This window comes from Marinobacter sp. VGCF2001, assembly GCF_049943275.1.
Taxonomy (GTDB): Bacteria; Pseudomonadota; Gammaproteobacteria; order Pseudomonadales; family Oleiphilaceae; genus Marinobacter.
On record NZ_JBNFVX010000001.1, the window covers coordinates 458,244 to 515,914 of the forward strand.

At 57.1% G+C, this 57,671-nt stretch carries 51 protein-coding genes and 4 tRNA genes (2 of these 55 cut by a window edge); 15 read left to right on the forward strand and 40 right to left on the reverse strand.

All coding sequences use genetic code 11. The annotated features are described in order from the left end of the window. A protein-coding gene (glpD, locus tag ACP2AU_RS02125) for a glycerol-3-phosphate dehydrogenase (protein ID WP_426374429.1) crosses the window boundary here: on the forward strand, positions 1–937 show its 3' portion. 479 nt of this gene lie to the left of the window's left edge; 937 of the gene's 1,416 nt are visible here — the last part of the coding sequence; the start codon falls outside the window, past its left edge; it ends in the stop codon at positions 935–937. A gap of 6 nt (positions 938–943) precedes the next feature. Here glpD and ACP2AU_RS02130 read toward each other — a convergent pair whose 3' ends face one another. Genes ACP2AU_RS02130 through edd form a run of 3 tightly spaced genes read right to left on the reverse strand, consistent with a single transcriptional unit; the run spans position 944 to position 4,319 of the window. After that, a complete protein-coding gene (locus ACP2AU_RS02130; protein ID WP_426374123.1) occupies positions 944–1,537 on the reverse strand; it encodes a uracil-DNA glycosylase family protein in 594 nt (197 codons plus the stop codon). Beyond that, a complete protein-coding gene (glk, locus tag ACP2AU_RS02135; protein WP_426374124.1) occupies positions 1,537–2,502 on the reverse strand; it encodes a glucokinase in 966 nt (321 codons plus the stop codon). The genes ACP2AU_RS02130 and glk overlap by 1 nt, the downstream gene beginning before the upstream one ends. Next, entirely contained in the window at positions 2,499–4,319 is a 1,821-nt protein-coding gene (gene edd / locus ACP2AU_RS02140) for a phosphogluconate dehydratase (protein ID WP_426374125.1), read from the reverse strand. The genes glk and edd overlap by 4 nt, the downstream gene beginning before the upstream one ends. 270 nt (positions 4,320–4,589) lie before the next feature. Between edd and pyk the strand changes: the two genes are divergently transcribed. Further along, on the forward strand, positions 4,590–6,038 hold the full coding sequence (gene pyk, locus ACP2AU_RS02145) for a pyruvate kinase (RefSeq protein WP_426374126.1): 1,449 nt from the start codon (positions 4,590–4,592) through the stop codon (positions 6,036–6,038). A 74-nt stretch (positions 6,039–6,112) separates the two neighbouring features. On the opposite strand, the gene ACP2AU_RS02150 is transcribed toward pyk, so the two are convergent. Genes ACP2AU_RS02150 through zwf form a run of 3 tightly spaced genes read right to left on the reverse strand, consistent with a single transcriptional unit; the run spans position 6,113 to position 8,986 of the window. Next, complete coding sequence (locus tag ACP2AU_RS02150; protein WP_426374127.1) at positions 6,113–6,760, reverse strand: bifunctional 4-hydroxy-2-oxoglutarate aldolase/2-dehydro-3-deoxy-phosphogluconate aldolase; 648 nt, start codon at positions 6,758–6,760, stop codon at positions 6,113–6,115. Positions 6,761–6,804: 44 nt separating this feature from the next. Then, the gene (gene pgl / locus ACP2AU_RS02155; protein WP_426374128.1) at positions 6,805–7,524 is read right to left on the reverse strand and encodes a 6-phosphogluconolactonase; all 720 of its coding nucleotides are present in this window, start codon (positions 7,522–7,524) and stop codon (positions 6,805–6,807) included. After that, complete coding sequence (gene zwf / locus ACP2AU_RS02160; protein WP_426374129.1) at positions 7,511–8,986, reverse strand: glucose-6-phosphate dehydrogenase; 1,476 nt, start codon at positions 8,984–8,986, stop codon at positions 7,511–7,513. Before zwf ends, pgl begins: the two co-directional genes overlap by 14 nt. 205 nt (positions 8,987–9,191) lie before the next feature. Here zwf and ACP2AU_RS02165 point away from each other — a divergent pair, with 205 nt between their 5' ends. Beyond that, positions 9,192–10,064 carry a MurR/RpiR family transcriptional regulator gene (locus tag ACP2AU_RS02165; RefSeq protein WP_426374130.1) on the forward strand — a complete coding sequence of 291 codons (873 nt, stop codon included), beginning with the start codon at positions 9,192–9,194 and terminating at the stop codon, positions 10,062–10,064. 56 nt (positions 10,065–10,120) lie between these two features. On the opposite strand, the gene ACP2AU_RS02170 is transcribed toward ACP2AU_RS02165, so the two are convergent. From ACP2AU_RS02170 to ACP2AU_RS02215, 10 genes are all read right to left on the reverse strand, one after another. Then, positions 10,121–11,974, reverse strand: coding sequence for a SurA N-terminal domain-containing protein (locus ACP2AU_RS02170; RefSeq protein ID WP_426374131.1), 1,854 nt, complete (start codon positions 11,972–11,974; stop codon positions 10,121–10,123). 157 nt (positions 11,975–12,131) lie between these two features. Next, entirely contained in the window at positions 12,132–12,404 is a 273-nt protein-coding gene (locus ACP2AU_RS02175) for an HU family DNA-binding protein (RefSeq protein ID WP_426374133.1), read from the reverse strand. 238 nt (positions 12,405–12,642) lie between these two features. Then, positions 12,643–15,060 carry an endopeptidase La gene (gene lon, locus ACP2AU_RS02180; protein ID WP_426374134.1) on the reverse strand — a complete coding sequence of 806 codons (2,418 nt, stop codon included), beginning with the start codon at positions 15,058–15,060 and terminating at the stop codon, positions 12,643–12,645. Positions 15,061–15,232: 172 nt separating this feature from the next. Beyond that, entirely contained in the window at positions 15,233–16,516 is a 1,284-nt protein-coding gene (gene clpX, locus ACP2AU_RS02185; protein ID WP_426374135.1) for an ATP-dependent Clp protease ATP-binding subunit ClpX, read from the reverse strand. A gap of 75 nt (positions 16,517–16,591) precedes the next feature. Next, positions 16,592–17,227 carry an ATP-dependent Clp endopeptidase proteolytic subunit ClpP gene (clpP, locus tag ACP2AU_RS02190; protein WP_426374136.1) on the reverse strand — a complete coding sequence of 212 codons (636 nt, stop codon included), beginning with the start codon at positions 17,225–17,227 and terminating at the stop codon, positions 16,592–16,594. A gap of 162 nt (positions 17,228–17,389) precedes the next feature. Continuing rightward, positions 17,390–18,694, reverse strand: a complete 1,305-nt coding sequence (gene tig / locus ACP2AU_RS02195) for a trigger factor (protein WP_426374137.1) — start codon at positions 18,692–18,694, stop codon at positions 17,390–17,392. Positions 18,695–18,912: 218 nt separating this feature from the next. Next, positions 18,913–18,997, reverse strand: a tRNA-Leu gene (locus ACP2AU_RS02200). Between the two features lie 58 nt (positions 18,998–19,055). Next, a tRNA-His gene (locus ACP2AU_RS02205) sits at positions 19,056–19,131 on the reverse strand. Positions 19,132–19,218: 87 nt separating this feature from the next. Then, positions 19,219–19,295 (reverse strand) — tRNA-Arg (locus ACP2AU_RS02210). A 32-nt stretch (positions 19,296–19,327) separates the two neighbouring features. After that, positions 19,328–19,404, reverse strand: a tRNA-Pro gene (locus ACP2AU_RS02215). A gap of 248 nt (positions 19,405–19,652) precedes the next feature. On the opposite strand from ACP2AU_RS02215, the gene folD reads away from it, so the two are divergent. Next, positions 19,653–20,513, forward strand: a complete 861-nt coding sequence (folD, locus tag ACP2AU_RS02220) for a bifunctional methylenetetrahydrofolate dehydrogenase/methenyltetrahydrofolate cyclohydrolase FolD (protein WP_426374138.1) — start codon at positions 19,653–19,655, stop codon at positions 20,511–20,513. An 89-nt stretch (positions 20,514–20,602) separates the two neighbouring features. Here folD and ACP2AU_RS02225 read toward each other — a convergent pair whose 3' ends face one another. From ACP2AU_RS02225 to ACP2AU_RS02235, 3 genes are all read right to left on the reverse strand, one after another. Beyond that, positions 20,603–22,783 (reverse strand): malate synthase G, encoded by a 2,181-nt coding sequence (locus tag ACP2AU_RS02225; RefSeq protein WP_426374139.1) that lies wholly within the window; start codon positions 22,781–22,783, stop codon positions 20,603–20,605. Positions 22,784–22,937: 154 nt separating this feature from the next. Then, positions 22,938–24,323, reverse strand: coding sequence for a cysteine--tRNA ligase (gene cysS / locus ACP2AU_RS02230; protein ID WP_426374140.1), 1,386 nt, complete (start codon positions 24,321–24,323; stop codon positions 22,938–22,940). After that, a complete protein-coding gene (locus tag ACP2AU_RS02235) occupies positions 24,323–26,002 on the reverse strand; it encodes a glutamine--tRNA ligase/YqeY domain fusion protein (protein WP_426374141.1) in 1,680 nt (559 codons plus the stop codon). The genes cysS and ACP2AU_RS02235 overlap by 1 nt, the downstream gene beginning before the upstream one ends. A 162-nt stretch (positions 26,003–26,164) precedes the next feature. Between ACP2AU_RS02235 and ACP2AU_RS02240 the strand changes: the two genes are divergently transcribed. Both ACP2AU_RS02240 and lpxH read left to right on the forward strand, forming a co-directional pair. Further along, positions 26,165–26,665, forward strand: a complete 501-nt coding sequence (locus ACP2AU_RS02240; protein WP_426374142.1) for a peptidylprolyl isomerase — start codon at positions 26,165–26,167, stop codon at positions 26,663–26,665. Next, on the forward strand, positions 26,662–27,387 hold the full coding sequence (lpxH, locus tag ACP2AU_RS02245) for a UDP-2,3-diacylglucosamine diphosphatase (protein ID WP_426374143.1): 726 nt from the start codon (positions 26,662–26,664) through the stop codon (positions 27,385–27,387). Before ACP2AU_RS02240 ends, lpxH begins: the two co-directional genes overlap by 4 nt. A gap of 5 nt (positions 27,388–27,392) precedes the next feature. Here the strand turns inward: lpxH and ACP2AU_RS02250 are convergent, their stop codons facing one another. Further along, positions 27,393–28,259 carry a hypothetical protein gene (locus tag ACP2AU_RS02250; protein WP_426374144.1) on the reverse strand — a complete coding sequence of 289 codons (867 nt, stop codon included), beginning with the start codon at positions 28,257–28,259 and terminating at the stop codon, positions 27,393–27,395. A gap of 100 nt (positions 28,260–28,359) precedes the next feature. Then, positions 28,360–29,130: a ferredoxin--NADP reductase gene (locus ACP2AU_RS02255; protein WP_426374145.1), complete on the reverse strand. Its 771-nt coding sequence runs from the start codon at positions 29,128–29,130 to the stop codon at positions 28,360–28,362. Positions 29,131–29,263: 133 nt separating this feature from the next. On the opposite strand from ACP2AU_RS02255, the gene ACP2AU_RS02260 reads away from it, so the two are divergent. Further along, positions 29,264–30,169 carry a LysR family transcriptional regulator gene (locus ACP2AU_RS02260; protein ID WP_426374146.1) on the forward strand — a complete coding sequence of 302 codons (906 nt, stop codon included), beginning with the start codon at positions 29,264–29,266 and terminating at the stop codon, positions 30,167–30,169. Here ACP2AU_RS02260 and ACP2AU_RS02265 read toward each other — a convergent pair. Continuing rightward, complete coding sequence (locus ACP2AU_RS02265; protein WP_426374147.1) at positions 30,142–30,753, reverse strand: tRNA-(ms[2]io[6]A)-hydroxylase; 612 nt, start codon at positions 30,751–30,753, stop codon at positions 30,142–30,144. The genes ACP2AU_RS02260 and ACP2AU_RS02265 overlap by 28 nt on opposite strands. A gap of 255 nt (positions 30,754–31,008) precedes the next feature. Here ACP2AU_RS02265 and ACP2AU_RS02270 point away from each other — a divergent pair, with 255 nt between their 5' ends. Further along, positions 31,009–33,603, forward strand: a complete 2,595-nt coding sequence (locus tag ACP2AU_RS02270; protein ID WP_426374431.1) for a bifunctional aconitate hydratase 2/2-methylisocitrate dehydratase — start codon at positions 31,009–31,011, stop codon at positions 33,601–33,603. 198 nt (positions 33,604–33,801) lie between these two features. Here ACP2AU_RS02270 and putP read toward each other — a convergent pair whose 3' ends face one another. The 12 genes from putP to ACP2AU_RS02330 all read right to left on the reverse strand — a co-directional run bounded on the left by putP (position 33,802) and on the right by ACP2AU_RS02330 (position 44,396). Beyond that, positions 33,802–35,292, reverse strand: coding sequence for a sodium/proline symporter PutP (gene putP, locus ACP2AU_RS02275; RefSeq protein WP_426374148.1), 1,491 nt, complete (start codon positions 35,290–35,292; stop codon positions 33,802–33,804). A 313-nt stretch (positions 35,293–35,605) separates the two neighbouring features. Continuing rightward, positions 35,606–36,385 carry an AraC family transcriptional regulator gene (locus ACP2AU_RS02280; protein WP_426374149.1) on the reverse strand — a complete coding sequence of 260 codons (780 nt, stop codon included), beginning with the start codon at positions 36,383–36,385 and terminating at the stop codon, positions 35,606–35,608. Between the two features lie 96 nt (positions 36,386–36,481). Next, positions 36,482–37,123 carry a dTMP kinase gene (gene tmk, locus ACP2AU_RS02285; protein WP_426374433.1) on the reverse strand — a complete coding sequence of 214 codons (642 nt, stop codon included), beginning with the start codon at positions 37,121–37,123 and terminating at the stop codon, positions 36,482–36,484. Between the two features lie 2 nt (positions 37,124–37,125). Further along, entirely contained in the window at positions 37,126–38,193 is a 1,068-nt protein-coding gene (gene mltG, locus ACP2AU_RS02290; RefSeq protein WP_426374150.1) for an endolytic transglycosylase MltG, read from the reverse strand. Further along, positions 38,193–39,011, reverse strand: a complete 819-nt coding sequence (pabC, locus tag ACP2AU_RS02295; RefSeq protein WP_426374151.1) for an aminodeoxychorismate lyase — start codon at positions 39,009–39,011, stop codon at positions 38,193–38,195. Before pabC ends, mltG begins: the two co-directional genes overlap by 1 nt. Positions 39,012–39,017: 6 nt before the next feature. Next, positions 39,018–40,265: a beta-ketoacyl-ACP synthase II gene (gene fabF / locus ACP2AU_RS02300; RefSeq protein ID WP_426374152.1), complete on the reverse strand. Its 1,248-nt coding sequence runs from the start codon at positions 40,263–40,265 to the stop codon at positions 39,018–39,020. Positions 40,266–40,390: 125 nt separating this feature from the next. After that, positions 40,391–40,624: an acyl carrier protein gene (acpP, locus tag ACP2AU_RS02305; protein WP_022988070.1), complete on the reverse strand. Its 234-nt coding sequence runs from the start codon at positions 40,622–40,624 to the stop codon at positions 40,391–40,393. A 133-nt stretch (positions 40,625–40,757) separates the two neighbouring features. Next, positions 40,758–41,501, reverse strand: a complete 744-nt coding sequence (gene fabG, locus ACP2AU_RS02310; RefSeq protein ID WP_426374153.1) for a 3-oxoacyl-ACP reductase FabG — start codon at positions 41,499–41,501, stop codon at positions 40,758–40,760. A gap of 16 nt (positions 41,502–41,517) precedes the next feature. Then, positions 41,518–42,456, reverse strand: a complete 939-nt coding sequence (fabD, locus tag ACP2AU_RS02315) for an ACP S-malonyltransferase (protein WP_426374154.1) — start codon at positions 42,454–42,456, stop codon at positions 41,518–41,520. Between the two features lie 124 nt (positions 42,457–42,580). Next, positions 42,581–43,585, reverse strand: coding sequence for a phosphate acyltransferase PlsX (gene plsX, locus ACP2AU_RS02320; RefSeq protein ID WP_426374155.1), 1,005 nt, complete (start codon positions 43,583–43,585; stop codon positions 42,581–42,583). Positions 43,586–43,627: 42 nt separating this feature from the next. After that, the gene (gene rpmF, locus ACP2AU_RS02325; protein WP_011785345.1) at positions 43,628–43,807 is read right to left on the reverse strand and encodes a 50S ribosomal protein L32; all 180 of its coding nucleotides are present in this window, start codon (positions 43,805–43,807) and stop codon (positions 43,628–43,630) included. A gap of 31 nt (positions 43,808–43,838) precedes the next feature. Beyond that, complete coding sequence (locus tag ACP2AU_RS02330; RefSeq protein WP_426374156.1) at positions 43,839–44,396, reverse strand: YceD family protein; 558 nt, start codon at positions 44,394–44,396, stop codon at positions 43,839–43,841. A 139-nt stretch (positions 44,397–44,535) separates the two neighbouring features. On the opposite strand from ACP2AU_RS02330, the gene ACP2AU_RS02335 reads away from it, so the two are divergent. After that, entirely contained in the window at positions 44,536–45,129 is a 594-nt protein-coding gene (locus ACP2AU_RS02335) for a Maf family protein (protein WP_426374157.1), read from the forward strand. Between the two features lie 12 nt (positions 45,130–45,141). On the opposite strand, the gene ACP2AU_RS02340 is transcribed toward ACP2AU_RS02335, so the two are convergent. From ACP2AU_RS02340 to rluC, 3 genes are read right to left on the reverse strand one after another with little or no spacing between them, the layout of a single operon-like run. Then, entirely contained in the window at positions 45,142–46,191 is a 1,050-nt protein-coding gene (locus ACP2AU_RS02340) for a S49 family peptidase (RefSeq protein ID WP_426374158.1), read from the reverse strand. 31 nt (positions 46,192–46,222) lie between these two features. Then, positions 46,223–46,873, reverse strand: coding sequence for an HAD family hydrolase (locus ACP2AU_RS02345; RefSeq protein ID WP_426374159.1), 651 nt, complete (start codon positions 46,871–46,873; stop codon positions 46,223–46,225). Further along, positions 46,873–47,940, reverse strand: a complete 1,068-nt coding sequence (rluC, locus tag ACP2AU_RS02350; RefSeq protein ID WP_426374160.1) for a 23S rRNA pseudouridine(955/2504/2580) synthase RluC — start codon at positions 47,938–47,940, stop codon at positions 46,873–46,875. Before rluC ends, ACP2AU_RS02345 begins: the two co-directional genes overlap by 1 nt. Before the next feature lie 628 nt (positions 47,941–48,568). Here rluC and rne point away from each other — a divergent pair. Beyond that, complete coding sequence (rne, locus tag ACP2AU_RS02355; RefSeq protein WP_426374161.1) at positions 48,569–51,709, forward strand: ribonuclease E; 3,141 nt, start codon at positions 48,569–48,571, stop codon at positions 51,707–51,709. 2 nt (positions 51,710–51,711) lie between these two features. Further along, on the forward strand, positions 51,712–52,254 hold the full coding sequence (locus tag ACP2AU_RS02360; protein WP_426374162.1) for a YecA family protein: 543 nt from the start codon (positions 51,712–51,714) through the stop codon (positions 52,252–52,254). Positions 52,255–52,258: 4 nt separating this feature from the next. Here ACP2AU_RS02360 and ACP2AU_RS02365 read toward each other — a convergent pair whose 3' ends face one another. Then, entirely contained in the window at positions 52,259–53,125 is an 867-nt protein-coding gene (locus tag ACP2AU_RS02365; RefSeq protein WP_426374163.1) for a PHP domain-containing protein, read from the reverse strand. An 82-nt stretch (positions 53,126–53,207) separates the two neighbouring features. On the opposite strand from ACP2AU_RS02365, the gene ACP2AU_RS02370 reads away from it, so the two are divergent. From ACP2AU_RS02370 to ACP2AU_RS02380, 3 genes are all read left to right on the forward strand, one after another. Further along, positions 53,208–53,507, forward strand: a complete 300-nt coding sequence (locus tag ACP2AU_RS02370; protein WP_426374164.1) for a YciI family protein — start codon at positions 53,208–53,210, stop codon at positions 53,505–53,507. A gap of 122 nt (positions 53,508–53,629) precedes the next feature. Then, entirely contained in the window at positions 53,630–54,298 is a 669-nt protein-coding gene (locus ACP2AU_RS02375; RefSeq protein WP_426374165.1) for a TIGR04211 family SH3 domain-containing protein, read from the forward strand. 4 nt (positions 54,299–54,302) lie between these two features. After that, positions 54,303–54,593 (forward strand): PilZ domain-containing protein, encoded by a 291-nt coding sequence (locus ACP2AU_RS02380; protein ID WP_426374166.1) that lies wholly within the window; start codon positions 54,303–54,305, stop codon positions 54,591–54,593. A gap of 49 nt (positions 54,594–54,642) precedes the next feature. On the opposite strand, the gene rraA is transcribed toward ACP2AU_RS02380, so the two are convergent. Next, the gene (gene rraA, locus ACP2AU_RS02385) at positions 54,643–55,122 is read right to left on the reverse strand and encodes a ribonuclease E activity regulator RraA (protein ID WP_426374167.1); all 480 of its coding nucleotides are present in this window, start codon (positions 55,120–55,122) and stop codon (positions 54,643–54,645) included. A gap of 33 nt (positions 55,123–55,155) precedes the next feature. After that, on the reverse strand, positions 55,156–57,528 hold the full coding sequence (ppsA, locus tag ACP2AU_RS02390) for a phosphoenolpyruvate synthase (protein WP_426374168.1): 2,373 nt from the start codon (positions 57,526–57,528) through the stop codon (positions 55,156–55,158). Between the two features lie 130 nt (positions 57,529–57,658). Here ppsA and ppsR point away from each other — a divergent pair, with 130 nt between their 5' ends. After that, positions 57,659–57,671: the 5' end (the start) of a posphoenolpyruvate synthetase regulatory kinase/phosphorylase PpsR gene (gene ppsR, locus ACP2AU_RS02395; RefSeq protein ID WP_426374169.1), read on the forward strand. It continues 803 nt past the right edge of the window; only the first 13 of its 816 coding nucleotides appear in the window; the start codon lies at positions 57,659–57,661; its stop codon lies beyond the right edge, outside the window.

Consider the following 57,671-nt stretch of genomic DNA (forward strand, 5'->3'; position numbering starts at 1 on the left):
CGGGGAATGGCACGCCATCCTCGAAGACAAAGTCGGGCACCACACAAAGGAAATACGAGCCAAGGTTGTGGTCAATGCCACAGGCCCCTGGGTCAGCAGCCTCTTTGGAGAGAGTCTGTCGATGCCCGCGCCAAAGCAGATCCGGATGGTCAAAGGCAGTCACATCGTGGTTCCCAGGCTCAACCGGGACAACGAAGCGTATATTCTCCAGAATCAGGATGAGCGCATCGTTTTCGTCATACCTTATGAAGACCGGTTTTCTCTTATTGGCACGACCGATGTCGATTATGTGGGAGACCCTTCCCTGGCCCGTATTTCCCCGGAAGAAACCGACTACCTACTGTCCCTGGTAAACCAGTATTTTCGTCGCCAACTCTCGGCCACGGATGTGGTCTGGAGTTACTCTGGCGTTCGCCCATTAATGGATGACGAAGGCGGTACAGCCCAGTCCGCGTCCAGAGATTATTCCTTTGAGGTAGACGACCAAGAGGGCCAGCCACCCCTGGTATCGGTCTTCGGAGGCAAGATCACCACCTATCGCAAGCTGGCTGAAGCCGTTACCGACCGGGTCAGCCAGTACTTCCCCGGCGCCGGCAGGTCATGGACCCGCAACGCAACGCTGCCGGGCGGTGACTTTGATACCCAACAGCAGCTGGCCACCGGACTGGCGGCCGACTTTCCCTGGCTCGACGATGCGGTTATCCAGCGTTTTGTACGAAGTTACGGAACCGACAGCTACCGGCTGCTGGACGGCTGTCAAAGCCGGGACGACCTGGGACACTGGTATACCGAAACGCTGTCCCGTCGGGAGGTGGACTATCTCATGACCCATGAATGGGCGATCACCCCGGAAGACCTGCTCTGGCGCAGAACCAAGCAGGGGCTGTACATAACCGATGAACAGTACAGGCACCTGGCGAACCACATGGGCCAGTGAACGGGATCAGGCCAGAACACTCGCAACCCTGGACTGAAGCGCGGGAATCACGCTCTTTTCGAACCACGGATTTTTTCGCAGCCAAAGGTTATTTCGCGGGCTCGGATGGGGCATGGGAATGGTCGCTGGCCAATACTGCCGCCAGTTTTGAACATTCTCGGTGACTGAGGCCCTGGCATCCGGGATATGCCAGGTATGCGCGTACCGGCCAATCAAGAGCGTCAATCTTATCTCGGGTAAACGCTCAAGCAGCGCCTGCCTCCAGGCCGGCGCGCATTCCGGGCGCGGAGGCAGGTCTCCGGATTTACCGGTGCCCGGATAACAGAACCCCATCGGAAGGATCGCCAACTGCTGGTCATCATAGAAAGTCTCCCGGCTGACTCCCATCCACTGTCGCAGCCGGTCGCCACTGGGATCATTGAACGGCAATCCTGTTTCATGGACTCGCCGGCCCGGCGCCTGCCCCACCACCAGGATACGGGAGGATGGGCTTAACTGAACAACCGGCCTGGGCTCGTGTGGCAACGCACCCGCGCAAATGCGGCAAGCGCGCACCTGCTTCACCAGCTCATCAAACGACAGTTTTGTCCGGAAATCCATTAATCGCTCCCCTGGGAAAGCGCGACCGCCGCACCCAGCAGCCCGGTGGTCGGCTCGGTAACCACATAGACAGGCGTGGACTCCTGCAATGATCGCATTCGCCCCTTGTCTTCAAAGCCTTCCTGGAACGGACTGGCTAAAAAGAAATCGAGAAATTTCGGCAACATCCCCCCGCACAGATAAACGCCCCCGAAACTGCCCTGGGTGAGTACCGCGTTGCCGGCGGTTCGACCCAGAATTTCACAGAAATGTTGCAGAGCTTCAAGCGCCAACGGGCAGGAACCTTTCAATGCCGCCGCCGACACGCGTTCGGGCGACGCCAGGGGCGCTGCCAGGCCCTGAATCTCGGCATGGGCCTGATAAAGATTGAGCAGGCCCTCGCCACACAGAACCCGTTCGGCTGACACCCGGCCAAATCGACGGCGAAGAATACGCAAGACATGAATATCCCGCTCTGTGGTGGGCGCATAATCAACATGGCCTCCCTCCGTTATCAATGGTAGATAGCCGCCCGATGCCGGTATCAGAGCCGACACCCCCAGCCCCGTACCCGGGCCCATCACAAGCCGGGGCCTGCGGGAATCTCCGGGCCCGCCGCACACCGGCACAAGCTGTTCCCCTCCGACATGGGGAACCCCCAGCGCCATGGCCACAAAATCGTTAACGACTCTGAACGACGACCACCCGAAGTGCTCACGTATCTGCCCGGTATTGAATCGCCAGTGATTGTTGGTCATCTGGACATCGTGGTTCTGTGCCGGAGCCGCAACAGCAAGGCAGGCCTCATGAACCCGCGGGGTGCCGGTTCGTTGTAGATAGGCGGCAATGGCCTCCGCCAATGTAGCGTAATCCTTGCAGGGCAACACCCCGATAGCATTGAGTTGGACCTGCCCTCGCACCACCAGAGCGAAACGGGCATGAGTGCCGCCAATGTCTCCGACCAGGCAAGGCGATCCAGGGGTCATGAGTCGTGATTCCAGAAAAAGCTGGCGCCCCGCTCCGGATGACTGACTGAACGCCGGAACCAGCCGAACAGCTCGCGACCGTAGCCGGTGTGATACGAGGTCAAATCCGGTTGTTCCGGTGTTCTCGCAGCAAGCTCCCGGTCACTCAACAGCACGCTCAATTCGCCCTGCCGCGCGTCCAGAACAATGACATCACCGTTCCGGATTCGGGCCAGCGGCCCACCCTCCAGTGCCTCGGGATACACATGGATAGCCGCGGGGACCTTGCCCGAAGCACCGGACATTCGGCCATCGGTAACCAGCCCGACCCTGTACCCCCTGTCCTGCAAAACTCCGAGATAGGGCGTTAATTTGTGAAGCTCCGGCATCCCGTTGGCCCCGGGCCCCTGAAAACGGACCACAACAATACAGTCCTGATTCAGTTCGCCCGCGTCGAACGCCGCCTTAAGATCGTTCTGGTCATCGAAGACCACCGCTGGCGCCTTGATCGTGTGGTGCTCCGGCGCAACAGCGGACACCTTGATGACCCCTCGCCCCAGGTTGCCATTCAACACTTTCAGGCCTCCGTCCGGCGCGAACGGCTCAGCCAGACTGCGGAGCACCTCGGGCCGCGCACTCTGCTCCGCAGCAGGCCGCCAGACAAGGGCATCGCGTTCAAGCGCCGGCATACGGGCGTAGTGATCCAGACCAAAACCCACAATCGTCTGAACATCGTTGTGCAGATAACCGCCAGCGAGCAGTTCCCGAATCAGAAACGGTGTGCCGCCGGCCTGATGAAACGCGTTCACATCTTCCTGCCCATTGGGGTAAATGCGAGTCAGAGAGGGAACCGCAGATGACAGTTCCGCGTAATCGCTCCAGTCGATAATAACTCCTGCAGCCCGTGCGATTGCGATCCAGTGAATCGTGTGATTGGTCGAGCCCCCCGTCACCAACAGGGCCACCAGGGCATTCACAATCGATTTCTCGTTTACCATATCGGCCAGCCCCAGCTCCCCGCCATTGGGCTTCGACAAGCGAATCACCTGCTCGGTCGCGGCCTGCGTCAGCGCAGACCGTAGCGGCGTATCAGGGTTCACAAATGCCGCACCCGGCATATGAAGCCCCATAACCTCAACCAGCAGCTGGTTACTGTTGGCCGTGCCATAAAAGGTACAGGTACCGGGGCTGTGGTAGGACTGACTCTCGGCCTCAAGAAGCGCGTCTCTGCCGATTTTGCCCTCGGCATAGAGCTGCCGGATACGCTGCTTTTCTTTGTTGGGTAGCCCGGAAGGCATGGGGCCGGCGGGCACCAGAACCGTCGGCAGATAGCCGAAACTCAAAGCACCAATCAACAATCCGGGTACAATTTTGTCGCAAATACCCAGCAACAGCGTTGCGTCGAACATATTATGACTCAGGGCGACAGCCGTGCTCATGGCAATGGTATCCCGGGAAAACAGGCTGAGCTCCATCCCGGGCTGGCCCTGGGTCACACCATCACACATGGCCGGCGTGCCCCCCGCCACCTGAGCCACAGACCCCATACCCTGGGCCGCGCGGCGGATAGCGTCCGGATAGCCCCCGTAAGGCTGGTGGGCCGACAGCATATCGTTGTATGCCGTTACAATGGCGACATTGGCCTTGTTCATGAAGGTCAGTGTGTCCTTGTCCCCGGGGCTGCACGCAGCGAATCCATGGGCGAGGTTGCCACAAGACAATGAGCTGCGCTGCGGCGAGTTTCGCCCCAGCTCGCGCATTCGGCTGAGGTAATCCTCCCGGGTAGCGCGGCTGCGGCGCACAATGCGCTCAGTGACTTTCTCTACGGTCGGGTGCATCGGGCAGCCTCCTTGACTGAACCACGCGATATTCGTCGCAACTGAAAGAAAAATTACCTCTAAATATAGACAAAATCGCAAAAAAACTTCATTATTTTGTTATATTTACTACATATTGTTTCGGGCAGCCCCATCCGTCGCGCCGGACGAATACCGGATCGTGTAACGCAATGGTCATTACCTCCCGGGATACTGATACCAGTTTTCATTGACTGCCGGCCAGGGTCAATACTCCTGCCTTGCCGGCGAACAAATACAAGGGATACCGCTATGCTCAGGCGTACCAAAATCGTCGCCACTCTCGGCCCGGCCACCGACAGCCCGGAATCACTGTCCGCCATTATCAAAGCGGGGGTCGACGTCACCCGCCTGAATTTTTCCCACGGAAGTGCCGAAGAGCACATGAACCGCGCACAGCAGGTGCGTGAAGCCGCCGCAGCCGAGGGGCGCTTTGTGGCACTGCTGGCCGACCTCCAGGGGCCCAAACTGCGTATCGCTCGCTTTACCGACAACAAGGTCATCCTCACGGCGGGACAAACCTTCGTTCTTGATGCGAGCATGGACAAAAGTGCCGGCACCGCCGAGCAGGTGGGCATAGACTACGAGCAACTGATCGACGATGTGACCACCGGTGACATTCTGGTTCTGGACGATGGCCGTATTGAAATGGAAGTCACTTCCGTTGACGACCACAGCATCACCTCCAGGGTTCTGATCGGCGGCCCACTGTCCAATAACAAGGGGCTCAACAAACGGGGGGGCGGACTATCGGCCGACGCGTTGACCGAGAAGGACAAGCAGGACATCCTGACCGCCGCCAAACTGGGCGCAGACTATGTCGCCGTCTCATTCGTGCGTACCGCGGATGATATGCACACCGCGCGCAAACTGCTGCGGGAAGCCGGATCCGAGGCCGGCCTGGTGGCGAAAATCGAGCGGGCCGAACTGGCCCACGACGACGAGGCGCTGGATGCCGTAATAGAGGCCTCAGATGCCGTCATGGTTGCCCGCGGTGACCTCGCCGTTGAAATTGGCGACGCTGAACTGGTGGCCGTCCAGAAACACATCATTGCCCGTGCCCGGGTTCTGAACCGGGCGGTGATCACTGCGACCCAGATGATGGAGTCGATGATCACCAACCCCATGCCCACCCGCGCGGAAGTGTCCGATGTTGCCAACGCGGTGATGGATTACACCGATGCCGTGATGCTCTCCGCCGAGACCGCCGTTGGCGATTACCCCGAAGAAGCCGTAGAAGCCATGGTGCGCATTTGTCTGGGCGCCGAGCGGCACCCCTCAATGCACCAGTCGAAGCACCGGATCCACGAGAGCATGGAGCGGGTAGACGAAGCCATTGCCCTGTCCGCGATGTACGCCGCCAACCATTTGCAGGGTGTGCGGGCGATCATCTGCATGACCGAGACCGGGGCCACACCCAGACTGATGTCCCGCATCAAATCGAGCCTGCCGATTTTTGCGCTGTCGCGCCACCACTCGACGCAGCATCGCGTGACCCTGTTCCGTGGTGTGCAGACCGTGCCGTTCGACTCTGCCCGGATTGCCAATGAGAAGACCAACGCCGAGGCGGTCGAGGAATTGCGCCGCCGGGAAGTGGTTTCCGAGGGCGATCTGGTGGTTATTACCAAGGGTGACTACGTGAATGCCCAGGGCGGCACCAACACCATGAAGATTGTCCGCGTTGGCAGCGATATCCGCTAAGCCGGGCGCACACCGGCACAGACCAGTGCCTTTCCGGAAAGCCCGCCCTCGCGGCGGGTTTCCTGCAGCTTCTCTCAAAGATCGGCCAGACTGTCTCTGGCAATATCGGCCACGGACTGCCAGTTTTTCTCTTTGACAGCCCTTGCCGGCGTCAACCAGGAACCACCCACAGCACGCACATTCGGCAGTGCCAGATAATCCCGGGCCGTTTCCCGACGGATGCCCCCGGTCGGACAAAACGCCACATCGGGAAACGGACCGCCAAAGGCTTTGAGCGCGGCAACACCGCCCGAAACCTCGGCCGGGAAAAACTTGAAATCACGATACCCCATGGCGTAGCCCATCATCAGCTCCGAAACCGTCGAAATACCCGGTAACAACGGCGCCTCCGACGTAACACCAAATTCCAGAAGCGCCTCGGTAACACCGGGAGTAATGACAAACTGCGCGCCGGCAGCCTCAACCTGACGATACTGCGCAATACTGGTGACGGTGCCCGCCCCCACCCACGCTTCAGGGATAGCCTGCCTCACCTGCTCAATAGCGCGCACGCCATGGTCGGTGCGCAGCGTAATTTCGAGCACACGGATGCCCCCTTCCACCAGCGCCCGACAGAGGGGAACGGCATCCTCAGGATCCTGAATGGTAATTACCGGCACCAGAGCTGACGCATCAAGCACGGAACGCAGGCGCTCGCGATGCTCTTCAGATAACTGGTTCATGGCGATCTCCCTCAATGGATTGGCAATAAATCACAAAACACGCGCTAGGGGCTCCAGAATATCTCGAGACCGGGCTTCAGGAATGCGCGCACAGGCATGGCGAGCTCCTCGGCGGGAAACTGACACGCCTGACGCAGTGTATTCAGCTTATCCTCTCCCTTCAGGTGCAGCGCGGTAAAATCCGCCTTCGACAGCACGGCCCGGGTCAGGGTGATTCTGCCATGGGGCTGGGACCCCGGCGTCATAGCCGCCACCAGGCTGTCATTCTGTTCATCCATGGCCATAGCCAACTCCGGTGCATCGGGAAACAGCGACGCGGTGTGACCATCGTTACCCATCCCCAACACAACCACATCGAGAGGCAGGGTAAGCTCTGAAAGCCCGCCCTGCACGGCGCCGAGTGCCTGCACAGGATTTTTCCCGGGCTGTTTGAGCCCGAAGTAACGCGCCTTCGCCGCCCTGCCAACCAGGAGACAACGCTTCACCAGCGCCGTATTGCTGGCGGGATCGTCTTCTGACACCCAGCGCTCATCAACCAGAAGAATGTCGACCCGCGACCAGTCCAGATCCTGATCGGCTAATGCCCTGAAAAAGAGTAACGGTGTGGAACCACCGGATACGGCAAGACTGGCCCTCTCTCCCGCTGCCAGCTTGCGTGCGAGCACATCCGACACCGCTAAAGCGAGAGCCTCCGCTGTCTGCTCTGCACTGTTATTGCCATGAAACTCAATCCCAGGGGGTAGATCAAGCTCATGCGTCTTCATACCAGCTCCTGCCATCGCGGGTAATCATTGCAATTGACGCCACCGGGCCCCAGGTACCCGCTGCGTATCGCTTCGGGGGCTCTCCACGGTCTTTCCAGTTACCGATAATCCGGTCGACCCAGCGCCAGGCGTATTCAACCTCATCCCGACGGACAAACAGATACTGATTACCTTTCATCACTTCCCACAACAGCCTTTCGTAGGCATCGGGAATACGATCGGCCTCAAAGGTTTCTGAAAACGTCAGCTCCAGCGGCCCCTGCCGAAGGCGCATACCCTTATCCAGCCCCTGCTCCTTGGTCAGTATTTTCAGGGCCATACCCTCATCCGGCTGCAACCGGATAATCAGCTTGTTATTCGCAAGATGCTGCTGATCCGGATCGAAAATATAGTGCGGGGCCGGCTTGAAATGGATGATGATCTGGGAGAGCTTTTCCGGCAGCCGCTTGCCTGTGCGGATGTAAAACGGCACACCAGACCAGCGCCAGTTGTCGATTTCCGCCTTCAGCGCCACAAACGTTTCTGTAGCGCTACCGCGATTCGCGCCCTCCTCCTGCAGATAGCCCGGCACCGGCTTGCCATCGCTGGTACCGGCGGTGTATTGCCCGCGCACAACGTACTGGTCCATCATATCGGGACTGATCTGTTTCAGGGCCTTCAACACCTTCACTTTTTCGTCACGGATGCTGTCTGCAGACAAATCGGCCGGTGGGTCCATCGCGATCAGGCACAGTAACTGGAGCAGATGATTCTGGATCATATCGCGAATCTGGCCAGCCTGGTCAAAGTAGCCCCAACGACCTTCGATTCCCACACTCTCTGCTACCGTGATTTCCACATGGGAGATATGATTCTGGTCCCACTGGGAGGCGAACAGATTGTTGGCAAAGCGCAGGGCGATGAGATTCTGCACCGTCTCCTTACCGAGGTAATGATCAATGCGGAACAGCTGGTTTTCCCGGTAAACCTCTCCGAGCTCGTCATTGATTACCCGGGAAGATTCAAGATCGTGCCCAATGGGTTTCTCGACCACCACCCGGGTTCGCTCGTTGCAGCAATCCGTTGCTTTAAGGTTTCGGGCGATCACGCCATACATTGAAGGCGGTGTGGCCATGTACACGATCAGCTCGTTATTTGGCTCGTCACGCCATTCACGAAGCGCGTGGTAGCCCTGCGGGTCTGAAAAATCCAGGACACAATATTCAACCCTGCCAAGAAAGGCCTCTGCAATCTCCGGATCAAAGTCACGGTCTTTCACGTGCTGCCGAAGCTGGCTGAACAAGCGTTCTCGCACTTCCCTGGTCGTTGTCTGCGAGCGGGCAAGCGCCAGAATTCGGCTACCTGCGGCCAGCAACCCTGCGCGTTCCAGGTGATAAAGCGCTGGAAATAGCTTGCGCCGCGCCAGATCGCCCAGCGCTCCAAACAGCAGAATATCGCAGCGGGTATTCGAGTGCTCTACCATCAATGGCTCCTCTGATAACAAGCTGCTGCCCCGCACCGGAAAAGCAGCCCGTAGTAATCTTAGACAAAAACATGACCAAACGCTGCCTTCAACTGCAGATACACACGTTATTTGACACTTTGACTACCCAAAGGAGCCCCGTAACACGGTATACTCCGGAGCTTCAGATGAGACGGAACCATATAGAGGCACGGAGTATCCACCCATGGGGACAAGTCACACGCACCGGGAAGACAATCTGCTGGAAGATATCCAGGCCCGGCTTGAAAAGCTCAACAAGTCTGAACGCAAAGTGGCGGAGGCCATTCTGAAAGACCCGAGCGCTGCCACCCGCTATAGCATCGCAGCTCTCGCCCGTGCCGCCAATGTCAGCGAGCCTACGGTGAACCGCTTCTGCCGGGGGTTCTCAGCCACCGGATTTCCGGACTTCAAGATCCGACTGGCCCAGAGCATTGCCACAGGCACCCCGTACGTTGGCCAGAATATCGAGCCGGACGACACGGTGTCTGAGTTCGCAGATAAAATCATGCTGAGCACCATCGCCAACCTGGACAAAGCGCGTCAGTCACTCGATCACAAGGCCCTGGCCGTTGCCATCGACCATCTCATTCAGGCGAAGCAGATCCATTTCTTCGGCATGGGCGGCTCGGCCTCCGTGGCGCTCGACGCACAACACAAGTTTTTTCGGTTCAATATTCCGGTCACGTCCTACGACGATGCACTCATGCAGCGAATGGTCGCGGCGGGCTCACAGGTTGGTGATGTCATTGTGCTAATCTCCTATACCGGGCGGACCAAAGAGAGCGTGGACATTGCCCGGGTTGCCCGTGAAAACGGAGCGACGGTGATTGGTATAACCAATCCGGAATCCCCACTCGCAGAATTCTGCACGGTGGTCGTGGGCGTCACCGCCCCCGAAGATACCGAGGTGTACATGCCCATGTCATCCCGGATCATCCACTTAACCGTTATCGACATCCTGGCAACCGGCGTAACCCTGAAACGCGGCCCGGATTTCCTGGCACACCTCAAGAGGATCAAGGAAAGCCTCAAGGCCACCCGCTTCCCGAAAGACTGATGATGCCGGAGGCATAAAAAAAGCCCCCGACCGGGGGCTTTCAGGCTATCGCTAACTCAGTTTCTCTCAACTTCAGCGGTGTTGCGCAGATGCTGCTGGTACGCAGTGTATTCCCGCTGCCCCTCAAGCTGCACCAGGAACCCCTGAAGCTGCTGGTATTCCGGGCCATCCCGGTCAACCTCTCCCTCGTCAACGCCGCTCAGTACGATCACCGCCGCCTGATTGCTGGTGACGACACGGCCAACCGTCGGGGCGTCTTCCGCCGGTCTCGGCATCGAGAACACTTCCTGAACCACGAGCGGGCTCAATCCGCCTACATTCCGCCCCTGGTCCTCAAACACTTGCCACTGGCCGGCGTCGAGTTCGTCTGTGGCGGCACCCTGTTGCAGCTGTTCAGCCAGCTCATCCACGCGAGCCGCAAGTGCATCCCGGGTTGCCTTGCTCTCCAGGATGCTCCGGATCTCCTGCTCAACTTCAGCGAGCGCCAACTGTCGAGGTTCGTGATACTCCCGGACCCGTGCCACCACTGACACATTATCACCCACATCGATCAGCTCCGTGTTGTAACCTTCCTCGAGTACATCCTCCGAGAACAACTGACGTACCAGGCCGGCGTGATCAAAGGGCGCGGCACCGCCGTCCTGGCTGACACCCTCGACCACGCGAATCTCAAGGCCAAGCTCTTCGGCAGGCCCTGACAGATCGTCGGCGGCATAGGCGGCATCGGCGAGTTGCGCCCGCACTTCTGCGAAGCGCTCTGTGGCACGGGCACTGGCGAGCTCCAGGCGCAGCTCGTCACGCAATTCATCAAACGAAGGCACATCGGAACGGCGAACCTCTTCCAGCTTGATCAGGTGCAAACCAAAACTGGTCTCAACCGGAGCCGATACGTCACCCTCGTCAAGCCCGAATAGCGCCTCCTCGAAGGCTTCATCGTAGACTCCCCGGCCGGCAAACCCGAGATCACCGCCCTCCTGGGCCGATACCGTATCAACCGAATACTCCTCTGCCAGTTCTGCAAAGGATTCACCGGCCTCCAGACGCTGCTGGATTGTCTTCAGGGTTTCCTGTGCGCCGTCACCGGCTTCCACCAGAATATGCGCGGCCCGACGCTCTTCGCGTGCGAACTCTTCGGCACGCTGCTGGTAGTAGTCACGCAGCTCTTCTTCTGAAACCTCGATTGCGCCTGCCAATGCCCCCTGGGACAAACTGATATAAGCGGCGTCCACCTGTTCCGGCTGACTGAACTGGCCTGCATTATCATGGTAGTAGTCTTCAACGTCGGCCCCGGTCACCTCCACCTGATCCTGAACACTGGCAGCGTCCAGCATAAGCACCTGGAAGTCACGAGTCTGGTTCTGGATGGCAAGCAGCTGGGCTGCATTCGCCGGCGCAACCAGACCGGTCTGGGCTATGGCTGCGCGAATCTGGTTAACGACATAATTCTTGCGCATACTCTCACGGAACTCGGCAACGCCCATCCCCACATTGCGCACGGTGGCCACGAACCGGTCACGATTAAACTGACCATCCACCTGGAACTGGGGCATCTGCGTGATCAGCGCATCTATGTCGGCATCAGTCAGTTCCAGCCCCTGACTCTCAGCATCCTGGGTCAGTACAGCTTCCCGGATCAACGCATCAAGCACGTCCTGACGAATCTGATCTTCGTTCAGCAACGACGGATCAGGGCTCTCCATCTGCATCAGGCGCTGCTGGCTTTCCATCTGGACGGTACGCAGAAACTCCCGCTCAGTGATGTCCTGTCCATTGACTGTGGCCACTTCAGGCTCACCGGTGAAGCCACCAATAATGGCATCCATCCCCCAAATCGAGAGGGAAATAATGAGAAGGCCAACGATAACCTTGGCAATCGTACTCTGGGCGTTGTCCCGAATATCTTGAAGCATGTTGTTCCCGAATCCCTGTTCAAGGTTCTGCTGTTGGTAATGGTGAGGCGAGAGCTGGCTTGCGTTACCTTAACACGCAAAAAGGCGCACCCTTACCGGAATGCGCCTTGAATTCTAGTGACAGCCCCGGAAACCGGGACTGTCAAAGAAAGAGCCTTTACTTAACGGCGTCTTTCAGGGCCTTACCTGCCTTGAATCCAGGCACTTTGGAGGCCGGAATCTTGATTTCTGCGCCAGTCTGCGGGTTGCGACCGGTACGGGCAGCACGCTCTTTTACAGAAAAGGTGCCAAAGCCGATCAGGGTAACCTGGTCGTCTTTCTGCAGAGCACCGGTGATGGAGTTGGTCATGGCGTCGAGCGCACGGCCAGCTGCGGCTTTCGAGATGTCTGCGGACTCGGCAATTGCATCGATCAATTCGGACTTGTTCACACTAAACCCCTTCGATTTCAGGTTGAAGATGTTATAGGTCGGTTTATTTTCTCGCGGAGGTTCTCGACTATCGCATAAGCGATTGGAGAATTCCATTCTTCAGTTTTTTTATTCCTTGCGGCGTTAAACCGATGTTTGGAATAGGCACTTACTGCGCGGGAGCCCTTGGTATTGGCTGCTTCACGGCGAAACAGTTATACCAACGGGCTCTCAGGCGTGTCAACAACTCATCCGGTGTTTAATGTGTATTTATGCGCTCTGCAGCATCGCCGGAATCGTCATTTGTGGTCGCTTTTCCGGCTTCCTCGCCTGTATTTTCAGTGCGCGGCTCCGGCTGATAGGCCAGCGCGATATCCAGCACTTCGTCAATCCACTTCACCGGGCGAATCTCGAGAGACTCCTTGATGTTTTCGGGTATCTCTTTGAGATCCCTGACATTTTCGTCCGGAATAATAACCGTTTTTATGCCGCCCCGGTGGGCCGCCAGGAGCTTTTCTTTCAAACCACCGATGGCCAGAACCCGGCCGCGCAGGGTGATCTCGCCAGTCATCGCCACATCGGCACGAACCGGTATACGGGTCAATGCAGAAACCAGCGCTGTGCACATACCGGTACCCGCACTGGGCCCATCTTTCGGGGTCGCGCCCTCGGGCACATGGATGTGAAGATCATGTTTTTCATGAAAATCATCACTCACACCCAGGCCGGCAGCCCGGCTTCGGACCACCGTCAGCGCCGTCTGAATTGACTCCTGCATGACATCGCCAAGGGAACCGGTTTTCACCACACGCCCCTTGCCGGGGGTCAGCGCGCACTCAATGGTCAGCAATTCACCACCCACCTGGGTCCAGGCCAGCCCGGTCACCTGACCGATCTGATTAGTCTCTTCCGCCAGCCCGTAATTGAACTTCTTGACCCCGGAATAGTCCTCCAGCAAGTCAGGCGTCAGAGTAATAGAGGCCTTGGCACTGCTCTCCACGTGTTCGCGGACCACCTTGCGGCAGATTTTCGCAATCTCACGCTCCAGCCCCCGCACACCAGCCTCCCGGGTGTAATAGCGGATCAAGTCACGAAGCGTGTCCTCCGGCAACTTCAGCTCGTCTTTGCGCAGGCCGTTAGCCTTGAGCTGCTTGGGGAGAAGATAACGCAAGGCGATATTCACCTTCTCGTCTTCGGTATACCCAGGGATGCGGATAATCTCCATCCGGTCCAGCAGCGCCGGGGGGATATCCATGGAGTTGGATGTGCAAACGAACATCACATCCGACAAATCGTAATCGACCTCCAGGTAATGGTCGTTGAAGGTGTGGTTCTGCTCCGGGTCAAGAACCTCGAGCAGCGCCGACGCGGGATCACCCCGGTGATCCATGCCCATCTTGTCGATTTCATCGAACAGGAACAGCGGATTTTTCACGCTCACCTTGGAGAGCTTCTGCAACAACTTCCCGGGCAACGCGCCAATATAGGTCTTGCGATGCCCCCGGATCTCGGCTTCATCACGCACACCACCCAGCGCCATCCGGGTGTATTTCCGATTCGTTGCCCTGGCAATAGACTGACCAAGAGACGTCTTACCCACGCCAGGAGGCCCCACCAGGCACAGTACCGGCCCCTTGACCTTCTTCACCCGGCTCTGGACAGCCAGGTACTCCAGAATCCGTTTCTTGACCTCATCCAGGCCGTAATGGTCGCGATCCAGAATGTCCCGGGCTTTCTCCAGATCGTGACGAACGCGACTGCGCTTTTTCCAGGGTATTGCCAGCATCCAGTCAATATACCCGCGCACTACGGTCGCCTCGGCCGACATCGGCGACATCATCTTGAGCTTGTTAAGCTCGGTTTCCGTCTTTTTGCGGGCCTCTTCCGGCAGTCCGGCTTCTTCGAGCTTCTGTTCAAGCTCCTCGAAGTCGTTGTTACCTTCACCCAGCTGCCCCATTTCCTTCTGGATAGCCTTCATCTGTTCGTTCAGGTAGTACTCGCGCTGGCTGCGTTCCATTTGCTTTTTCACGCGGCCCCGAATGCGCTTTTCCACTTCAATCAGGTCGATTTCGCCGTCGAGTTTGCCAAGCAACAAATCGACGCGGGTACGAACCTCCAGCGCTTCCAGTAACTCCTGCTTTTCGGGAATCCGCATTTCCAGGTGCGCGGCCATGGTGTCAGCCAGTCGCTCCAGCTCAGTGATTCCGGTCAGGGCATTGGAAACTTCCGATGGCACCTTTTTAGATAGCTTGACGTACTTCTCAAACTCATCCATCAGAGTCTTGCTCAGAACTTCGCTCTCACGCTCGGGCAAGACTTCCTCGTCCAGCAGCATCGCCTGGCCGGAGAGATAGTCCCCTTCTTCAATGCCCGAGATGGCAGCCCTCGCATTGCCTTCGACCAGCACCTTGACCGTGCCATCCGGGAGACGAAGCATCTGCAATACCGTGGCCAGGGTGCCCATAGAGAACACATCTTTGGGGCCAGGCTCATCGGTGGCAGCATCTTTCTGGGCCACCAGCAGGATTTCCTTACTGCCCTCCATTGCCGCTTCAAGCGCCTGAATGGATTTTTCGCGGCCCACAAACAACGGGACCACCATGTGCGGAAACACCACCACGTCTCTCAGGGGAAGCAGCGGGTATTCTTGCACAGTTTCTTCAGGTATACGGGTCATGGGGAATCCTCTGACAGTATTTCTTTCAGCATATCACCCAACATTGGGGCGCTGGCAAAAATTGCAATATTCTACGACAGGAAATATCAGGGAGAGCAAACCGGGCAAAGCGCGATAAAAAAGGGGCGTTAAACGCCCCTTTTTTATCCGGATCTGAACGTGCCAGAACCTGTCAGTCCTCTGGCACCGCCTTGGCGTGGTCGCTGCTGGCGTAGATCTTGAAAGGCTCGGAATCACCTTTAATAACGCTTTCGTCAATCACCACCTTGGAAACGTCGTGCTCAGACGGAATCTGATACATCGTGTCCAGCAGTGTGGCCTCCATAATGGAGCGAAGCCCCCGGGCACCGGTCTTCCGATCCATGGCTTTGCGAGCAACCGCCCGCAGTGCATCTTCCCGGAAATCCAGTTCCACGCCTTCCATGTCAAACAGCTTCTGGTACTGCTTGGTCAGAGCATTCTTCGGCTCTGTCAGGATCTGAACCAGCGCATCTTCGTCGAGCTCGGTCAGCGTTGCCACCACCGGCAAGCGGCCAACAAACTCGGGGATCAGGCCAAATTTGACCAGATCTTCGGTCTCCACATCGCGAATAATGTCGCCGGTGCTTTTGCTGTCATCCTGGCTTTTAACCGTCGCCGAAAAGCCGATAGATGATCGCTCAGAACGCTCCTGAATCACCTTGTCGAGCCCTGCGAACGCGCCACCACAGATAAACAGGATATTGCCGGTATCTACCTGCAGAAATTCCTGCTGGGGATGTTTCCGGCCACCCTGCGGCGGAACCGATGCGACGGTGCCTTCGATCAGCTTGAGCAGCGCTTGCTGCACGCCCTCACCGGAAACGTCACGGGTAATGGACGGGTTGTCCGATTTGCGGGAGATTTTGTCGATCTCATCAATATAGACGATACCGCGCTGCGCCTTGTCAACGTCGTAGTCACACTTCTGCAACAACTTCTGGATGATGTTCTCGACATCTTCCCCGACATACCCGGCTTCCGTCAGCGTGGTGGCATCGGCAATGGTAAATGGAACATTGAGCATCCGTGCCATCGTCTCGGCCAGCAGGGTTTTACCGCTACCGGTCGGGCCGATCAGCAAAATGTTACTTTTGCCCAGCTCAACGTCACTTTTACCCTCGCCGTAGCGAAGCCGCTTGTAGTGGTTATACACCGCTACAGAAAGGACGATCTTGGCACGATCCTGGCCAATGACGTATTCGTTCAGGTTCTCTCGAATCTCCGCCGGGGCAGGCAAACGATCACTCGCCTCCTCCGGAGCATTCTCCTGAATTTCCTCACGGATAATGTCATTGCACAAGTCGACGCACTCGTCGCAGATGAACACCGAGGGCCCTGCAATGAGCTTACGGACTTCATGCTGGCTCTTTCCGCAAAACGAGCAGTAAAGCAACTTGCCGTTATCGTCGCCTCTGCCGTTTCTTTCATCTGCCATTGAAATACCTCTGTTCTTCGTTGGCCTGCGTCGCGTTGTGTACGCAGGCCGGTAGTGATGCGATGACTTTCAGTATTATTTATTCGATACGCGCTTATCAAGTATTGTATCGATGAGTCCGTACTCTTTCGCCTGTGCGGGATCCATAAAATTGTCCCGGTCGGTATCACGTGCAATCGTCTCAAGATCCTGGCCTGTGTGCTCTGCCAGCAGGTCGTTGAGAGTATGCCGGATTTTCAGGATCTCGCGGGTATGGATCTCGATATCCGATGCCTGCCCCTGATAGCCGCCCAGAGGCTGGTGGATCATTACCCGCGAATGCGGCAGGCAAGCACGCTTACCCTTGGCACCGCCAGAGAGCAGGAAGGCCCCCATGCTGGCAGCCTGACCAATACACAAAGTGGCTACATCCGGCTTGATAAACTGCATGGTATCGTAAATAGACATTCCGGCAGAGACTGACCCACCCGGGCTGTTGATATACAGGTGAATATCCTTATCCGGATTTTCGGACTCCAGGAACAGCAACTGGGCAACCACCAGATTTGCCATATGATCTTCAACCGGTCCAACCAGAAAGATCACCCGCTCCTTGAGCAAACGAGAATAGATATCGAACGAACGCTCGCCTCGCGCCGTCTGTTCGATAACAATCGGTACCAGGCCAGAACTGGTTACCATGGTGGGGCCATCAAACGGTTTCTGCGTCATGTGCGCCTGAACTCCTTTTGGACATTGGTATGGTCTTCTGCTTGGCGACGGGCCCGCAGTATGCCGGATCCCATGTACTTTGCCAGCAGATGGCCCAGATGAAAACAGCCGGACACACCGGCTGCTTCCAGGGCACGGCACCGGGGCAAAGCCCCACAGAGATCAGCGCTGCGGCTGACCTGCCTGTACCGCTTCCTCATACTTCATCTTTTTCTCTTTAACCTGGGCTTCGCCGAGAACAAAATCAACCACGGCATCTTCGAGGACAGACGATTCGATCTGTGCCTTCTGATCCGGATTGCTGCTGAAGTGCGCAATCACTTCATCCGGCTGTTCATACGTAGAAGCGATCTCCTGGATCTTTTCTTCCACTTTCGCATCGTCTGCTTTCAGATCGTTCTTCTTGACAACTTCCTGGAACAGCAGGCCGGTCTTCACGCGACGCTGCGCCTGTTCCTCGAAGATTTCCTTCGGCAGTTGCTGGAAATCGACCTGACCACCAAAGCGCTGAACCGCGTCCTGGCGCAGACGGTCAATTTCCTGGTCAACCAGAGCAGTGGGCACTTCCAGCTCTGTGGTTTCCAGCAGACCGTCGACAACGTCATTCTTGACCTTGTTGGACACCGCCTGCTTGAGCTCTCGCTCCATGTTCTTTTTCACTTCCTCGCGGAAAGTGGCTTCGTCTTCAGCCTCAATGCCAAAGCGCTGGAAGAACTCCTGGTCCAGCTCGGGCAGCTGAGGTTCTTCAACCTTATGGATCTTGATTTCGAACTTGGCTGGCTTACCTGCCAGATCTTCGTTGTGGTAATCCTCAGGGAATTCCACTTCGATCTCCAGGTCTTCACCGGCCTTGCCGCCAACGATGCCTTTTTCGAAGCCCGGAATCATCTGGCCAGAGCCCAGAGTCAGCCGATGGCCTTCGGCAGAACCGCCTTCGAATTCTTCACCCTCAATGGAACCCTTGAAATCAATAGTGACAATGTCCTTGTTCTTGGACTTGCGCTTGACTTCTTTCATAGTGGCCTGCTGACGACGCAGATTATCGATCATGTTGTCGATATCCTTGTCAGTCACATCCGACGCCGGCTTTTCAACACTGATTTTGCTCAGGTCACCCAGTTCGATTTCAGGAAGAACCTCAAAAATGGCAACGAATTCAAGATCCTTGCCTTCTTCCATCGTCTTCGGCTCGAACTTCGGCCAGCCCGCTGGATTGATATCCTGCTCCTGCAAGGCCTTGATGTAGTTGTCGCGCATCACCTCGCCGACCACTTCCTGCCGAACGCTGGCACCGAAACGACGCTTGACCACGCTCATGGGAACTTTGCCAGGGCGGAAACCGTTCAGGCGCACGGTGCGAGCAGTTTCCTGCAGGCGTTTCTGAACCGCCTGGTCGATTTCCTGGGCGGGCACACCAATCGTCATTTGACGCTCGATGTTGGAGGTCGTTTCAACAGACACTTGCATGGAAGTTCCTCAAATTACAGATTCTGTAGGTGAATGAAATTAAAACCAAAATCCCCGCAGGAGAAACCCACCCTACAGGGGCGCAAAATTAAAAGCCGGTAGTTTATCACGGTTTACCCCGCCGAGAGAATCACCCGACCGCCCGCAATACGGGTTTGAGACACGCATAACAGCGAAGCAGATGAACTTTATGGGGATAAAACGAAAAAAAGAAAGGGTGGTGCGAGAGGAGAGACTTGAACTCTCACGGGTTGCCCCGCTGGAACCTAAATCCAGTGCGTCTACCAATTCCGCCACTCTCGCATATCCGGAGCTGTACCAACTATTGAACAGGGAGCTCGGAGAAAAACAAGGGGAAAAATGGGGTGGACGAAGGGGTTCGAACCCTCGACCGCAGGAGTCACAATCCTGAGCTCTACCAACTGAGCTACGTCCACCACAATCGGGAAGCACATTGAGAGGCGCTTCCTACTTCGGTAACTTTGCTGGTCCGGCGAGTCCGGTGCCTCTTGGCTGACCCAAGATGGCGCGCCCGGCAGGACTCGAACCTGCGACCATCCGCTTAGAAGGCGGATGCTCTATCCAGCTGAGCTACGGGCGCTTGACCGTTCGCCCACCTGAATATCCAGAAAATGGTCGGGGTAGAGAGATTCGAACTCCCGACATCCTGCTCCCAAAGCAGGCGCGCTACCAGACTGCGCTATACCCCGTTAAAACTGAACAACAAGTGCCTCAGCAAAGTTGGCGCGCATATTACCGGCGCCGACGGTATCCGTCAACATGAATTCTGAAATTCCTCAAAAAGAATGCTGGTGGACTGCATTTTTCCGAATGGTGTGACCCTGTTAAACGGGAGAAGTTCCCGGCCTGACCAGCGCCATTACATTGGCCTTACCTTTGAAGCATGAGACAATGCCAGGCCTTCAACTCTTCATGCCCAAACCGACAAGACGGAAACATGAGCGCTAAACTGATAAGCGGAAAAGACATTGCAGCCCGGGTCCGGCAAGAGGTGGCCGCCGGGGTCGAAACCAGAAAACAGATGGGTCTGCGAGCCCCCGGGTTGGCCGTGGTACTCGTTGGCAACGATGCGGCATCACAGGTTTACGTTGGCAACAAGCGCAAGGCCTGCGAACAGGCCGGCATCCTGTCACTATCCTACGACCTGCCGGCAGACACCTCTCAGGCCGCCCTGGAGGCTCTGATCGACGAGCTGAATGAAAACCCTTCCGTCGACGGCATCCTTGTGCAGCTGCCCCTGCCCGCCCACCTGGACGCAGACCCTATTCTGGTGAAAATCAGGCCCGACAAAGATGTCGACGGCTTCCACCCATACAACACCGGTCGCCTGATGCAGCGCAAACCTACGCTGCGCCCCTGTACGCCCGCAGGCATCATCACCCTGCTGGACTCCATCGACACACCCTACAAAGGCCAGCACGCCGTTATCGTCGGCGCGTCCAATATTGTCGGCCGCCCCATGAGCATGGAATTGCTCCTGAAAGGTGCAACCACCACCGTGTGCCACCGGTTCACCGACAATCTCGAAAAGTTCGTGGGCGAGGCCGACATTCTGGTGGCCGCTGTGGGCAAACCCGGGATTATCAAGGGCGAATGGGTGAAACCAGGGGCCACCGTCATTGATGTAGGCATCAACCGCATGGACGACGGCAAGCTGCGCGGCGATGTTGATTTCGAAGCGGCGGCAGAACGGGCTGCGTACATTACACCGGTTCCCGGCGGTGTTGGCCCGATGACTATCGCGACACTGCTGGAAAACACCCTGTATGCTGCCGACGTCCTCCACAAGGAAGACTGATCGCAACTTGCAAGCCGGCACCTCACGCCGGCGTTAAGGCAATAAAAAACCCCGCCGGAGCGGGGTTTTTTATTGGCCGGGCGTTTTAATTACTGCCCGTACTTGGCCTTGGCCTTCTGACGGTACGCGTGCAGCAAAGGCTCGGTGTAACCGGCCGGCTGCTCACGCCCTTTCAGCACCAGATCTACAGCCGCCTGGAAGGCGATGCTGTCATCGAAGTTCGGTGCCATATTGCGATAGGCCGGATCGCCCGCATTCTGCTTGTCGACTACCGCAGCCATGCGCTTCATGGTCTCCATGATTTGCTCCTCGGAGCAGATACCGTGATAGAGCCAGTTGGTCAGCAGCTGCGAGGAGATACGCAAGGTTGCACGGTCTTCCATCAGGCCGACGTCGTTGATATCCGGCACTTTCGAGCAACCTACACCGGAATCAATCCAGCGAACCACATAACCCAGAATGCCCTGGGCGTTGTTGTCCAGTTCCTGCTGAATATCTTCGGCACTGAGGGCAGAAGGATCGTCCATCACCGGCACAGTCAGGATATCGTCAAGCGCAGCGCGCTGACGGCTGGCCAGCTCTTTCTGAACGTCGAACACATTCACCTGATGGTAATGCGAGGCGTGCAGGGTAGCGGCAGTCGGTGAAGGCACCCAAGCGGTATTGGCGCCAGACTTGGGATGGCCGATTTTGGCCTCCAGCATACCTGCCATCAGATCCGGCATGGCCCACATCCCCTTACCGATCTGGGCAACCCCTGACAGACCGGCTTCAAGGCCGATGTCGACGTTCCACTGCTCGTAGGCGTTGATCCAGGCAGCCTGCTTCATCGCCCCTTTACGAATAAACGGCCCCAGCTCCATAGAGGTATGGATCTCGTCACCGGTGCGATCCAGGAAGCCGGTATTGATGAACACCGTGCGCTCTTTCGCGGCGTGGATACAGGCCTTGAGGTTTACGGTGGTACGGCGCTCTTCGTCCATGATACCCACTTTGAGGGTGTAGCGCGGTAGACCAAGAGCATCCTCGACGCGACCGAAGAACTCGTCGGTAAACGCCACTTCTTCCGGGCCGTGCTGCTTGGGCTTAACGATATATACAGAACCTTTGGTGCTGTTCTGGAACTTGCCGTCACCTTTCAGATCGTGAATCGCGATCAGGGAAGTCACCAAGCCATCCATCAGACCTTCCGGAATTTCGCTACCATCTTTCAGCAGAATGGCCGGGTTGGTCATCAGATGGCCCACATTACGCACGAACAGCAGACTACGCCCTTTCAAGGCCAGTTCACTACCATCGGCCGCAACATAAGTACGATCGGCGTTCATGCGGCGAGTCATCATCTTACCGCCTTTTTCGAAGGACTCTTCCAGATCACCCTTCATCAGCCCCAGCCAGTTCTTGTAGGCCACGACCTTGTCGTCTGCGTCTACGGCAGCTACCGAGTCTTCGCAGTCCATGATGGTCGTCAGGGCAGACTCCATCAGAACGTCTTTAACGTGAGCACCGTCATCCTTGCCGATCGGATGGCTGGCATCGATCTGGATTTCGAAATGCATTCCGTTTTTGACCAGCAACACGCCAGTGGGGGCATCTGCCGCGCCGGTGTAACCCACAAAACCGGACTCGTCTTTCAGGCCGGTCACGTCACCGTTCTGCAGTTTTACAGCCAGCTTGCCGCCATCAATGTAATAACGAGCTGCATCCTTGTGACTGCCCGCGGCCAGAGGCGCAGAGCCGTCCAGCAGGTTACGGGCCCACTCGATAACCTTGGCGCCGCGTACCGGGTTGTAACCACGGCCCTTCTCTGCACCATCCTCTTCGGAGATGGCATCAGTGCCATACAGCGCGTCATACAGGCTTCCCCAGCGGGCGTTTGCAGCATTCAGTGCAAAGCGCGCATTCATCACCGGAACAACCAACTGCGGACCAGCCATCGTCGCAATTTCCGGGTCTACGTTGGCGGTAGTAATCTTGAAATCCGCCGGCTCGTCAACCAGGTAGCCGATCTCCTTCAGGAACGCCTTGTACTCGGCCATATCCAACGCCTGGCCTTTGTGCTCACGGTTCCAGGTATCCATCTTTTCCTGGATTTCATCGCGCTTGAGCAGCAATTCCCGATTACGGGGAGCCAGCTCGTTTACGATCTTGTCGAACTCTGCCCAGAATTTGTCAGCGTCGATACCGGTGCCCGGGATCGCCTCGTTGTTTACGAAATCGTACAGATTCTTGGCGATCTCGATACCGCCAACTTGAACGCGTTCTGTCATCGTTGCTTGCCTCAAATGGGTTTGAAGTTCCCGACTCCCCTTCAAGCGCCTCACAGCGCGGGGACGTTCTGATTAAAGCGCGGTATTGTACGGGAAATTCCCTACGAGGTCATTCCCGTACAACCTCTTGCGCATAGCTTTGTGATCAAGCAGATCAGGCCCGGCGCCAGGTGGTACCTTCCCGGCTGTCATCCAGGATGATGCCCTTTTCAAGCAGCTGGTCGCGGATGCGATCGGCCTCGGCAAAGTCCCTCGCCTTACGGGCATCCGCGCGCGCCTGAATCAGAGCGGCAATATCTTCAGCGGTTAGCTCACTGCCTGTGTCCGCCTGGAAAAACGCCTCAGGATCTTGCTGCAACAATCCAAGCACGCCACCGAGCCGCACCAGTACCGCGGCACTGCGCTTGGCGGCATCCTCGTCCCCTTCCCGACGCTGGTGGTTGATGTCATTGGCCACCGAATGCAGCACCGCAATGGCGCCGGCGGTATTAAAATCGTCATTCATGACGTCTGCAAATTGCCGGTCATGCCCGGTTTCCGGCACATCGGCACTCTTCGCCGGCACGACACCGCGCAGCGCATGATACAGTTTGGTCAGAGTCCGGCCCGCCTCGGCCAGGTTGTCCTCGGAGTAGTCCACCTGGCTGCGATAATGACTGGACACCAGGAAGTAGCGCACCACCTCAGCCGGATATTTCTCCAGAATCTCACGAATGGTAAAGAAGTTACCCAGTGACTTGGACATCTTCTCTTTGTTCACCCGAATGGCGCCGGCGTGCATCCAGGTGTGCACAAATTTGTGGCCAGTAGCACACTCGGACTGGGCAATCTCGTTTTCATGATGCGGAAACAAAAGATCCGGCCCGCCGCCATGAATATCAAAAGTATCGCCAAGGCATTTGCCGGACATCGCCGAACATTCGATGTGCCAACCGGGGCGCCCTTCACCCCAGGGCGACGACCAGCTCACTTCACCCGGTTTGGCAGCTTTCCAGAGTGCGAAATCCGCCGGGCTGCGCTTGGCTTCCTGAACGTCCACACGCGCTCCGGCCAGCAGATCGTCCAGCTTTTTCTTGCTGAGCTTGCCGTAATCGGGGAACGACTCCACCGCAAAATAGACATCGCCATTATCGGCCGCGTAAGCATGACCTCCTGCGACCAGTGTCCGGATCATGGCGATGATGTCGTCAATAAAAGCGGTAGCGCGGGGCTCTTCCGTAGGCGACAAAACACCCAATCTGGCCTCATCCTCGTGCATGGCCCCGATCATGCGGTCGGTCAGATCGGTATATACCTCCCCGTTTTCATCCGCCCGCCGCAAAATCTTGTCGTCAATGTCGGTGATGTTACGCACGTAGTGTACGTCGTAGCCACAATGACGGAGGTAACGGGTAATCACATCAAACGCCACCAGCACCCTGGCGTGGCCCAGATGACAGTAGTCGTACACGGTCATCCCGCACACGTACATTCGCACCTTGCCAGGCTCCAGGGTTTTAAACTCTTCTTTTTGCTGAGTCAGCGTGTTGTAGATACGCATTATTTTCCTCCTTTACCCCAGGAGTCTCTCAGGGTCACCGTACGATTGAATACCGGCTTGCCGGCGCGGGCGGTTAGTTCCTGATCACAGAAGAAATAACCCTCGCGCTCGAATTGATAAGGGAGATCCGTGCGCGGCTGTGCCAGACTTTTCTCAACCCGGGCCCCCTTGAGAACCACCAGGGATTCAGGGTTCAGATGATCAAGAATGTCGCCTTCCTTATCGCTGTCCGGGTTCTCGTGGTTGAACAGCCGGTCGTACAGATTGATGTCAGTCTCCACGCTATCCTCGGCCGAGACCCAGTGAACCACTCCATTGGGCTTGTAACCCTCCGGATTCACGCCCAGCGTGTTCGGATCATACTCACACTGGAGTTCGACAATCTCACCGGCCTCGTCACGCACCACATTCTTGCAGGTGATCACATACCCCCCACGCAGACGCACGGCCTGGTCCGGAGCCAGCCGCTTCCACTTCCTGGGCGGCTCGATCACAAAATCTTCGTGGTCGATATACAGAGTCTGGCTCCAGGTAACCTCCCGCTCCCCCATGTCCGGGTTCTGCGGATGCACGGGCAGCGTCAGGGTTTCGGTCTGGCCCACCGGATAATTGTTCAACGTCACCTTCAAAGGCCTCATCACACACATGGCACGCGGCGCACGGCTGTTGAGGTCCTCGCGGATAGCGTGCTCAAGCATCCCCACATCCACGGTGCCGCCCGCCTTGTTCACGCCGATCATATCGCAGAAGTTGCGAATGGACTCCGGCGTATAGCCCCGGCGCCGCATTCCCGAAATGGTCGGCATTCGTGGATCATTCCAGCCATTGACGAGATTCTCATCCACCAGGCGTTTCAGCTTCCGCTTGCTGGTGACGGTGTAATTCAGGTAGAGCCGGGCAAATTCGATCTGGCGCGGATGACAGGGAATGGTGATGTTATCCAGCACCCAATCGTACAGCGGCCGATGGTCTTCAAATTCCAGCGTGCACAGGGAATGGGTAATGCCCTCCAGGGCGTCCGAGATCGGGTGGGTGAAGTCGTACATCGGATAGATGCACCATTTGTCGCCGGTCTGGTGATGATCTGCATAACGGATACGATACAAAATCGGATCGCGCAGATTGATATTGGGCGATGCCATATCAATCTTCGCCCGCAGCACCAGCTCGCCGTTCTGGAACTTGCCATCACGCATATCCCGGAACAACTGCAGGCTTTCCTCGACCGGCCGGTCCCGGTAAGGACTGTTTTTGCCGGGCTCTTTCAGCGACCCGCGATACTCCGCCATCTGGTCTGCGTTCAACGCACAGACATAGGCCTTGTCATTCTGGATCAACTCTTCAGCGAAGGCGTACAGCTGGTCAAAATAATCGGAAGCGAAACGCGCCTGCCCGGCCCATTGATAACCCAACCATTCCACATCCTGCTTGATAGCGTCGATGTACTCCTGGTTTTCCTTCTCCGGGTTGGTGTCGTCGTACCGCAGGTTACAGTCACCTTCAAAGGTTTCCGCAATCCCGAAGTTCAGGCAGATCGACTTGGCATGACCAATATGCAGATAGCCATTAGGCTCCGGGGGGAAGCGCGTGACCACCTTGCCGGTGTGCTCCCCTTTGGAAATGGCGTCTTCAATCAGGCTCTGGATAAAATTGTGGGCTTTCTTCGACTCGGCGCTCATACAATCTCTGTTAACAGGGAATGAATCATGGGAGCTGTCCGGATGCTCCGTTTAAACCGCCTATTATACTCACAAATCCTTGCCGGACTCATGCACCGAAGGAAACTCTTGAGTACAATAAACGCGGTAAACCTTCTGACTCCCTAAATACAGGAAACCCCGATGATTCTGCTGAAGACAAATTTTGGTGATATCAAACTCGAACTGGACTATGAAAAGGCCCCCGAGACGGCAAAAAACTTCGAACAGTACGTTCGTGACGGGTTTTACGACGGTTTGATCTTCCACCGCGTCATCAGCAACTTCATGGTTCAGGGCGGCGGCTTTGAGCCGGGCATGATCCCCCGCAAGACCCGGGATCCCATCCAGAATGAGGCCGATAACGGCCTGAGCAACATGGTCGGCGCCGTTGCCATGGCACGCACCATGGACCCACACTCCGCCACTGCGCAATTTTTTATTAACGTTGAAAACAATGGCTTTTTGGACCACACCGCCAAAACGGCCGAAGGCTGGGGCTATTGCGTGTTCGGCAAAGTCGCCGAGGGCATGGACACCGTCAACAAGATTCGCGCCACCCGCACCACCATGCGTGCCGGCCACCAGGATGTCCCGTTTGAGGATGTGATTATCGAAAAAGCCGAGGTTCTGGAGGACGCGTGACCACGCTGTTTATCTCGGATCTGCACCTGGAAGAAACGCGCCCGGACATCACGGGCGCCTTTCTCGATTTTCTCGGTTCGCGGGTTCCTGGCGCAGAACGCCTGTACATCCTTGGCGATTTTTTTGAAGCCTGGATCGGTGATGATGAACGAACACCGTTACAGGAGCAGATCGCAAAGGCACTCAGAAAGGTCAGTGACGCTGGCACCGACATCTATCTGATGCACGGCAACCGGGACTTCCTGATTGGCGAGGACTTTTGTAAGCGCGCCGGCGCTACCTTGCTGGACGATCCCACCGTAGTGGATCTCTACGGCACCCCGGCACTGCTCATGCACGGCGACAGCCTCTGTACAGCCGATGAGGAATACCAGAAGTTCCGGACCAATATGCGCAACCCGCAAACGGTGAAAATGCTGCTCGCCCGCCCTCTGAAAGATCGCCAGCTAATGGCCCGGCAACTCCGCGAGATCTCCATGGCGAAGAATCAGGGAAAAGCCGAGACCATCATGGATGTCACACCGGCGGAAGTGGTTCGTGAACTGGAAAATCACGGTCTGCAACTGATGATTCATGGCCATACCCACCGCCCGGCCATTCACGAACTGGAGGCGAACGGCAAGCCCGCGCACCGCATCGTTCTGGGTGACTGGGATGAAAACGCTTGGTGGCTGGAAGCCCAACCCGGCAAAGAAATTCAACTGCTCAAAGAGCCGCTGTAGCTCGCTTATGACGCAGGCTCCCGGTAGGTTTCAAGGCGCTTGAGCCAACCGGGGAGCCAGCGCTCATGTTCTATCGCATTCGCCGCATTCCCGGCGCGGCGCGCCAATACCAGGCCTGCGGCTTCACGAAAGGCCTCGAGACGGGGCTGGCCCGGCCCGACATCCATCGCCAGCAATACTTGTAGCAGGCCCCAGCCCTCGCCGTCATAACGTTCAGCGGGCGCAAGCCCTTCTCCTTTGAAGTTCACGTAATCCATAAGCGCATAAACACCGCCCGGGGTCGCGCTCAACGCTTCAAGATGTGCCCGGAGGGCTGGCCGACGCTCCTCGGGCGCGGCAGCCAGTACCTGCCCCAATGACGCCTGTGCCCGGCGAAAAATAAACTCCGCCTGCAGCCACCGGGTTTTCGCCAGAAACTGCCGTAACTGCGCAACCTGCGCAGAATCCTGCGCTTGAAGAAACGCAGCCCGGTCTGGCCAGGGCGCATCGAACGGCTGCAGAGCCAGCAACCAGGCCGGAATATCCGCGCCACGTTGCTGCATGTAGTCAATCAGTTGCGGGAAGCTTTCGACGAAACGCCCCTCTACCGCCGCCGGATACCAGATAAAATGCCCGATGCCCAAAGAAGGAAAGGCTTCACCCTGATTCCAGTGCACCAGACACTGAAGCCTGCCCGCACACTCGTTCTGAAACACCTTTTGGCCGACCCAATCCAGCTGCGCCGGGTCCAATGCGAGGGTAACCTCCACCACATCACCTGGCACCGCTGCTAAATCCGACCCGGGTGCGGCGCTCCCCTGCTCAGAGTCGTTATCGCAGGCAGCCAGAGACAAAGCCCACAACAAAATGAGCACCAGGTTGACGGTTTTCATGGTTACTCTTGCCTCCGGAAAGTGATGCACACCCCGCCCAATAAAAAAATCCTGCGGCGCCAGCCACAGGATTTTCGCCCACCCATCCGGTGATGTCACATTACTGCTCTACGAATGCTCTCTCAATCACATAGTGGCCCATGTCACCACCACGGGCTTCTTTAAAGCCCATGTTGTCGAGAATGGCGCAGGTGTCTTTGAGCATACTCGGGCTACCGCAGATCATGAACCGATCCTGCTCCACGTCGAACTCCGGCAGGCCCAGGTCACGGGTAATCTTGCCCGTTTCCATGGCATCGGTCAGCCTGCCCTGATTGCGGAACGGCTCACGCGTCACCGTGGGGTAATAAACCAGCTTGCCGCTGACCATTTCACCAAAAAACTCATTCTCCGGAAGCTCTTCAACTTCCTTCTGGTATGCCAGCTCCGAAATGTAGCGCACGCCGTGGGTCAGAATCACCTTGTCGTAAGCTTCATACACTTCCGGATCTTTGATGATACTCATGAACGGCGCCAGCCCGGTGCCGGTGCTGATCAGCCAGAGATTCCGGCCCGGTAGCAGATTGTCGAGCACCAGCGTACCGGTGGGCTTGCGACTGACCAGAATTTCGTCGCCTACCTGAATCTGCTGCAAACGTGAGGTCAACGGACCATCCGGCACCTTGATGGAGAAAAATTCCAGCTCTTCCTCATAATTGGCGCTGGCAATACTGTAAGCTCGCATCAACGGCTTGCCGTCTGTTTCCAGGCCGATCATGACAAAGTGGCCATTCTTGAACCGAAACCCGGGGTCCCGACTGGTTTTGAAACTGAACAAGGTATCGTTCCAATGGTGCACACTGGTTACGGTTTCTTTCATCAGGTTGCTCATGGGAGCCCTCGCCTATTAGTGTCAGTCCTTCAGGAATTGGAAACAGTTTACTCTTTTGCTTGAAATCGACAAAACGGGCTGTTTTCATAAGGCTATTCGATTTTTTCGATAAACAACCTTTGCCGGAACAAAAATGAAATACAGCTTTCGCCAGCTCGAGGTTTTTCTTGCCGCCGCGCACTTCCAGAACATCACCCGGGCTGCCGAATCGCTCGCCATGTCTCAATCGGCGGCCAGCAGCGCCCTGAAAGAACTGGAGAGCCAGTTCGACATTCAGCTGTTCGACCGGGTCGGTAAACGACTGCAATTGAACGAACTCGGCCGCCTTTACCGCCCCAAGGCGGAATCCCTGCTGGCACAGGCCGCGGAGCTGGAACAGGCCTTTAGCAAACATTCCGAAGTTGGTGCCCTGAAAGTCGGAGCTACCTTAACTATAGGGAACTATCTGGCCGTTGGCGTTATGGCAAAATACATGAATACCCCTACCCGCCCGAAAGTTTCTCTGGAGGTCGCCAATACCAGCTCGATCGCCCGCAGGGTCCAGGATTTCGAGTTGGACATCGGTCTGATCGAAGGCGAACTACAGTCTCAGGAGCTGGAGGTCATTCCCTGGCGGGAAGACGAGCTGACGGTATTCTGCGCCCCAACCCATCCCCTGGCTCAGAAAAAGACTCTGACCGACAAGGATCTTCGCGAGGCCGTCTGGATTATGCGGGAACAGGGCTCGGGAACGCGCCAGAGCTTTGAGAGGGGGATGCACGGCCTGCTGCCAGACCTCAACATATTACTGGAACTGGAACATACCGAAGCCATCAAACGTGCTGTCGAGGCCAATCTGGGCATAGGCTGCCTGTCCAAGGTTGTCCTGGCTGACGCTTTCAAGCGCGAAAGCCTCGTTCCCCTGAGCGTACCGGCCCATCGGCGGTTTGATCGTCAATTCTATTTCATTCTTCATAAGCAGAAATACCGGAGCGCCGGCATTGCCCGCTGGATCTCACTTTGCAAAGAACTTCAGCCTGCCGGTACGGGGCCGCTGTGAAACCGAAACTCGGAATCCGGCGTTTCTATCAATGTCTGCTCGACAGCCAGAAACGTGGCCAGACGATCGTCCACCGGGCCGCCATTCGCCTGTTCCGCAAGCTTCAGATAATCCCGATAATGGCGCGCCTCTGACTTCAACAGTCCGTTATAGAAATCCGCCAGTTTGTCATCCAGAAAAGGTGCCAGCGCCGCAAACCGTTCGCAGGAGCGGGCTTCGATAATCGCGCCTACAATCAGCACATCCACCAGACGGCCCGGGTCTTCCGCCCTGACCTCGGCCCGCAGCCCCGCGGCATAGCGCGCCGGCGATAAATGCGCGTAATTCACGCCACGACTGCCCATAATCGACAAGACCTGCTCGAAATGCCTTAACTCTTCACGAGCCAGCCGCGACATTTTATTGAGCAAATCGCTGTTATCAACGTAACGATACATCAGGCTCAAGGCGGTAGATGCCGCTTTTTTCTCGCAGTGGGCATGGTCAATCAGCAGCAGATCCTGATTGGCGAGCGCGTTATCAATCCACGCCTGGGGAGTGCGGCACGGAAGAAAATCGTGAATTTCCTGCAGGGCATCGGTCATAGTCATCTCAGGCCTGAAAAATCAGCGCGGGATTGTACCGCACTTAACAGACCTATCCGACCTCTGTCCAACTTAACTTTATAAGGGGTTTCCTATAGAATGCAGCGCCAGATCAAGGAGTCTCTGAATAAATCCTGAAACCCCATCAGTGATTTGAGGCGTTATTCAGAGGCTCCTGCGGCCTTTTCGCCAAAAAACTCCCGCTGGGCATCACGCCCACTGCGCGGAACATTCCAACTGATGAGGGTCCCTATCGTGTTAGAAGCCTATCGTGAACACGTTGCCGAACGTGAAGCCCTGGGTATTCCCCCCAAGCCTCTGAATGCCGAGCAGACCGCCGCACTGGTTGACCTGCTGAAGAATCCGCCGGCCGGCGAGGAAGAAACCCTGGTTTACCTGCTGGAAAACCGCATTCCACCGGGCGTCGATGAAGCTGCCTACGTTAAGGCTGCTTTCTTGTCCGCGGTGGCCAAAAGTGAAGCTACTTCTCCGCTGGTCAGCAAGGAATATGCCGTCAAACTGCTGGGCATGATGCAGGGTGGTTACAACATCGAAACTCTGGTTGAGCTGCTGGATGACAGCAGCCTGGCGGAGCTTGCCGGTGAGCAACTGAAAAAGACCCTGCTGATGTTCGACGCCTTCAACGATGTGAAGGAAAAGATGGACGCTGGCAACGCGGTCGCCAAAGCAGTGGTAGAGTCCTGGGCCAACGCCGAGTGGTTCACCAACAAGAAGAAGGTTCCCGAGAGCACCAAGATGGTCGTGTTCAAGGTAACCGGCGAAACCAACACCGACGACCTGTCGCCGGCTCCCGATGCCTGGTCCCGCCCGGACATCCCGCTGCACGCCCGCGCTGCCTATAAAATGGAACGTGACGGCCTGAAGCCGGAAGAGCCCGGTGTAACCGGCCCGATGAGCCAGATCGACGAAATCAAATCCAAGGGTCTGCCCGTTGCCTTCGTTGGCGACGTCGTTGGCACCGGCTCTTCCCGTAAATCTGCGACCAACTCGGTTCTGTGGTTCTTTGGTGACGACATTCCGGGCGTGCCTAACAAGCGTGCCGGCGGTGTCTGTATCGGCAGCAAGGTTGCACCGATCTTCTTCAACACCATGGAAGACGCCGGCGCTCTGGTTTTCGAAGCTCCGGTCGACAACATGAACATGGGCGATGTTATCGAAATCCGCCCCTACGACGGCAAGATCCTCAACGAGGCCGGCGAAACCATTTCCGAATTTGGTTTCAAGTCCGACGTTATCCTGGACGAAGTTCAGGCCGGCGGTCGTATCCCGCTGATCATCGGCCGTGGCCTGACCAACAAGGCGCGTCAGGCTCTGGGCTTGGGCGCCACCGACATCTTCCGCCTGCCGAAAGATCCGGAAGCCGGCGACAAGGGCTTTACCCTGGCCCAGAAGATGGTAGGTAAGGCCTGCGGCCTGGAAGAAGGCAAAGGCGTTCGCCCGAACACCTACTGCGAGCCGCATATGACCACCGTTGGCTCCCAGGACACCACCGGCCCGATGACCCGTGACGAGCTGAAAGATCTGGCTTGCCTGGGCTTCCAGGCCGATCTGGTGATGCAGTCCTTCTGTCACACCGCCGCCTACCCTAAGCCGGTTGACGTTGAAATGCAGCACACCCTGCCGGACTTCATCCGGACCCGTGGCGGCGTTTCCCTGCGTCCGGGCGACGGCATCATCCACTCGTGGCTGAACCGTATGCTGCTGCCGGACACCGTAGGTACCGGTGGTGACTCCCACACCCGCTTCCCGATGGGCATCTCCTTCCCGGCCGGCTCTGGCCTTGTGGCATTTGCCGCAGCTACCGGCGTTATGCCGCTGGATATGCCGGAATCCGTTCTGGTTCGCTTTAAAGGCGAAATGCAGCCGGGCATCACCCTGCGCGATCTGGTACACGCGATTCCGCTGTACGGCATCAAGCAAGGCATGCTTACCGTTGAGAAGAAAGGCAAGATCAACGAGTTCTCCGGCCGTATCCTGGAGATCGAAGGTCTGGAGCACCTGACTGTTGAGCAGGCATTCGAACTGTCTGACGCTTCTGCGGAACGTTCCGCGGCCGGTTGTACCATCAACCTGTCGGAAGACTCTGTAGCCGAGTACCTGCGCTCCAACATCGTCATGCTGCGCTGGATGATTGCCGAAGGCTACGGCGATCCGCGTACGCTGGAGCGTCGCGCCCAGCAGATGGAAGAGTGGCTGAAAGATCCGAAGCTGATGCGTGCTGATAAAGACGCAGAGTACTCCCACGTGATCGAAATCGACCTGGCCGACATCAAAGAGCCGATCGTGTGCTGCCCGAACGACCCGGACGATGCCAAGTTCCTGTCCGAAGTCGCTGGCGACAAGGTCGACGAGGTGTTCATCGGTTCCTGCATGACCAACATCGGTCACTTCCGTGCTGCCGGCAAACTGCTTGAGCAGAACAAGGAGCCCCTGAAGACACGCCTGTGGATGTCTCCGCCCACCAAGATGGATCAGCAGCAGCTGATGGACGAAGGCTACTTCAACACCTACGGCACCGCCGGTGTTCGCACCGAGATGCCGGGCTGCTCCCTGTGTATGGGTAACCAGGCGCGAGTTGCTGCCAAGTCGACGGTGCTGTCTACCTCTACCCGTAACTTCCCGAACCGTCTGGGTGATGGTGCCAACGTGTACCTGACCTCTGCGGAACTGGCGGCCGTGGGTGCGGTTCTGGGCAAACTCCCCTCCCCTGCGGAGTACATGGAGTACGCCAAGGACCTGAACAGCATGTCCAAAGAGATCTACAAGTATCTCAACTTCGACCAGATGGAAGAGTATACCCAGAAGGCGTCTGAGGCTACCGTAGCCTGAGATGCTCTGAGGTAGCTTACCTCTGATCTGAAAACGCCAGCCTTCGGGCTGGCGTTTTTTTGTGCCTGTATCTTCGCCCTGCACAGATAATCATAGACCTCTCCCCTGTTCCGGCCTTTGGCATAAAACCCTGGGCAACAAAAAAGGCTCCCCGAGGGGAGCCTTTGTCAAACCACTGATCGCAATCAGTGCGAGCGTTTACCGCTCGATGTGCTGGTACTCACCGGCATCGGAGGTAGCCAGAGTCACCACAACAATGGCGATAAACGCGGCGATAAAGCCTGGGATAATCTCATATACACCCGGGCCGCCCATGAACTCACCGTTCCAGCCCAGGGAGATCCAGATCATCACTGTGGCCGCCCCTACAATCAGGCCAGCCAATGCGCCGGCACCGTTGGTGCGCGGCCAGGTCAGAGACAGGATAATCAGCGGACCAAAGGCAGCACCAAAGCCAGCCCAGGCGTTACTGACCAGGCCAAGCACCTGGGAGTCCGGGTCAGAGGCGATGAAAGCCGCCACCAGACCAACCGCAACCACGCAAGCCCGGCCAATGTTGACGCACTCTTTGTCTGACGCATCCTTACGCAGGAAGAGGCGGTAGAAATCCTCGGTCAGTGACGCGGAGGAAACCAGCAGCTGACTGGAAATGGTACTCATCACCGCAGCCAACAGAGCCGCATACAGGAAGCCTGTGATCAGCGGATGGAACAGCAGGTCTGCCAGAACGATAAAGATGGTTTCGGAGTCTGCAACGTCCAGGCCGTTACGGACCGCATAAGCGCGGCCGAACACGCCCAGCGCAATCGCACCGATCAGGGAAATACCCATCCAGGACATACCGATGTTGCGGGCAGTGCTCACCTCATGAACGGTACGAATCGCCATAAAGCGCACGATAATGTGTGGCTGGCCGAAGTAGCCAAGCCCCCAGGTGACAGCCGACAGCCAGCCAATGAGGGTGAGCCCTTCTGTCCAGGACAGCAGGGTCGGATCGACACTGTTCAGCGTTTCTGAGGCCTGGGCGAAACCGCCACCGCCTTCACCGAACAGCACAACCGCCGGCATGATCACCAGCGCCACCATCATGATGCAGCCTTGCACGAAGTCGGTCATGCTTACCGCAAGGAAACCACCAACGACCGTGTAGGCCAGAACCACGCCAAGAGTAATGACAATACCTGCCGCATAATCGCTCATGCCGCCAAAGTTAAAGATACCGGCAAAGGCGCTTTCAAACAGTTTGCCCCCGGCAACCAGGCCTGACGCTGTGTAAACCGCAAAGAACAGAACGATAACAATGGCCGATACCGTGCGCAAAGGCAGCGCCTTGGTCGGGAAACGGTTAGCCAGGAAGGCCGGGATAGTCAGCGCATTGCCATAATGCACGGTTTGCTCACGCAACCGTGGCGCAACCACGACCCAGTTAATAAAAGCACCGACAAACAAGCCGATACCGATCCAGGCAGATGCCAGGCCGGTAACATAGAGCGCACCGGGCAGGCCCAGCAGCAACCAACCGCTCATATCTGATGCGCCAGCCGACAGGGCGGCAACCTTGGGGCTGAGGGCACGACCCCCCAGCATATAATCCTCAGCAGTGGCTGATGACGTCCGCATGGCCCAAAGGCCAATAACGATCATCAGGGCGAAATACGCAAATAGACTGATCCAAACTCCAATAGCCATATGGCTCCTCCGGTTTTATGAGTCGGATATTTTCCGCTCGATTGGCACAACACCAGATCACAGATCGGCACTGTGTGCCGTTTTTTTGTATGTCTCGGATTCGTCAGACCTGTAGCAAGAATCAACTTGCCGGGATTCCTCATTGAATATAGCTGATCGGCAGAGCTTTGCGACCAGCCGGCGCACATCCGTAAGCCACGGTCCTCGGGCGATACAAATTAGTATTACTACGCATTCAAGGCTTACAAAATCCTACGATTATTTTGCAGAATCCTACGGGACTGACGCTAAAGCCTGCGAATCACTGCCCTATTCACGCTACATACTCCTTCAACTGCAGCCTGGAAGGAGTAATACCCCGGTGTTTTCGGAGCGCGTTGGTAAGGGCACTTTGCGATGAAAACCCGGTACGATAGCTGATTTCGGAAACCGAAAGGGATGTGGACGACAGTAACCCGACGGCCTGCTCCAGCCGGGTCTGAAGCAGGAACTGATGAGGCGTGGTGCCGGTTACCTCGCGAAAAATCTCGTGGAACCGGCTAACACTCAGGCATGCCACGCCAGCCAGGTCCTGCACACTGATTTTGCGATGAAGGTTGCCGACGATGTAGCGGCGGATCTCCTCCGGATTCAGAGCATTCCTGTTATTCGAGACCGACGGTTTTTCAACAATTCGCTCTGCCATACAGTGCAGGATGCTCGCGGCCAGGTGCCGATGCAGAACCGTGTTCTCAGGTGAGCGATCAAATTCACCGGCGGCAAACTGGACCAGCCCCTGTATCCGGTTATCCATCTGTATCGTGCGAGGCTGTTCAAAAAGCCGCATACACCGGTCGTAATCGGAGTGCATGGGCGTGGACAGGGCCGCATCCAGGGGATCCACGTTAATCACCAGAACATGATTCTGCTGGTCACCACAGAAGTCATGGCGCGCCTCTGTGGGCACCAGGCACGCCTTCCAGGTATCCAGACAGGCCCCGGAACCATCGATACTCAGCTCAGCTTGCCCTCGCACACCCACCACGATCTGATGATGCTCGTGATGGTGTTGCTGGGCCGCGGTTGGAAGCTTCAAAAGTTTCGCGTTGAGCATTACTGCTGAAGGCCGTTATCGAGAATGTTCCTCAATTAAAGCAGAACAGAAGCGAGAGTGCACGAAAAGACACAATCTGGCCGTAATCTCTCGGCCCTATTCAGAGATCGGCAGGCTCACCAACGCGGCCAACAACGCAGAAACACTGTCACTCACCTGCTCGAGTGGCAACGCCGCGTTGACCACGTGATAGCGTTCAGGCTTTTCTGTTGCCCGGGCCAGGTAGGTCTCCCGTATTCGCTGGAAAAACGCCTGAGCCTCCTGCTCGAACCGGTCGAGCTCACCGCGCTTTCTGGCCCGCGCCATACCAGTCTCTACCGGAGCATCCAGAAGAATCACGTGGTCCGGCCTTACCTCGCCCTGTACAAGAGCTTCAAGCAACGCAATGCGCGCTGCCGACACACCCCGACCACCGCCCTGGTAAGCAAACGTGGCATCGGTGAACCGGTCGCACAATACCCAGGTGCCCGCTGCAAGCGCTGGCAGAATGCGATTATGCAAATGCTGGGCGCGGGCGGCGAACATCAGCAGTAGCTCTGTGGTTTCCTGAACAGGCTCTTCCCGCGGTGCCAACAGCAACTCGCGGATGCTTTCCGCCATAGGCGTACCACCCGGCTCCCGCGTCACCATATAGTCTATGCCCAACCGGTCAAGCGTGCGGGCCGCGTTTTTCAGCTGCGTCGACTTGCCAACACCCTCGGTTCCCTCAAATGTGATGAAACGTCCCCTGGCCACAATATTCAATCTCCATCGCTACCTGTTTTGGAGCCCGGCGCCGGGAATGACCGATAGTCTTCCCGGCGATTTAGTTGAAACTCTCTGACGGCTTTCTGGTGTTCAGCCAGAGTGCGGGAAAACTTGTGACTACCATCACCTCGGGCAACAAAATACAGGGCGTCACCATCATCGGGATGCAAGGCTGCATGAATCGATTCACGCCCCGGCAAGGCAATCGGGGTGGGAGGCAAACCATCTATGCGATAGGTATTGTATGGCGTCCGGGTGCGAAGGTCGCTGCGGCGGATTCGCCCCCGGTAGTCATCTCCCATGCCGTAGATCACGGTGGGATCCGTCTGCAGGCGCATACCTTTCTGCAAACGCCGCACAAACACGCCCGCCACTTCCTTACGCTCTCCCGCGATGCCTGTTTCCCGCTCGATAATCGAGGCCATGATGAGGGCTTCGTAGGGGCTATCATAAGGCAGCCCCTCTTCTCGACCCTGCCATTCTTCTGCCAGAGTCTCGACCATAATGTCGTAAGCCCGACGAAGTATATCCAGATCGGTTTCGTCACTGTGGAAAAGATAGGTGTCCGGGAAGAACCAGCCTTCCGGGTGCTCTCCCTCAGCCCCGAGTTCGGCCATAATCTGCGCGTCTGTCCAGTCCGTGGTTCGTTTATCCAGTTGCTCGGTTCTGGCGAGAGCCTCTCTCATGTCTGCAAACGTCCAGCCCTCGATAAACTGGACAGACCAAAGTTTGACCTTGCCCTCCACCATGCGCTCAACGATCTCGACTGGCGTCATGCCCGATGTGATCTCGTAATCACCAGCCTTGATCAAAGCCTGCTCCGGATAGAGGCGCCCGTGAATCCGCAACCAGAGTGGATCGTCAACAAGGCCCCTGGCAGCAAGATCCCGCGCCACTCGACCGAACGCCGACCCCGCCTCTACCGAGAACACGATCGGCTCTTCAAGCATGACCGGTTTCTCAAGGGTCTTCAGACCTTGCCAAAGCCAAAGAGCACTGCCGGTGGCGGCCAGAACGGCAAGAGCAACAATACCTGTCAGGAGCTTTTTCAACACGCGCATCAATCCGGTCGTTTGTGGGGATCGCAAATTGTCGCAAGCTGATTGCCGGCAGGCAAATCGTGGCCCGCCAGATTGCGAACAGGAACAACTCCGAGCACGCTGTTGGTCAGGTACAGGCCCTGGCAATGGCTACCCAGCAAGTCCGCCATCTCCACGTCGCTCTCCCGCAACGGTTCGCCAACCGTATGCAAGCGTTCGATCACCTGCCGGCGCATAACACCGGACACCGCCAGTGATTTTGCCGGAGGCGTGACCCAGCCATTCGGGGTGTGCAGAAAAATATTGGTTCTGGTGCCCTCCACCACATGACCATCGGCATTCGACATCAACAGTTCGAAAATCGGCTCTTTTATTTCGCTGGCCGCCATCACCTGCTCCAGACGATTGAGACTCTTGATACCAGCCAACAGCGGGTTGACCGTCAGGGGAATACGCGAGAAGTCCACCGACACCCCGCTGGCCGGGGGCAGCACAGGAAGGCTGGCGTGGAACAGAAACAGGCTGGGCGTTACAGCCGCCGCGGGCCGGTAGCCGCGGCCACCGGTACCACGGGTAACAACCAGCTTGAGAATCCAGTCGGCATCGCCGTACAGTGCTCCGTATCGCTCCAGAGCACTGGCAAACACAGACTCAATCTCGGGCCGGGCAAGGCGGATACCCAGCCGCATGGCATCGTGAACCAGGCGTTCCAGATGGTGCATCACCAAGGGTGCCTGGCCCCGGCTTACCCTGATGGTTTCAAACAAACCATCACCGTACGCCAGCCCCCGGTCACCGGAAGGCAGGCTGTCATCCGCCGCCCAATAGACTTTCAACACCCCCGGTTAATCCTCGTAACGGCTGACGATCAGAGTTCCGTTGGTACCACCAAAACCGAATGAATTCGACAAAGCGATTTTGACATCGGCGTCTCTGGCTTTGTGCGCGACAAAATCCAGATCACAGCCCTCATCAGGATTGTCTAGATTGATCGTCGGCGGCAGAACACCTTCCCGGACGGCCAGCACCGAAAATATGGTCTCAACCGCACCGGCCGCTCCCAGCAAGTGGCCGGTCATCGATTTGGTGCTGCTCATGGCCAGTTTTTCCGCATGGCTGCCAAACACCGACTTCACGGCCGCCACTTCTGCCACATCGCCAACCTGGGTAGATGTGCCGTGGGCATTGATGTAGCCGATCTGGTCCGGGCTGATGCCGGCATCACGAATGGCATTTTTCATCGACCGGGCTGCGCCCTCACCGCTGGAAGGCGGTGCAGTAATGTGATGGGCGTCATCGCTCATACCAAAGCCGATGACCTCGCCGTAAATCGTTGCACCGCGCGCTCGGGCGTGCTCCAGTTCTTCCAGAACAACAACCCCGGCGCCGTCACTGAGCACGAATCCGTCGCGATCCCGGTCCCAGGGGCGACTGGCCTGCTCCGGCGAGTCATTCCGGGTAGACAGCGCACGGGCCGCCGAAAACGCCGCCACACCGCTGCGGGTGGTCGCCATCTCAGAGCCCCCGGCAAGCATGACATCGGCATCCCCGTAAGCGATCGTTCTGGCAGCATATCCTATGTTGTGAGTTCCGGTGGTGCAGGCCGTGACAATCGCAATATTCGGGCCCTGATAGCCGAAACGGATCGCGGTGTTACCCGATATCATGTTGATGACCGACGCCGGCACGAAGAAAGGCGATACCTTGCGTGGGCCTGACTTTTCCATCTGGATGACATTCTTCTCGATGTACTCCAGCCCGCCAATTCCGGAGCCGATGGCAACGCCTACCCGCTCTTTGTCGAGACCACCAAACTGCTCAAGACCACTGTCATCGACCGCTTGCTGGGCCGCAATCAGGCCGTAATGGATAAAAACGTCCAGCTTTCGGGCTTCCTTGCTGGACAGATACGATTCAATATCGAGAGCTTTGACGGCACCACCAATCCGGGTGGTATACGCCGACGCATCGAAGCGGTCAATCAGCCCTATGCCACTGCGCCCGGCTCGGATGGCTTCCCAGGAGGAAGCAACATCATTCCCCACCGGAGACACCATTCCCATTCCTGTGATGACAACCCGTCGCTTGCTCATATCCCCAATCACCCGATTGTTCCGTGTTCGATGGTTCTCTGCTGGCCGTTGTTCGGCCAATAAAAAAGCCGTCCTTCAATCAGCCCAAAGGACGGCTTTTACCTGGCTATCTGATTCGCCGGGTATCAGGTGTGCGCGACGATGTAGTCGATCGCATCCTGAACGGAGCCCAGTTTTTCAGCCTCTTCATCAGGAATCTCGGTTTCGAATTCCTCTTCGAGGGCCATAACCAGCTCAACAGTGTCCAGTGAGTCAGCGCCAAGATCCTCTACAAAAGAAGATGTGTTCTGAACCTCGGACTCTTTCACGCCCAGCTGTTCACAAACAATCTTCTTAACGCGCTCTTCAACTGTACTCATAATGTCCTCACTTTATGTGTCAACCAAGCAACTCAATGGCTGCCAGTTTAGTTTAAACCCTACCTGCAAACAAGCAGGGGTTCAGTCAAACATGTTGTGCGACAAGGGGTTGCACACCAGCCCGCGAGCGGGCTTAACCCATATACATGCCGCCATTCACATGAATGGTTTCTCCGGTTACATAAGCTGCGCCATCCGAAGCCAGGAACGCCACAACCGAGGCCACCTCTTCAGGCGCCCCAAGACGTCCAGCCGGTATGATTTCCAGCATAGCTTCACGCTGCTTATCGTCCAGTTTTTTAGTCATATCGGTATCAATGAATCCGGGCGCTACACAGTTTGCGGTAATGCCACGATTCGACATTTCTTTGGCCAGGCTGCGGGTAAAGCCCTCCACACCGGCCTTTGCTGCACAATAATTGCCCTGGCCGGGATTCCCCATGCTGGCAACCACCGAACTGACATTGATGACCCTGCCCCAGCGAGCCTTCGCCATGCCACGCAATAACGCTTTGCTGGTGCGATAGACACTGGAGAGATTGGTCTCCAGCACCGCCGACCAGTCATCGTCTTTCAAGCGCATCAGCAGGTTATCACGGGTTATACCCGCGTTATTGACCAGAATCAGCGGCGCGCCGGATTGCTCTACAATCTGTTTCAGCCCGGCCTCGATACTTTCCGGCTCGGCTACATTCATGACCAGGCCATAGCCGCTGTATCCGGCTTCCTTCAAGCCATCAGTGATCGCCTGAGCACCTGCAGCGCTGGTAGCGGTACCGATCACTTGCGCCCCCTGGCGAGCAAGCTCATGGGCAATGGCCTTGCCGATGCCACGAGTGGCGCCGGTTACCAGAGCAATTTTGCCTTCCAAAGACATAACAGACTCCCTGTAATCAGGACTTGGCAAAGGCTTTGATTGCCTCAGCCAGAGATTCCGGGCTTTCAATGCCGTGTACCGGCAGCGAACGATCTATACGCTTGATCAACCCGGCCAATACCTTGCCTGCCCCACACTCTGCCGCCACGCCAACGCCCTCGGTCGACAATCTCTGCACGGAGTTTGTCCACAATACCGGAGAATACAGCTGCTTGAGCAGATTGGCTTTCAAGGTCTCTGCATCGGTTGCCGGCTCGGCATTCACATTCTGGACAACCGGAATGACAGCATCGTTAAACCGGATATCCTCAAGGGCTTCCGCCAACTTTTCAGCGGCGCCCGACATCAGCGTGCAGTGTGACGGAACACTAACCGGTAATGGCATGGCTTTACGGGCACCTTTGGCTTTGCAGGCTTCAATCGCCCTTTCCACGGCGGAAGCACTGCCCGCAATAACCACCTGGCCGGGTGCGTTGAAATTAACCGCAGCCACCACATCACCCTCGGCCGCCTGCTCGCAGGCGGCTACCACATCGGAATCCTCGAGACCCAGGATGGCAGCCATGCGCCCTTGGCCTTCGGGAACCGCATCTTGCATCAACTCTCCACGCAACTGGACCAGCTTCACCGCCTCGATAAAGTCCAGGCTCTCTGCGGCCACCAGGGCGCTGTATTCGCCCAGACTGTGTCCGGCGACAAAATCCGGCCTCGGGCCTTCAGAGACGCACCATTGACGCCACAATGCCACACTCGCCGTGAGCAGTACCGGCTGAGTAACCATGGTCTTGTTCAGCTCTTCGGCAGGACCCTGCTGGCAGAGATGCCAGAGGTCGAAGCCAAGAACGTTCGACGCCTCGTCAAACGTTTCGCTGATCATCGGCCACGCCTCGGCAGCAGCAGATAACATGCCGACCGATTGCGAGCCTTGTCCGGGAAAAACAAACGCTGATTTCATAAGCGGAATCTTATCGTCATTGAGGGGTTACTGAAGATTAGCCAATAGTACAATTCGGACCAATTATCCGCGAATAGCGGCCGGGATGCGGGACGACTTTAGTCGCGCTCCGAACAAGAGGGGATCATAACATCAGATCATCGAGTCTTTCGTTGATCCTTCGTGGCACTTCCAGCTCAACTTCACGAACAGCCTGGCGAATGGCCGCCAGCATGGCACGCTCATTGGCATTACCGTGGCTCTTGATGACAACCCCCTGCAACCCGAGCAGGCTGGCACCATTGTGCCTGGAAGGATCCATCAGCTGCAGCAGGCGCCCGATGATAGGCTTGGCGAGCACGCCAACACACCGGCCGTACAGGGAGCGCGTAAACGCCTGTTCAAGCAATTCGATCAGAAGGCCAGCCACGCCCTCACCGGTCTTGAGCGCAATATTGCCCACAAAGCCGTCGCACACTACTACATCGGCAACATCACGGAACAGGTCGCTGCCCTCGACATAACCGATGTAGTTGATCGTATCGCATTGAGCGAGCATGTGAGAGGCCAGGCGCACCTGCTCGTTACCTTTGATCTCTTCTTCGCCGACATTGAGAAGCGCAACTCTTGGCTCGGGCTGGCGGCAAATCGCCGACGCCATCAAAGAGCCCATCAAGGCATATTGATAGAGATTTTCAGCGGAGGAATCGACATTGGCACCCAGGTCCAGCACGTGGCAGCGACCTCGCAATGACGGAATAAGCTTGGAAATCGCCGGACGCTCAATGCCCGGATACATCCGGATAATCGAACGACCAAAAGCCATCAGTGCGCCGGTATTGCCGGCACTGACACAGCCTTGCGCCTCTCCGTCGCGGACCAGACCGAGGGCGATCGCCATGGAGGAATTCTTCTTGTGCCGAAGAGCATGGGAGGGCCGCTCATTCATGCGCACAACGTCTGCAGCTTCGACAATGCGAATGCGGTCATGCTCTTCATGCAACGAAGCCTCGAGCTCACTCCGGATTCCCACCAGAACAAGACTCAAGGCTTCATTTTCACGCACTGCTTCCAGTGCTGCATGGACGACAATCGCGGCTCCGCGATCGCCGCTCATAGCGTCGATCGCAATGGTCACCGGCTTGTTCACCAATGGTCCATGCGGCACGGTTCAGAGACCAATCCCGACGAATTACTCGTCGCGAGCCTCTACTACCTGCTTGCCACGGTAGAAACCGTCAGGTGAAACGTGGTGACGACGATGAACCTCACCAGTTGTTGCGTCGGTAGACAGAGCGGCAGCGCTCAGTGCGTCGTGTGAACGGCGCATTCCACGCTTGGAACGAGTCTTGCGATTTTGCTGTACAGCCATGGTTATGCTCCTGACCTAATGTTCGAATACGTTAATGCTTTGTCGTCTTAAGGCCCGCCAGGACACTGAACGGGTTCTCTTTTCTTTGCTCTGTCTCGGGCTTATCTTCCGCCTCGGAAACTTCCAGCGCCTCAAGGTCCTCTTTTGCCGGACAATCTTTGCGCTCATGCAAAGGAAATGGCGGCAACACCAAGAGCAACTCGTCTTCTACCATTGCCCAGAGGTCCGCACTAAAATCCTTGATCAGGAACGGTTCCAGCGATTTCGGCAACCTTTGCGCCTGCTCATCACTGATCACCAACCCGAGATCAAAGTGCGATTCCAGCGTCGCCTGCATATCATCCATGCAACGCTGACACTCCAGGGTTACCGGCGCGGACAATTCGCCCGACACGACCCGGCGACGCTGGGCGTCCAGGTAGAAATCCAGCTTGACCTTGCACTCCCCACCGTCCGGCTGCCTTGGCACGGCCTCGCGAAAACGAGAAAGCCGCTCGAAAGGTATTACCCCTTCAAGTGTTGTGTTCTGCTCTGCCAACTTGTTCGGGTCGACAGATTTGGGCAATTCGGCGTTTGGTGCTTTGGACATAGGCGCGCAATTTTAGGGCCGGGGCCCGCCCCTGTCAAAGACTTAATCGACTTTCTGGCGGGCCTTCCACCTTGAATAAGGGTATTTTACGATACCTACCCCTGGTATTCCCCAGCAAACCGACCGGACTTTCCATATTATGCCGCAACCAAAGCTCCTTCTTGCTTCATCCTCGCCATATCGCAAACAGTTGCTGGAACGACTCGGCCTGAGATTCGAAACAGCCAGCCCGGATATCGATGAGACACCCTTCAAGGGAGAGGCCGCCGAGGAACTGGCCATGCGACTGGCCCGTCAAAAGACCGATGCCCTGAAAGCAGAGTACAGCAACCACATAATTATCGGCTCCGACCAGGTTGCCGCCCTTCCCGATGGCAGCCTGCTCAGCAAACCCGGCACACACGAGGCGGCAAAGCAGCAACTGAAACGCAGCAGCGGCCATTGCGTCCGTTTTTTTACCGGGCTCTCGGTGCTGGACGCCCGCAACGGCGTACGCCAGATCCACTGCGAACGGTTTGAGGTGCATTTCAGGCAACTGGAAGACACTGAAATTGAGGGCTACCTCCTGAAAGAGACCCCGTACGACTGCGCAGGTAGCTTCAAAATGGAAGGGCTGGGCGTCGCGCTGTTCAGCCGGCTGCAGGGCGATGACCCCAACAGCCTGATCGGCCTGCCACTGATCGCACTGATCGGTATGCTGAGACAGCTGGACATCAACCCCCTAACGGACTGATGCCCGCCCGGGTCAACGCAGCTCGAGCCGGGACTCCATCAAACGGGTTGCCACACCCTCACCAACGGCAACCCCAAGCTGATCTACAAATTCCTGAAACGGTGAACGGCTGCGACTGTAGTCCACCAGCTTTTCTTCACCCACCAACTGACGCGCCACCCAGGAGGCACTGCCCAGCCCGTCTACAAGCCCTAATTCGACAGCTTGCTCACCACTCCAGACCAGACCACTGAACAGGCGCGGATCTTCGGAAAGCCGGTCACCCCGACCACGCTTGACCGCCTCGATAAACTGCTGATGCGTGTTTTCAAGCACACCCTGCCAGAAGGCAACTTCTTCTTGCTGTTCGGGCGAGAACGGGTCGAGAAAAGCCTTATTCTCTCCAGCCGTGTAAAGACGCCGGTCAACCCCGATTTTCTCCATCACTTCAGTAAAACCGAAACCGCCCGCAACCACTCCAATAGAACCAACCAGACTGGCGCGGTTAGCGTAGATTTCATCCGCGGCCGAGGCAATGTAATAAGCCCCCGAAGCACCAATATCCGAAACCACCGCGTAGACTTTTTTGTCCGGGTACTCCTCCCGCAACCGCGTGATTTCGTCATAGACATAGCCAGACTGAACCGGACTGCCCCCCGGACTGTTAATACGCAACACGACAGCCCTGGAATTCTCTGCCTCAAACGCGGAGCGCAGCGCACCAACCAGATTGTCCGCACTGGCCAGCTCATCGGCGGCGATAACGCCATTGACTTCCACCAGCGCAGTATGGCTGCCGACGGCCGCCCCCATGCCATCACTCAGCGGCGCGCGGATCATAAACAACAAGGCAAACAGATACCCGAACGTCAGCACCTTGAAAAAGATACCCCAGCGCCGGCTGCGCCGCTGCTCCGCCTGTAACGACATCACCAGCTTCTCGATCAGGCGCCAGTCCCGCCCCGTTTCAGGCGGCAAAGCCGGCTTTTTCCCTCCGAACAATCCGCGCCGGGTACTGCCAGCCTCAGGCTCGACCGGTTTGTCGCCCCAGCCGGATTGCTTGTCCGAATCCCATTCACTCATTGGTATTCCTCAAATCGCCACATTCGATGCATTAACGCAAACCAAGCACTTTGCGAAGGTCAGCCACAGAGTTTACGACCGCACGGGGATCGTATCCTTCCAGCACATCTTTCTGATGCACGCCCCACTCCACGCCGATTGAGGGCATACTAATCCTCTGGGCCATTTCCAGGTCATAACGGGTATCACCAATCATCACGGCCTCTTCCGGCTCGTAGCCGTAGAAGGCCAGGATTTCTTCCAGCATTAACGGGTGCGGCTTGGAACGGGTCTCGTCGGCACATCGGGTGGTATCGAAATGGGCACCCAAACCGCTGGACGTCAGCGCCTGCTCAAGGCCACGGCGACTTTTACCGGTTGCCACCGAACAACCCCGGCCCGCGCCACGGAGATCCGAAACTACCTCAGCCATCCCCTCGAACACGTTCTGGGGCGTAGTCACCTTCTTGAAGAAATAACCGGCATACCCTTCACGAATGCGCACCATTTCCTCGCGACTCAAACCGGGGTACAACTTTTCAAGGGCCTCAATCATTCCAAGACCGATAATGTCCCGGTAAGCCTCCCGCTCCAGCTCCGGGTATCCGAGATCCGTTGCAGCCTGATGAAGGCTGTCTGCAATATGGTCCACCGAATCAATCAGTGTTCCGTCCCAGTCAAAAATTACCACTTTTACGTTCATTACGACCGTTTCCCGCTTCGCTTGGCCAATTCTTCGAGCACCCTGGAAAAGGGCTCGTCATAAGGTGCTTCCAGGCGATGCAATTCACCCGACCCCGGAAGCGGAAACTCCAAAGCCCGGGCGTGCAGCATTAACCGCTGACCACCTATCGCCCGAAACGCTTTCAGGCTGGCATCATCCATATACTTGTCGTCGCCCGCAATCGGATGACCGGCCCAGGTGCTGTGCACCCGGATCTGATGAGTCCTGCCGGTTACCGGTGATGCCTCTACCAGACTATACCCCTGAAACACCTGCAAACATCGGAACAGCGTCAGCGAGCTTTTACCCTCATCACTCACACGAACCCGACGCTCACCGTTGGGCATTTCATACCGCAAAAGGGGCTGCGCAACCCGGTCAACGTCTTTGGGCCAGGTTCCCGCCACCAGGGCATGGTAGTGCTTGCGTATCCGCTTCTGGCGCATTTCATCCTGAAGAAACCGCAAGGCAGACCGCTTTTTCGCGACCATTACCAGGCCCGAGGTATCGCGATCCAGGCGGTGCACCAGCTCCAAAAACCGGGCTTGCGGCCGGGCAGAACGAAGCACCTCAATCAACCCGAAACTCAGCCCGCTCCCACCATGAACCGCGATACCGGACGGTTTATTGACCACCAGCATCTCATCGTTCTCGAAAACAACAGCCTCCTCCATCACCGCCTGCACGCGACTGCCCGGCTCCGCCTGCTCCGCTTTCGCCTGCTGTACCAGCGGCGGAATCCTGACCAGATCACCAGCCTTGAGGCGGATGTCGGGCTTAACGCGCCCCTTGTTTACCCGCACCTCGCCCTTTCTGACGATTCGATACACAATACTTTTCGGCACTCCGCGCAACCTCGCCATCAGGAAATTATCAATACGCTGCCCGGCCATATCCTCATCGATGGTAACCCACTGAACCTCGGTTGCCACCGGATGATGACCGTGGCGCGGCGGAGATTTGGCGACCCCAGCCTTTCCGCTTCGGGCTTTTCCGGAAACACTTCGGGAAGACTTGGGCTTGCGCGAATCGAAGTTGCGTGACATGAAAATCCTTGAGTTGGAGTGCAGCACCCTATTGCTTCGCAACGGAAGGTGGGCAGTCGAAAACCGGTAGTTGTCGGCCCGGACGTTACCTGTTATATTCCGGCGTGCTCTGTCGTTTGTCTACGGCCTGACGAACTCTGGTCAGAAGCCGGAGCGGCAGAAGTATACCGATACTGATTAAGAGTTTGAACGTTGCGCAACCAATCATTAGCGGGCGCAGCGCAAAACAGGCTCCCGGAATCACAGGCCAGACCGAGAAAGGCTGACTCCTGCTCCGGGAGAGGAAAAACCGACCTGAAAACCGTCGGGCGACATCGCGAAGAATCATTGCCACGCAAACCCGGGCCGTCCAGCAGACCAATACGACGTGAGACCCAGGGGCTTGTGTGAACCTGAAATGGATATTATGCGTCAACAGACTCTCACCCTATTCGACCTGAACCTGCTCGCTGGCAGGCCAAGTGTCGGCGGTGGTCTCAGACAACGAGGATTGCACCCCACAAGGGTTTGATCCGTCTGGCCGCCGGCCTGCCTGCTGTAATAGGCCCGCGGCACGCACATCCTGCTTCGCTGATGCGAATCCCCCCGGTTTTCTGTCACTAACAAACGACAGGAACTTCTTCTTTCCATGAAAAGAATGCTAATCAATGCAACTCACCCAGAAGAGTTGCGCGTCGCTCTGGTCGACGGCCAACGGCTGTTCGACCTGGATATCGAATCCAGCACCCGCGAACAGAAAAAGGCCAACATCTACAAGGGCCGGATCACCCGGGTGGAACCCAGTCTTGAGGCTGCGTTCGTTGACTTTGGCGCAGAACGCCACGGCTTCCTGCCCCTGAAAGAAATTTCAAAAGAATATTTCAAGAAATCTCCCGGCCAGATTGAAGGCAAGATCAACATCAAAGACGTTGTATCTGAGGGGCAGGAAGTTATCGTTCAGGTCGATAAAGAAGAGCGTGGCAACAAGGGCGCAGCCCTGACCACCTTTATCTCCCTGGCCGGGCGCTACCTTGTACTGATGCCTAACAACCCGCGAGCCGGCGGCATTTCGCGCCGGATTGAAGGGGACGACCGGGCCCAGCTCAAAGATGCCATGAACGATGTTCAGGTGCCGAAATCCATGGGCATTATTGTGCGCACGGCGGGTATCGGTCGCACAACAGAAGAACTCCAGTGGGACCTGGATTACCTCGTCCAGTTCTGGGAGGCCATTACCCAGGCCGCCGGAGAACGTAAAGCCCCGTTCCTGATTCATCAGGAAAGCAACGTCATTATCCGCGCAGTGCGGGACTACCTTCGCCAAGACATCGGCGAGGTCCTGATTGATGCCGACGGCGTGCACGAAGATGTGCTCAGCTTTGTTCGTGCGGTCATGCCCACGTTCGAAAACAAGATCAAGCTGTACAAGGATGAAATTCCACTGTTCAGCCGCTATCAGATTGAAGGGCAGATCGAGACAGCCTTCCAACGTGAAGTAAAACTCCCGTCCGGCGGCTCTATCGTGATTGATCCGACCGAAGCCCTGGTTTCAATCGACATCAACTCCTCCCGGGCCACCAAAGGCCAGGACATCGAGGAAACTGCGCTGCAGACCAACCTGGAAGCTGCCGAGGAGATCGCACGCCAGTTGCGGCTTCGCGATATGGGCGGTCTTATCGTCATCGATTTCATTGACATGACGCCGGCCAAACACCAGCGGGAAGTGGAACAAAAAATGCGCGAAGCGCTTGAACTCGACCGCGCTCGTGTTCAGGTTGGCAAAATTTCCCGCTTTGGTCTTCTGGAGATGTCCCGCCAGCGCCTGCGCCCCTCGCTCGGCGAAACCCGAAGCGAAGTCTGCCCGCGCTGTGAAGGCCAGGGCACGATCCGGGGCATCGAATCCCTCGCGCTGAGCATCATGCGCCTGATTTACGAAGAGTCTTCCAAAGAGAAAACAGCCGAAGTGCGCGCCATAGTTCCTGTGTCTGTGGCGACGTTCCTGCTGAACGAAAAACGCAAGCAGCTGGCAGACATTGAGTCCCGCCAGGGCGTTGCTGTTGTTGTTGCCCCGGTGCCCAACATGGAGACACCGCACTTCGAGATTTTACGCCTGCGCCAGGACGAGACCTCGCCAGAGCACGTATCCAGCCACCAGGTGGCACACGAATACAACGAACGCGAGGAAGAAGCGGCGGTTGAAGCCCCGAACCCGGAAAAACCCGTTCGTGAACAGGCTGCCGTTAAAGCGATCCGCCCCTCGGCTCCTGCCCCCTCGCCAACCACGCCGGCCGCAGACCCTGCCACAGCAGAGCAGGAAGAAAGCCTGTTCCGCAAACTGGGCAAGAAAATCGCCTGCTTCTTCCGGGGCGACGAACCGGAGCAGCCTGCCAGCCCTGATAGCAACCGCAACCGCAACCGCAGCGATGAGCGCCGCAACCAGGCGCGCCAGGATCGTCGTAAATCCCGCGTTGCCCGTGACGACCAGCGTTCCGGCGGCAACCGCAGCGGTAACGATCGCCGGCAGAATAGTTCGCAGAATCGCGGTGACGACAACCGAAGCCGTAACCGTGGCGGGCGCAATGACGACCAGAACCGTGGCGGGCAGAATCGCCCGAACCGGGACGAACGCGGCAACGATAACAAGGGCAACGACAACAAGAGTAACGAAAACCGTCGGGATAACCGCAAGGATTCCCAGGGTCGCGGTCAGAACCGGAACCGCCCCCAGCGGGATCAGAAAGGCCAGCCTGAGGCTCGCGATTCCAAGGACAACCAAAAGCCGACGGCTAACGAAAAACAGGGCGGCGATGACAAGCAGCGCAAACCGCGTCGCCAGCGCAACCGGGACGGATCACCTGCAGACAATCCGGCCTCCAGCCCCGCAGCGCGCAAAGCCGAACGCAGCGAAAAGCACCAGAAAGACACTCAGCCCGAAAAAGCAGCTGAGACAACGCCCTCTGAGAGCAAGGCAAACGAGCCGCGTGTAGATAAGAGCAAGCAGCAAGCCAGCGCACCGGCAACCGCTGAAAGCAAACCCGCGGCAGAAGGCGGCAAGCCAGAGAGCAGCAAGTCGGAGCCAAAGAACAACACCGACAAGCCTGAAGCGAAAACCGCCCAGCCAGAGCAGAAAGATGCTCCGGCGGCAGAAGACAAGCCCAAAGCGAAAGAAGGCAGCGCTGAGGTAAACGACGAAGGCAACCGCAAGGAAAAGCCTGACAGCCGTAAAGGTCGTTCCCAGGGTCGCCAGCGCAAACCGCGTTCTGCCGACGCGCCTGAGAAATCCGGGCAGACTGAAGACCAGTCAGGTAAGGAGAACGTGCCGAAGGCAGAGCCGGAAAACGCTGAACCAAAGGCACCCGAGCAAGCCAAGGCGGAGACCCCGAAAGCCAATGATGCCCCGGAACAGCCGGCTGGCGAAACCAAAGCCGAAGCCGAGACAACTCCGGAGCAGAAGGTCGACGAGGTAAAAACCGCTAAACAGGCCGAGGCGACGCCTGAGGCATCGTCAGAACCGGTTGCTGAAAAAACCGCGGAGAAGGCGGAGCAGGCGCCGGAGCCCGCGCAAGCCAAACCGGCTTCGGCCAGCAAAAAGCCGGCGGAGCCGAAAGCGGAGACCCCGAAGGCTGCGGAGGCTGCGGAGGTTACAGAGACTCCTGAGGCCAGTGCTCCGGACAATATTCCGGTGACGCCAGGCCGGGCCTACAATGACCCGAGAGAAGTTCGCAAACGCCAACGCGCGGCCGCAGAAGCCAAAAAGGCAGAAGAGGCCAAGCAGGCCGGGAGCAACTGATCATGCTGAATAATTCGGACATCGAAGCGCTGGAAGACATACTGTTCGCAGAACCCTGGGGAGACGATGCCCTGGACTTCTTCGGGTTTCACGGCGTGGTGTGTGCCAGCGTGATTGGACCGGTCAGCATGAAGGCGGAAGATCTTTTCCGCCTTGCCACAGGCTCAGATCAATTGCCCGACGGCGGTGTACCTGCCATCTTCAGCCATTGCGTACGCCAGCTCTCGCAGGATATGGCCCATGCGCTCGACATGGGCCAGCCTCTGGAGCTGCCAGAGCCGGAAGACGGCGATCCGATGAACGCGCTCGAGAATTGGTGTGCGGGGTTTGTGGATACGTTCCTGGAACACGAGGAGAACTGGCTGGAAGCGGCCGACGAGGATGAGGTTGCCGACTTGCTGGTTCCGATGCTTGCGCTGTCGGGCCTGTTCGAGGACGAGGACTTTCAGAAAGTCCGGAATGACGAGAAATTGTCATCCAGGATGGCGGAAGCTATCCCGGATTCTCTGACCGACCTCTACCTGCTGTTCCACGCGCCGGACTGAGGTCTCAGGCCTCAATCGGTTGCCGGAAATGATGCCAGACGGGTTCCAGCCCGTCTGGCATTTTTGTTATTCGGCCCAGCTCACACCAGGGCGCGCCGGGAAAATGAAAATCACTGCCCTGAGAGGCCCAGAGCTGCTCGCGGCGCGCCAACTCCGCCACGAAGCCAAGATCGCCGCTGGACTGCCCCGAAACAGACACCTCGATACCCTGCCCCCCGGCCCTGCGGAAATCCGCCGTCAAGGCGCGCAAACGGGTTGCCGTCAGCCGGTACTTCCGGGGATGCGCCAGCACCGCAATTCCGCCAGCGGCGACAATCCACTGCACCACCTCCGGCAGTTCTGGCCAGCAGGCCTTCACATCACCGGGCTTGCCGGCACCCAGGTGACGCTTGAATGCGTGCGCCACTTTAGGCACAACCCCTGCTTCTACCAGAACCTCGGCGAAGTGCGGTCGCCCGGGCACATCGCCGCCGGCGGCTTCCGTCGCCCGCTCAAGCAGCCGTTCCACCTTTAGCCGACTGAGCTTGTCAGCAATCATTCTGGCCCGCTGCCAGCGGTTCTCATTCTGGCCGGCAAGTGCCGCCAGAAATCCGGGGTCCGATTCGTGAAAATCCAGCCCCACCACATGAATGGTCTGACTGCGCCACACACACGACAGCTCGACGCCACTGATCAATGAGAGCCCAGACCCGGTCGCCGCCGCCCTGGCCAGTTGCAGGCCGGCAATGGTGTCATGGTCAGTCAAAGCGAGATGACTGACGCCTTTGTCAGCCGCGCGGGCGACCAGATCATCAGGTGCCAGCGCGCCATCAGAAGCAGTACTATGGCAATGCAGATCAATGCACGGTGTCGAGTCTTGGGGTATAGTCACGAAAAATCCTGAGTATTCGGGAGGGCCCCCAGTGTAACAGTCTTGAGAAGGTGGCCCTAGCCGACAAGATCCCGGAGTATGTATGTATTACGCCATTATCAGTGAAGACATCCCGGACAGCCTGTCACTGCGAAAGCAGGCACGGCCCGCACACCTCGCCAGGCTCGAGGCACTGAAAACCGAGGGACGCCTGCTGGTAGCCGGCCCACATCCCGCTATCGACACGCCGGACCCAGGCGAAACCGGCTTCAGTGGCAGCCTGGTGATTGCCGAGTTTGAGTCTCTGGAAAAGGCCCAGGCCTGGGCCGATGCCGATCCGTACGTTGACGCGGGGGTGTACGCCCGGGTAACCGTCAAACCCTTTAAAGTGGTATTGCCCTGACCGTTGTCAGGCGATTGCCACGCATGAGCGGATTGTAACGCTGGAGTGCTTGAATAGCGTCCGCCTTATGACAGAATTGCGGCTTCAAATCATCATAAACAACACGATCAGGGAACGCACACGTGACATCGCTCCGCCTCATTCTCAGCCTGTTGCTCTTTGCCAGCTCGGTTTCCGTTGCACAAGCACGAACCGTCTGGGTCGATGATCAGCTCTATCTGCCAGTCCGTTCCGGTGCGGGTACGCAGTACCGCATTATTGAAAACGCATTGCCAAGCGGAACACCGTTGGAAGTGCTGGAGGCCGGCGACAGCTACACAAAGGTGCGAACACCCAAAGGCAGCGAAGGCTGGGTGGCAAGCCAGTATCTGAGCAGAGAGCCTATCGCCGCCGACCAGCTCAGACGGGTCAGCCAGCAACTGGATGAAACCCGGAGCGAACTCACGGAGGCCCAGCAGCAGCTGGCTAGCGTTACCGAGGAACGCAACGCTCTTCAAAATGCCGAGAATAACCTTTCCAATCGGGCCGAAGACCTGCAAACTGAACTGAAGCGCATCAAAAACATCGCGGCCGATTCCATTAATCTCGACCGCCGCAACCGGGAGCTGCGCGCAGAAAACCAGAAACTGCGGAACGATCTGGAAGTGCTGACAGCCGAAAACGAGCGCCTTGAAGCCAGCAAGGAATCCGACTTCATGTTGCTTGGGGCAGGCCTTGTGTTCGGTGGTGTGCTGCTGGCCCTGATTATTCCCATGCTCAAACCAACAAGAAAAACCGACAACTGGGCGTAAGGTAATGAAAGATTACTCTGAAAAGCGCGACTTTCACCGGATGCAGGTGAACAGCACCATTACGATCACCGATAATAATGGCGAAACCCATACCGCCATTTGCCGGGACCTCAGTGCCGCCGGAATGCAGGTTGCCGTGGAGCATCCCTTTCAGGCTGGCGAAGAACTGAAAACCCGCATGGAATCGGCGGGAGAGCAGTTTCCACCCCTGGAGACACTCTGCGAGGTCATTCGCTGCGAGCCAGACGGCGAGGGTTACCTGCTCGGGATTAATATTCTCGAAGTCACCCAATAAAAAACGGCGGCCCAAAGGCCGCCGTTTTTGTCTGTACCAGGCCGGCTGGTTAAACCAGCGGCTTCTCGGAGACGATAATGCCGTTGTTATCGGCATACACGTACTGCCCCGGCTTAAACGTCACACCGTGGAAAGTCACGGGGATGTTCAGATCACCAATTCCGCGCTTTTCAGTTTTACGCGGCACGGTGCCCAGGGCCTGAACGCCCAGACTGGTCTGGCCAATCTCGTCCACATCCCGAATGCAGCCGTAGATGATCAGGCCGGCCCAGCCATTGTCTGCGGCTTTCTCCGCCAGCATATCGCCCAGGAGCGCATTGCGCCTGGAAGCACCGCCGTCAACAACCATCACCCGGCCATTACCCGGCAGGCCAACCTGCTCTTTCACCACAGAGTTGTCTTCAAAACACTTCACGGTCACGATCTCTCCGCCGAACTGGCGCACGCCACCGTAATTGTTGAAGCCAGGCTCGACCACCTGCACTTCCGGAAACTCATCACACAGATCCGGAGTAATGATATTGCTCACGTTGTCGCTCTCCTTTTCCCAAAGTGTTGGTGATCAGTCGATCTTTTCGTCGGCCAGGAAGAACCAGGTGTCGAGCACCGAATCCGGATTCAGAGATACCGTATCGATGCCCTCATCCATCAGCCATTTGGCCAGATCCGGGTGGTCCGACGGGCCCTGGCCACAGATACCAATATATTTGCCGGCTTTCTTGCAGGCCTGGATCGCGTTGGACAACAACGCTTTGACCGCGTCATTCCGCTCGTCAAACAGATGCGCAATGATGCCGGAATCCCGGTCCAGACCCAGCGTCAACTGGGTCAAATCGTTGGACCCGATGGAGAAACCGTCGAAGTGTTCGAGGAATTGATCTGCCAGCAGGGCATTGGCCGGCAACTCGCACATCATGATCACCCGCAGGCCATTCTCGCCGCGCTTCAGGCCATTTTCTGCCAGCAGATTGACCACCTGCTCGGCCTCGCCGACCGTACGCACAAACGGAACCATCACCTCTACGTTGGTCAGGCCCATTTCATTGCGAACCTTTTTAAGGGCCCGGCACTCCAGTTCGAAGCAGTCCCGGAAGGTGTCGGAAATGTACCGGGAGGCACCGCGGAAGCCCAGCATCGGGTTTTCTTCATCCGGCTCGTAAAGGGTGCCGCCAATGAGATTGGCGTATTCGTTGGATTTGAAGTCGGACAGGCGAACGATCACTTTTTTGGGTGCAAACGCCGCGGCCAGCGTGGAAATTCCCTCAACCAGCTTATCGACGTAGAAATCGACCGGTGAGGCATAGCCGGAAATCCGCTTCTCTACCGTCTGCTTGATGTCGCGGGGCAGACCGTCGAAATTCAACAGCGCTTTCGGATGCACGCCAATCATGCGATTGATGATGAATTCCAGGCGGGCAAGGCCGACACCTTCATTCGGCAGTGCCTGGAAATCGAAGGCTCTGTCCGGGTTACCCACGTTCATCATAATCTTGAACGGAATGTTGGGCATGGAATCCACGGTGTTCTCGCGCAACTCAAAGTCCAGGGCGCCCTCGTAGATCATACCGGTATCGCCCTCGGCACAGGACACGGTCACTTCCTGGCCGTCCTTGAGTTCTTCGGTGGCATCGCCGCAGCCCACGACCGCCGGAATGCCCAGTTCACGGGCAATAATGGCCGCGTGACAAGTACGGCCACCCCGGTCAGTCACGATAGCGGAAGCCCGCTTCATTACCGGTTCCCAATCCGGGTCGGTCATATCCGTAACCAGAACGTCACCCGCCTGAACCCGATCCATTTCGTTGATGCTGGTGATGATTTTCACCGGGCCACTACCGATTTTGTGGCCGATACTGCGGCCTTCTACCAGCACCTTGCCGGTTTCGTTCAGCAGGTAGCGCTCCATGACATTGGCAGCGGCGCGGCTCTTGACCGTCTCCGGACGAGCCTGAACGATGTAGATGCGGCCATCGTCACCGTCTTTGGCCCATTCAATGTCCATCGGGCGCTGGTAATGTTTTTCAATAATCATGGCCTGCCTGGCCAGTTCTTCCACTTCTGCATCGGTAATGGAGAAACGATTGCGGTCTTCCTGCTCCACCTTCACGGTTTCAACAAACTTACCTTCGCCTGGCTCGGAATGGTAAACCATCTTGATGGCTTTGCTGCCCAGATTCCGGCGCAGTACCGATGGACGCTCCGCTTGCAGGGTCGGCTTATGAACATAGAACTCATCCGGATTCACCGCGCCCTGAACCACGGTTTCGCCCAGGCCGTAGGATGAGGTGATGAAGACCACATCACGGAAGCCGGACTCTGTATCAAGCGTGAACATAACGCCGCTGGAAGCGGTCTCACTGCGCACCATCTTCTGGATACCGGCGGAAAGTGCGACCAGCTTGTGATCAAAACCGTGGTGTACGCGATACGAAATAGCGCGATCGTTGAACAGAGAGGCAAACACTTCTTTTACCGAAGTTCGCACCTGGTCGAGGCCGATCACGTTCAGGAAGGTTTCCTGCTGGCCCGCAAAAGAGGCGTCCGGGAGATCCTCGGCCGTCGCGGATGAGCGCACGGCAACCGCCATTTGCCCGTTTCCGGCTTGCAGTTTGCTGAAAGACTCTTTCAGCGCATTATCCAGTACGTCAGGGAACGGGGTATCAATAACCCACTGGCGAATCCGGGCACCTACCCGCGCCAGTTCGTTCACATCGTTTACGTCCAGAGCATCCAGGGCTTCATCGATGCGATCTTTCAAGCCATCGGTGGCCAGGAATTCCCGGTAAGCATGTGCAGTGGTAGCGAAACCGCCAGGGACGGTAACACCAGCATTGGCGAGATTACTGATCATTTCGCCGAGTGAGGCATTCTTGCCTCCAACCCGGTCTACATCGGACATTCCCAGGTGGTCAAACCAGATAATGTAATCTTCCAAAGCGTGTCTCCCTTGAGTCTGTGTAGCGCGGAGTCTCGAATATGGCGTGTATGATACTGTAAGCTGCGGAAATTACCTAGGGAGGCAACGAAAGACTCCCGAAGACAGTTCAACCGGACCGGACACAGCCATGAAAAGAACCG

Excerpts from the sequence above, each read along its gene's own strand:
- tig (WP_426374137.1), bottom strand. The coding sequence starts at position 18,694 with ATGCAAGTGTCTGTTGAAACGACCTCCAACATCGAGCGTCAAATGACG.
- ACP2AU_RS02170 (WP_426374131.1), bottom strand. The coding sequence starts at position 11,974 with ATGCTTCAAGATATTCGGGACAACGCCCAGAGTACGATTGCCAAGGTT.
- pyk (WP_426374126.1), top strand. The coding sequence starts at position 4,590 with ATGCTCAGGCGTACCAAAATCGTCGCCACTCTCGGCCCGGCCACCGAC.
- ACP2AU_RS02150 (WP_426374127.1), bottom strand. The coding sequence starts at position 6,760 with ATGAACCAGTTATCTGAAGAGCATCGCGAGCGCCTGCGTTCCGTGCTT.
- rne (WP_426374161.1), top strand. The coding sequence starts at position 48,569 with ATGAAAAGAATGCTAATCAATGCAACTCACCCAGAAGAGTTGCGCGTC.
- ACP2AU_RS02345 (WP_426374159.1), bottom strand. The coding sequence starts at position 46,873 with ATGAACGTAAAAGTGGTAATTTTTGACTGGGACGGAACACTGATTGAT.
- cysS (WP_426374140.1), bottom strand. The coding sequence starts at position 24,323 with ATGCGTATCTACAACACGCTGACTCAGCAAAAAGAAGAGTTTAAAACC.
- putP (WP_426374148.1), bottom strand. The coding sequence starts at position 35,292 with ATGGCTATTGGAGTTTGGATCAGTCTATTTGCGTATTTCGCCCTGATG.
- ACP2AU_RS02335 (WP_426374157.1), top strand. The coding sequence starts at position 44,536 with ATGCCGCAACCAAAGCTCCTTCTTGCTTCATCCTCGCCATATCGCAAA.
- rluC (WP_426374160.1), bottom strand. The coding sequence starts at position 47,940 with ATGTCACGCAACTTCGATTCGCGCAAGCCCAAGTCTTCCCGAAGTGTT.
- clpP (WP_426374136.1), bottom strand. The coding sequence starts at position 17,227 with ATGACGCAGAAACCGTTTGATGGCCCCACCATGGTAACCAGTTCTGGC.
- lon (WP_426374134.1), bottom strand. The coding sequence starts at position 15,060 with ATGACCCGTATACCTGAAGAAACTGTGCAAGAATACCCGCTGCTTCCC.
- ACP2AU_RS02280 (WP_426374149.1), bottom strand. The coding sequence starts at position 36,385 with ATGCTCAACGCGAAACTTTTGAAGCTTCCAACCGCGGCCCAGCAACAC.
- ACP2AU_RS02255 (WP_426374145.1), bottom strand. The coding sequence starts at position 29,130 with ATGAGCAACCTGATGAAAGAAACCGTAACCAGTGTGCACCATTGGAAC.
- ACP2AU_RS02360 (WP_426374162.1), top strand. The coding sequence starts at position 51,712 with ATGCTGAATAATTCGGACATCGAAGCGCTGGAAGACATACTGTTCGCA.
- ACP2AU_RS02260 (WP_426374146.1), top strand. The coding sequence starts at position 29,264 with ATGAAATACAGCTTTCGCCAGCTCGAGGTTTTTCTTGCCGCCGCGCAC.
- ACP2AU_RS02225 (WP_426374139.1), bottom strand. The coding sequence starts at position 22,783 with ATGACAGAACGCGTTCAAGTTGGCGGTATCGAGATCGCCAAGAATCTG.
- ACP2AU_RS02165 (WP_426374130.1), top strand. The coding sequence starts at position 9,192 with ATGGGGACAAGTCACACGCACCGGGAAGACAATCTGCTGGAAGATATC.
- edd (WP_426374125.1), bottom strand. The coding sequence starts at position 4,319 with ATGCACCCGACCGTAGAGAAAGTCACTGAGCGCATTGTGCGCCGCAGC.
- acpP (WP_022988070.1), bottom strand. The coding sequence starts at position 40,624 with ATGAGTACAGTTGAAGAGCGCGTTAAGAAGATTGTTTGTGAACAGCTG.
- clpX (WP_426374135.1), bottom strand. The coding sequence starts at position 16,516 with ATGGCAGATGAAAGAAACGGCAGAGGCGACGATAACGGCAAGTTGCTT.
- ACP2AU_RS02250 (WP_426374144.1), bottom strand. The coding sequence starts at position 28,259 with ATGAAAACCGTCAACCTGGTGCTCATTTTGTTGTGGGCTTTGTCTCTG.
- zwf (WP_426374129.1), bottom strand. The coding sequence starts at position 8,986 with ATGGTAGAGCACTCGAATACCCGCTGCGATATTCTGCTGTTTGGAGCG.
- ACP2AU_RS02240 (WP_426374142.1), top strand. The coding sequence starts at position 26,165 with ATGATTCTGCTGAAGACAAATTTTGGTGATATCAAACTCGAACTGGAC.
- ACP2AU_RS02380 (WP_426374166.1), top strand. The coding sequence starts at position 54,303 with ATGAAAGATTACTCTGAAAAGCGCGACTTTCACCGGATGCAGGTGAAC.
- ACP2AU_RS02370 (WP_426374164.1), top strand. The coding sequence starts at position 53,208 with ATGTATTACGCCATTATCAGTGAAGACATCCCGGACAGCCTGTCACTG.
- pgl (WP_426374128.1), bottom strand. The coding sequence starts at position 7,524 with ATGAAGACGCATGAGCTTGATCTACCCCCTGGGATTGAGTTTCATGGC.
- glk (WP_426374124.1), bottom strand. The coding sequence starts at position 2,502 with ATGACCCCTGGATCGCCTTGCCTGGTCGGAGACATTGGCGGCACTCAT.
- ACP2AU_RS02130 (WP_426374123.1), bottom strand. The coding sequence starts at position 1,537 with ATGGATTTCCGGACAAAACTGTCGTTTGATGAGCTGGTGAAGCAGGTG.
- fabD (WP_426374154.1), bottom strand. The coding sequence starts at position 42,456 with ATGAAATCAGCGTTTGTTTTTCCCGGACAAGGCTCGCAATCGGTCGGC.
- ACP2AU_RS02340 (WP_426374158.1), bottom strand. The coding sequence starts at position 46,191 with ATGAGTGAATGGGATTCGGACAAGCAATCCGGCTGGGGCGACAAACCG.
- rpmF (WP_011785345.1), bottom strand. The coding sequence starts at position 43,807 with ATGGCTGTACAGCAAAATCGCAAGACTCGTTCCAAGCGTGGAATGCGC.
- fabF (WP_426374152.1), bottom strand. The coding sequence starts at position 40,265 with ATGAGCAAGCGACGGGTTGTCATCACAGGAATGGGAATGGTGTCTCCG.
- fabG (WP_426374153.1), bottom strand. The coding sequence starts at position 41,501 with ATGTCTTTGGAAGGCAAAATTGCTCTGGTAACCGGCGCCACTCGTGGC.
- mltG (WP_426374150.1), bottom strand. The coding sequence starts at position 38,193 with ATGCGCGTGTTGAAAAAGCTCCTGACAGGTATTGTTGCTCTTGCCGTT.
- ACP2AU_RS02235 (WP_426374141.1), bottom strand. The coding sequence starts at position 26,002 with ATGAGCGCCGAGTCGAAGAAAGCCCACAATTTTATCCAGAGCCTGATT.
- ACP2AU_RS02330 (WP_426374156.1), bottom strand. The coding sequence starts at position 44,396 with ATGTCCAAAGCACCAAACGCCGAATTGCCCAAATCTGTCGACCCGAAC.
- ACP2AU_RS02265 (WP_426374147.1), bottom strand. The coding sequence starts at position 30,753 with ATGACCGATGCCCTGCAGGAAATTCACGATTTTCTTCCGTGCCGCACT.
- folD (WP_426374138.1), top strand. The coding sequence starts at position 19,653 with ATGAGCGCTAAACTGATAAGCGGAAAAGACATTGCAGCCCGGGTCCGG.